The organism is Promicromonospora soli, from assembly GCF_014653785.1.
In the GTDB taxonomy this organism is placed as follows: Bacteria; Actinomycetota; Actinomycetes; order Actinomycetales; family Cellulomonadaceae; genus Promicromonospora; species Promicromonospora soli.
This window is the reverse complement of record NZ_BNAS01000001.1, coordinates 173,014-229,660: the sequence shown is the minus strand read 5'-3', so window position 1 is coordinate 229,660 and position 56,647 is coordinate 173,014. Positions and strand designations below refer to the sequence as shown.

Here is a 56,647-nt window from a genome sequence, read left to right as displayed (position 1 = left end):
GCCTGATCGTGGTGCCGAAGGCCGACGGCGTGGGCGAGGACGAGGTGATGATGGCCGCGCTCGACGCCGGCGCGGAGGACGTCACCGACCAGGGCGACGTCATCGAGGTCCTGACCGAGGCGACCGACCTGGTGCCGGTGCGTACCGCGATCCAGGCGGCCGGCATCGAGTACGACTCCGCTGACGTGATCTTCCACCCGTCGATGCAGGTCGAGGTCGACGTCGAGGGCGCCCGCAAGATCATGCGGCTCATCGACTCGCTCGAGGACAGCGACGACGTGCAGAACGTCTACGCGAACTTCGACGCGAGCGACGAGGTCATGGCGGCGCTCGACGAGGAGGAGTAACCCTCCGGCCGCGTTCGCTGGTCGCCTACGTCGGCTGGTCGAGGCCGCGTTTGCTGGTGCGCCTGTCGGGACCGAGCTCGGCGCCGTGAGAGCCTGACGCCATGCGCGTCCTAGGAGTCGATCCCGGCCTGACCCGGTGCGGCATCGGTGTCGTCGACTCCCTGCCCGGGCGGCGGGCCCGGATGGTTGCCGTCGGGGTGATCCGCTCGGACGCCGACCTGTCCACGGACGTGCGCCTGCTGAAGATCGCCGAAGGCCTCGACATGTGGCTGGATGAGCACGTACCCGACGTCGTGGCGGTGGAGCGCGTCTTCGCGCAGCACAACGTCGGCACGGTGATGGGGACCGCCCAGGCGGCGGGCCTGGCCATGGTGGCCGCGGCCCGCCGGGGCGTGCCCGTCGCGCTGCACACGCCGTCCGAGGTAAAGGCGGCGGTGACCGGCTCGGGCCGCGCCGACAAGGCGCAGGTGACGACCATGATCACCCGCATCCTGGACCTCGACGAGCCGCCCCGGCCCGCCGACGCCGCCGACGCGCTGGCGCTCGCGCTCTGCCACCTGTGGCGGCCGGCCGGTGCCCTGCAGGGCGGCGAGCGGCACGAGCTCACCCCCGCCCAGCGGGCCTGGGCTGCCGCGGAGCAGGCCGCCAGGCAGCGTCCGCGACGCTGACGCGGCCGTATCACCCCGTGGGCGATGCGCGAAGGACGGCGTGGCACGCCCTGAGGGGTTCAGGGCGCTTGTTAGGCTCATCGCACTAACGTTCGATCGGGTCTCGACAGGCTCGACCACCGATGGAGGGGGAGAGCCCGTGATCGCCTCGCTGACGGGGACCGTGGCCCACGTGGGCCTGGACCGCGCGGTGGTCGACGTCGGCGGCGTCGGCTACCTGGTGCACGCCACGCCGACCACGCTCGCCGGGCTGCGCGTGGGCGAGAGCGCCGGCGTCGCCACGAGCATGGTGGTCCGCGAGGACTCGATGACGCTGTACGGGTTCGGCGACCCCGACGAGCGCGACGTGTTCGAGATCGTGCAGACCGTGTCCGGCGTCGGGCCGCGCCTTGCGCTGGCGATGCTCGCCGTGCACACCCCGGACGCGCTGCGGCGCGCCGTTGCAGGCGAGGACCTCGCCGCGCTGACGCGCGTGCCGGGTATCGGCAGGAAGGGCGCCCAGCGCCTCGTGCTGGAGCTGGCCGACCGGCTCGGGCCGCCGTCGGGGGCAGCGACCGGTTCGGCCAACGGTTCGCTGGTCGAACCGGTCGAGACCGACGCCGACCACTCCGAGCGCGTCGTCGAGGCCCTCGCCGGCCTGGGCTGGCCCGCCAAGCAGGCCGAGGACGCCGTCGCGAAGGTGCTCGCCGAGGCGGGAGTCGACGCCGTGGCTGCGGACGACGTCGCCTCGACGCTGCGCTCCGCGCTGCGCGTGCTGGGAGGACACCGTGGCTGAGGTCTCGACAGGCTCGACCACCGGGCACGGCTCGACCACCGGGACGGAGAGCACCGGCAGCCGGATCGTCGCCCCGAGCGCCGACGAGATCGAGCGTGCCGCCGAGGCCGCGCTGCGCCCCAAGCGGCTCGACGACTTCGTGGGCCAGCGGGTCGTGCGCGACCAGCTCTCGCTGGTGCTGCAGGCCGCGATCGCGCGCGGCAACCCGCCCGACCACGTGCTCCTGTCCGGCCCGCCCGGCCTCGGCAAGACGACCCTGGCCATGATCATCTCGGGCGAGCTGGAGTCGCACATGCGGCTCACCAGCGGCCCCGCCATCCAGCACGCGGGCGACCTCGCCGCCGTCCTGTCCTCCCTCGAGGAGGGGGACGTGCTGTTCATCGACGAGATCCACCGGCTGGCCCGCCCGGCAGAGGAGCTGCTGTACGTCGCGATGGAGGACTTCCGGGTCGACGTCGTGGTCGGCAAGGGCGCCGGCGCGTCCGCGATCCCGCTCGCGCTGCCGCGGTTCACCGTCGTCGGCGCCACCACGCGCTCCGGCCTGCTGCCCGCGCCGCTGCGCGACCGCTTCGGGTTCACCGGGCACATGGACTACTACTCGCCCGAGGAGCTGGAGCGCGTGATCCTGCGCTCCGCCGGCCTGCTCGGCGTGCACCTCGAGCACACGGCGGCCCAGGAGATCGCCGGCCGCTCCCGCGGCACACCCCGCATCGCCAACCGGCTCCTGCGCCGCGTGCGCGACTGGGCCCAGGTGCGCGGCGACGGACGGCTCGACCTGCACGCCGCCAAGTCCGCCCTGGAGGTCTACGAGGTCGACCCCATCGGCCTGGACCGCCTCGACCGCGCTGTGCTCACCGCGCTGTGCACCCGGTTCGGCGGCGGGCCCGTAGGCCTGTCCACCCTGGCCATGACCGTGGGTGAGGAGGCCGAGACCGTGGAGACGGTCGCCGAGCCCTACCTCGTCCGCGAAGGCCTGGTAGGACGCACGCCGCGCGGTCGTGTCGCGACCCTCGCCGCCTGGGAACACCTCGGGCTGACGCCGCCCGCGCCGACGCCCGGGTACGGCACCGGGACCACGAACCAGGGAACTTTGCTCGACCCCTGACGTTGATCCTGTGTTGCCCCGAGCGGGGAAACCCGAGGATCCAGCCCGGCACTACACTGGGGTGGATCCTCGTCGCACTTGCGCCGCCCAGGCGAGCGCAGCACATCCGACACAGCAATCGAACAGGGACCTCACCGTGGAAATGCTCATTCTCGTCGCGATCCTCCTCGTGGCGATGTTCTTCATGTCCTCACGCACCCGCAAGCAGCAGCGCGCGGCGGCGGAGTTCCGAAACAACCTCACGGTCGGGACCAAGGTCATGACCGCGTCCGGCATGATCGGCACCGTCGTCGACGTCGACGACGCGAACGACCAGGTCACCATCGAGTCGTTCCCGGGCAGCCCCACCACCTGGCTCCGCGCCGCCATCTCCAAGAACATCGAGGAGCCCGTCGCCGACGACGCGGACACCGACGACGCGGCCGATGAGTCCGACGTCACAGCGGAGAGCGAAACGGCAAGTACGATCAGCCCCGACGCGAAGGACGTTCCTGACGACCTGTCTGACCTGGACACCGCCCAGCGCGAGTACCGGGAGCAGCAGCGACGGGACGCCGACGCAGACGGCAAGTGACGGCCGCGCCGTCCGGTAGTCCCGGACGGCGCCGAACCCGCGCCGGTCGTACCCCGGCGCGCACACGAGAAGAGACAGACGTTGGCGACTGACACCCGGCGCTCGCGGCCGGTTCGCACGATCGTGCTCCTGACGATCCTGACGATCCTGCTGCCCTTCGGCGCCCTCTTGGCCGGTTGGCAGTTCGACGAAAAGTCGAGCGACAATCCTGACGGCGCGAGCCTGGCCCCCGGCCTGGCGCTCGACCTGCAGGGCGGCACCCAGGTGATCCTGGAAGCCGTCACCTCCGACGGCTCCGAGATCACCCCGGAGGCGATGGAGGAGGCCATCGGCGTCATTCGGCAGCGTGTGGACGCAAACGGCGTCACCGAGGCCGAGATCTCGAGCCAGGGTGCAAGGCAGATCGTGGTCGAGATCCCCGGCGAGGTCGACGACGAGACCGTCGCGCTGATCTCCCAGGCCGCGCAGATGAAGTTCCGCCCGGTCCTGACCTACGGCGCCCCGCAGCCGACGGTGCAGCCGTCCGCGTCGCCCAGCGCGTCCGCCAAGGGTGGCTCCGGCGACGACGCCGCGGCCGACGGCGGCGAGAACGCTGGCGCCGAGGACCCCGCCGAGCTCGAGAAGAAGGCCGTCGAGGAGGCCAAGGACGTCAACCCGACGGACGGGAGCGACCTGGCGCAGATCACGCCGTCGGTCCAGGCCCTCTACGACCAGCTCGACTGCACCAACCCGAAGAACCTGGAGGGCGGCGGCGGCGACCACCCGGACCGGGTGCTCGTCACGTGCGACCAGACCGGCGCGGCCAAGTACATCCTGGGCCCGGTCGAGGTCGACGGCACCGACCTGACCTCCGCCACCTCCGGTCTGATTCCGGGTTCGAACGGCACGGTCACGAACGAGTGGGGCGTCACCCTCGACTTCAACTCGGAGGGTACGACCAAGTTCCGCGAGACCACCGAGCGGCTGACGTCGCTGGAGCCGCCGCGCAACCAGTTCGCCATCGTGCTGGACGGCCTGATCGTCTCCGCGCCGAGCAGCAACGAGCCGATCACGAACGGGCAGGCGACCATCTCCGGCTCGTTCACCCGAGACTCCGCGGCCACGCTGGCCAACCAGCTCAGCTTCGGTTCACTGCCGCTGACCTTCGAGGTGGACGGCCAGAACCAGATCTCGGCGACGCTGGGTTCCGAGCAGCTGCAGCGCGGTCTGTTCGCCGGCCTCATCGGCCTGGCGCTCGTCGTCGTGTACTCGATGTTCCAGTACCGCACGCTCGGCCTGCTGACGGTCGCGTCGCTGGTCGTGGCGGGCGCGATGACCTACGTCGTGATCGCGCTCCTGAGCTGGACCATGGGCTACCGCCTCTCCCTGCCGGGTATCGCGGGTCTGATCGTGGCCATCGGCTTCACGGCGGACTCGTTCATCGTCTACTTCGAACGTATCCGAGACGAGCTGCGTGACGGCAGAACACTGCGGCTGGCGGTCCAGCGCGGCTGGGTGCGTGCGCGCCGTACGGTGCTCGCCGCGAAGTCCGTGAACCTGCTCTCGGCAGTGATCCTGTACTTCATGACGGTCGGCGGCGTGCGCGGCTTCGCGTTCACCCTGGGCCTGACCACGATCATCGACATCATGGTGGTCTTCTGGTTCACGCACCCCGTCATGGAGCTCATTGCGAAGATCCCGTTCTTCCGCGACGGCCACAAGGCGTCGGGCCTCTCGGCCGACCGCCTCGACCTGGACAAGGGCCCGCGGTACCGGGGTGCCGGCCGGTTCTCCACCCCGAAGCCGGAGGCCGCGGACGCGCCCGACTACGGCACGCCGAGCAGGGAGCGCGAGCTGGTCACTGCGCAGTCCGTGACCCCGACGCCACGCACCACCGAGGACGGACGCAGGATGACGATCGCCGAGCGGCGTGCCGCCGAGCGCAAGGCTGCCGCCGGGTCTGCTGAGACGACCCAGACGGCTCAGAACGAGGAGAAGCACTGATGGCCGGCAGCTTCGCTCACTGGGGCAACGACCTCTACACCGGGCGCAGGTCCTACCCGATCGTCCAGAGGAGGGGCCTCTGGTTCTCGATAGTGGGCCTCCTCTCGGCCGCCTCGATCCTCGTGCTCGTGTTCCAGGGCCTGAACCTCGGCATCGACTTCCGTGGTGGCTCCGAGTTCACCGTCTCGGGTGTGGCAAGCACGGACGAGGACATCGCCCTCGACACCGTCGCCACGGTCGCGCCGGGAGAGGTGCCGCACGTCACCCGGGTGGGCGCGGACTCAGTCCGCGTGCAGGTCTCGCAGCTCGACAACGACGAGACCGGTGAGCTCCAGGACGCCCTGGCGCAGGCCTACGGGGTGGCACCGTCTGAGGTCACGGCGAACTTCATCGGCCCCACCTGGGGCGAGTCCGTCAGCATGCGGGCACTGTGGGGCACCGTCGCGTTCGTGATCGCGGCAGCGGTCTTCATGGCGGTGTACTTCCGCGCGTGGCGCATGTCGTTGGCCGCTGTCGTGGCGATGCTCGCCGACGTGCTGGTCTCGGCCGGCGTGTACGCGGTGATCGGCTGGGAGGTCACGCCGTCGACGATCATCGGCTTCCTGACCATCCTGGGCTTCTCGCTGTACGACAAGATGGTCGTGTTCGACAAGGTGCGCGAGAACACGGTCGCCGTCACTGAGCAGACCCGCAGCACGTATGCCGAGCGGGCGAACCTCGCGGTGAACCAGACCCTGGTCCGGTCCATCAACACCTCCGTGGTGGCGCTGCTGCCGGTGGCGGGCATCCTCTTCGTGGGTGGCTTCCTGCTCGGGGCGGGCACGCTGAACGACATCTCGCTGTCGCTGTTCGTCGGCATCGCGGTGGGTGCGACGTCGTCCATCTTCCTGGCCACGCCGCTGGACGTGGCGCTGCGCGAGCGCGAGCCCAGGATCGCCGAGCACACCAAGAAGGTCATGGACCTGCGTGCGGGCCTCGCGGCCGAGGGCGCCTCCGACGACCTGCTGGCCGCCGCAGCGTCGGGCTCGGCGCAGCTCGTCCCCGGACACCACCAGGGACACACCGCTCAGCCCAAGCGTCGCCGGTAGGCTCCGCCTCGTGGCAGACGACATGACCGACGTCGCCCTCTCCGGCCTGGTGCCGGAGAGGGCGACGCGCATTCGCGACCTGATCGCGGACGTCCCGGACTTTCCCTCACCGGGCATCCTCTTCAAGGACATCACGCCCCTCCTGGCCGACGCCGAGGGGCTGGCCGACGTGGTGGAGGCGTTCACGCGGCTCGCGCTGGCCGACGGGGTCGATGTAGTAGCGGGGATGGAGGCCCGCGGCTTCCTGCTCGGCGCGCCCGTGGCGCACGCGCTCGGCCTGGGGTTCCTGCCCCTGCGAAAGGCGGGCAAGCTCCCGCCGCCCACGCACAGCGTCTCGTACGACCTGGAGTACGGCTCGGCATCCATCGAGCTGCGCTCGGGAACACTCACCCCGGGTGCACGCGTTCTGATCATTGACGACGTTCTCGCCACGGGTGGTACCGCGGCGGCGGCCGCGCAGCTGGTGGAGAAGTGCGGCGGAGTGGTTGCCGGGCTCGCCTTCCTGCTCGAGCTCGAGGCACTTCACGGCCGGGACAAGCTCAAGGGCCACAACGTCGATACTCTCCTGCGGGTAGACACGACGTCCGGTGAATGAGCCGGTCGGACGGGGAATAGAGGTCCAGGGCTAGACTGGCGACTCCGGGTCGGACCCGGGGAAGGAGGCGCGTACATGGCGGAGAACACGGTGTCACGCGCTCCTGTGCCTGAGAAGAGCCCGCCCACTCCGCCCGGTGGCAACCGGATGCGGAACCGGCTGGTGCGCCTCGGTGTGCGTAGCGTGGGTGGCGGCACGCCCGCGGCGATCGAGCCGCTGCTGCAGGCGATCCGCAGCAACCACCCCAAGGCCGACGTCTCCCTGATAGAGCGAGCCTACGTCGTCGCGGAGAAGGCCCACCGCGGGCAGATGCGCAAGAGCGGCGACCCGTACATCACGCACCCCGTCGCGGTCTCCACGATCCTGGCCGAGCTCGGCTTCGAGGGCACCACCATCGCGGCGGCGCTGCTGCACGACACGGTGGAGGACACCGACTACTCGCTGGACACGCTGCGCACCGATTTCGGCGACGACGTCGCGCTGCTGGTGGACGGCGTCACCAAGCTCGACAAGGTGAAGTACGGCGACGCGGCGCAGGCCGAGACCGTGCGCAAGATGGTCGTGGCGATGGCCAAGGACATCCGCGTGCTGGTCATCAAGCTGGCCGACCGCCTGCACAACGCCCGCACCTGGAAGTACGTACCGTCCAAGTCGGCGGAGCGCAAGGCGCGCGAGACCGTCGAGATCTACGCGCCCCTGGCCCACCGGCTGGGCATGAACACCATCAAGTGGGAGCTGGAGGACCTGTCCTTCCAGGCCCTGTACCCCAAGGTGTACGACGAGATCGTGCACCTCGTGGCCGAGCGGGCCCCCGCGCGCGAGGAGTACCTCGGCGTGGTGAAGGGCCAGATCGAGTCCGACCTGCGCAGCGCCAAGATCAAGGCCGCCGTGACGGGCCGGCCGAAGCACTACTACTCGATCTACCAGAAGATGATCGTTCGCGGTCACGACTTCGCGGAGATCTACGACCTCGTCGGCACGCGCGTCCTCGTGGACACCGTGCGCGACTGTTATGCGGCGCTCGGCGCAATGCATGCGCGGTGGAACCCGGTTCCCGGCCGGTTCAAGGACTACATCGCGATGCCGAAGTTCAACATGTACCAGTCGCTGCACACGACGGTGATCGGCCCGGGCGGCAAGCCCGTGGAGATCCAGATCCGCACGCACGACATGCACCGGCGGGCCGAGTACGGCGTCGCGGCGCACTGGAAGTACAAGGAGAAGACGCCCGCCGGCGGGACGGGTGGCAACGACCCGAAGAACCAGGACATGGCCTGGCTGCGCCAGCTCGTGGACTGGCAGCGCGAGACCGCCGACCCGGCGGAGTTCCTCGACTCGCTGCGGTTCGAGATCGGCGGCGACGAGGTCTACGTCTTCACGCCGAAGGGCATGGCGATGGCGCTGCCGGGCGGCGCGACGCCCGTCGACTTCGCGTACGCCGTGCACACGGAGGTGGGCCACCGCACGATGGGCGCCCGCGTGAACGGCCGCCTCGTGCCGCTGGACTCGCCGCTGGAGAACGGCGACGTCGTCGACATCCTCACCTCGAAGTCGGAGACGGCCGGGCCGAGCCGCGACTGGCTCGGGTTCGTGAAGTCGCCGCGCGCGCGGAACAAGATCCGCCAGTGGTTCACCAAGGAGCGTCGCGAGGAAGCCGTCGAGACCGGCAAGGACGCGATCGCCAAGTCGATGCGCAAGCAGGGTCTGCCGATCCAGCGCCTCATGTCGCACGAGACCCTGGTCGGGGTCGCGAACGAGATGAACTACCAGGACGTGTCGGCACTGTACGCCGCCGTCGGCGAGGGGCAGGTCTCGTCCGCGCACGTCGTGGAGAAGCTCGTCAAGGCGCTCGGTGGAGCCGACGGCGCGGAGGAGGACGTCGCCGAGGCGGCCCGGCCCGGCGGGCTCACCGCCCGGCGCGTGCGCGCGGGCGACCCGGGCGTCATGCTCAAGGGCTCCGACTCCGCGGACGTATGGGTCAAGCTCGCCAAGTGCTGCACCCCGGTGCCGGGCGACGACATCGTCGGCTTCGTCACCCGCGGCCAGGGCGTGAGCGTGCACCGCACGGACTGCGTGAACCTGGACGGGCTGCGCAAGCAGCCGGAGCGCCTGGTCGAGGTGGAGTGGACGCAGGGCGCCAACACGATGTTCCTGGTCCAGATCCAGGTCGAGGCGCTCGACCGTTCGCGGCTCCTGTCGGACGTCACGCGTGTGCTGTCCGAGAACCACGTCAACATCCTGTCGGCGTTCGTCTCGACGTCGGACGACCGGCTGGCCGTCTCGCGGTTCATCTTCGAGATGGCCGAGCCCGCGCACCTCGCGACCGTCCTCGCGGCGGTCCGGAAGGTCGAGGGCGTGTTCGACGTGCACCGCATCACCGGCACCAAGCCGGTGGACCGGCCGCAGCTCCCGGTCTGAGAATCGACAGTCCGCTCCCGGTCGAGCCTGTCGATACCCCGCGATGTCCGGTTGCCGCAGGTGACCGCTATGGCCTGCTTTGACCGAATTGGTACCCCCTGTGGGTATCCAGCACGTTAAGTTTCGCTTTCTCCTCTTCACACCATTCCCTCTCAGCCCTACGGTGATCCGATCGCGCCGTATACCCCTGGGAGGTACCCGTGCAGTTCCGACGCCGGAAGTTCGCGACGAGCTCGGTAGCCGTGCTCGCCCTGATGCTGAGCGCCTGTGGTGGGGGAGGTGGAAGCGGCACGTCGGAGCCCGGGGCAAGCCACGAGACGGCTGACAAGGTCACCATCGCGATCGCCTCGGACGAGGGCACGCTGACGCCCTTCACCAACCAGACCGGGTACCCCGGCAACAACCTGGTGAAGCTCGTCTTCGACACGCTCGCGGTCGTCAGAGGCGACGAGGTCGTCGGCCTGCTCGCCGAGGAGCTGAAGACCGAGGACAACCAGACCTACACGCTCCCCCTGCGTGACGGGCTCACCTGGCACGACGGCGAGGAGCTCACCGCTGAGGACGTCGTCTTCAGCGTGGAGTTCTACCGCGACCACGCGGAGGGCGACTCCGCCGTGGACGTCAGCATGATCGAGGACGTCTCAGCCGAGGGCAGCACCGTCACGATGGTGCTCGACCGGCCGGACCCGGAGTTCTCGCGGATGGTCCTCGCCGACATGGCCATCCTCCCCGAGCACCTGTGGGCCGATGTGCAGAAGGTCAGCGAGGCCGGCGCCGACCTTGCCGTCGGGTCCGGGCCGTATGTGCTCGACAGCTACGACAACTCCCGCGGATACACCCTTACCGCCAACCCCGACTACGCGCCGGGTGAGGTGAAGGTCGGCACCATCGAGGTCGCCGTCATCCCCGAGGAGTCGACGCAGTTCGCCGCGCTGCGGACGGGCGAGATCGACATGTCCACCCGCATCGTGCCGCCGCAGCAGCTGGAGCAGCTCCAGAGCCAGGCCAACATCGAGATCGTGGAAGGCACTGAGTTCGCCTCCACGCTGCTGCTGTTCAACAACGGCCGTCCACCGTTCGACGACCCGGCTGTGCGGCGCGCCATCACGCAGGCCATCGACACCAGGGACCTGATCGACACAGCGCTCCTCGGTTCCGGCACGCCCGGCAGCCCGGGCTTCGTCCACCCGGCCTCGCCGATGGCCGCAGGCGACGGTTCCCCCTATGACGTCGACGCGGCGAACGCCGCTCTGGACGAGCTCGGCGCCGAGCCCGGCGCGGACGGCGTCCGGGTCCTCGACGGGGAGCCGATGTCCTACGACCTGCTCGTGCAGTCGACCTCCACGGACCGGCTCCGCTCGGCTGAGCTGATCCGCGAGATGCTTTCCGAGGTGGGGATAGAGGTGAAGATCTCCTCGATGGAGTCCGACTCCCTCGATGCGAAAGTGTGGCCGGACTATGACGTCGCGCAGGGCCGCAACTACGACATGTCGATGTGGGGCTGGTCCGCGCCGGTCATGCTGTCCAGCGGTCTCATCGCGCAGCTGCTGTACTCCGACCCGGCCGACGGGCCGCTGAACGTGGCCGGGTTCTCGGACCCGGAGACCGATGCCGCCCTGGACGCACTCACCGCCGAGGAGACCCTCGAGGGTCGCGTCGCCGCCGCCGCCGACCTGCAGACGCGCATCGCGGAGCAAGCGCCGTGGGTCACGCTGTACTACAGAGACGGTGCGTACGCGTTCCGGAGCGACACCTACAGCGGGTGGACGTGGCAGGACGGCAGGTCCGTCCTGAACGGCTTCTCGTTCGTCGACTACGACCTGTGAGCGCCATCCAGACGTCCGCGCCCGACACCTCCCTGGGCCGGCCCGGACGCGTGACCTACCTCGGGGGCCGCGTCGCGGAGTACGTGGTCGTGCTGTTCGTCGCAGTGACGCTGAACTTCCTGCTTCCCCGGGCGCTGCCCGGCGGGCCGCTCAAGCTCTTCGGTAGCCCGGAGGCGCTGGCTCGGCTCACGGCGGAGGAGCGCGCCCAGATCGCGACCGAGTACGGCTTCGGTGACCCGGTCCACGTCCAGTTCTTCGCCTACCTCAGGAGCGTCGTCACCCTTGACCTGGGGACGTCGTTGTCCGACGGGCGTACGGTCACCGAGGCGATCGGCGAGGCGCTGCCGTGGACCTTGCTGCTGGTCGGGACGAGCATCGTGTGCACAACCCTGATCGGCATCGCCCTCGGGGTCATCGGGGGCCTGCGCCGCAGCGAGGGCAAGGGTGCAGGCACTCTCATCGGCGCGATCGTGGTCGACTCGATCCCGCAGTTCTGGCTGGCGATGGTGCTCATCGTGTGGTTCGGCGTGAAGTGGCAGGTCGCACCGACCTTCGGCGCCACTGGGCCCGACGGCGTCACGGTCACCGGCCTCGCCCAGCACCTGGTGCTCCCGGTGGCGACGCTCACCATCACCGGCATCGGCTACATCTTCCTGTACACCCGGTCCTCGATGCTGAACGTGCTGACCAGCGAGCCGGTCCAGCACGCGCACGCCCGTGGCATCCCGCGGGGCAGGCTGGTGCGTCGCCATGTGCTCCGCCCGGCCCTGCTGCCTGTGCACACCCTGATCATGCTCGACATCGGTTTCCTGGCCGCCGGAGCCATCGTCGTGGAGACCGTGTTCGCGTATCCGGGCCTGGGCCGGCTCACCTTCGGCGCGATCGCGGCGCGCGACTACCCCCTGATGCAGGGCACGTTCCTCGTGCTGACCCTCATGGTCGTCCTGATGAACCTGTTGGCAGACCTGACCTACCCCCTGCTGGACCCGCGGACCCGTACCGGAGGTGAATCCTGATGAGTGCTGCCACCGTTCCGGAGGCCGGCGCCCGACCGCGACGCCGTGACCTCTTGGGCCGTCAAGGGCGTGCCGGTGCGGCGCTGCTCGCGCTGATCGTCGGCACGGCGGCCTACGGGTTCTTCTTCCTTCCTGACGGGGCGGGAAAGACCCGAGAGGCGGTGCCGTACGAGGCGCCGTCCGGCGCCCACCCGCTCGGCACCGACGACCTGGGCCGCGACCTGCTCGACCAGCTCCTCGTCGGCGCCGGCACCTCGCTCACCCTGGCGTTCCTCGTTGCCGCGGTTACCACGGTCCTCGCGGCCATCCTGGGCGGCATGGCCGGCATCGGGCCGCGATGGCTGTCGGCGACCATCATGCGGGGCATCGACGTGATGCTCGTGCTGCCCGAGCTGGTGCTGTTCATCCTGGTCGCGACGTTCCTCGGACAGAGCTTCGGCATCCGTGCCGCCATCCTCGCGCTCATCCTCTGGCCCGCCCCGGCACGCGTGCTGCGTGCCGCGGTGCTGACGTCGTGGTCGCGGGCCCACTTCGAGGCGGCCCGCGCCATGGGGGCAGGGCACGCGTGGCTGCTGGCCAGACACGCCTCCTACTTGATCGGCCCGCTGCTGGTCCCGGTCTTCGTGCGGACCGCGATGCGCGCCATCGTCTATGACGCCACGCTGTCCTTCCTCGGCCTGGGCGACCCGACCGTCCCGAGCTGGGGCACCACCTTGTACTGGGTGCAGGTCAACGGCGTCTTCCTCTCCGACGCATGGCTGTGGTGGGCCGGGCCTCCGGGCCTGGCGATCACTCTCACCGTCGTCGCCCTCGCCCTGGTCGGCACCTCTATCGAGGACCGCCTCAATCCGAATCTGCAGGAGTCGCGATGACGCTGTCGGTGCAAGACATCACGGTCCGCTACGGCGGCAAGGTCGCCGTCGACCATGTCGACCTCGAGGTCGCGGACGGCGAGGTGGTCGCCGTCGTCGGGGAGAGCGGCTGCGGCAAGACAAGCCTGGCCCGAGCCCTCGCCGGGCTGCTGCCCGGGAGTGCCGAGGTTAGCGGTCGCGGAGTGCTGCGCAGCGACCGCCACCCCGACCTTGACCTCGGTGCGGTCGAGGACTGGCGCGGAATCCGGGGCCGCCGCATCGGCATCGTCCCGCAAGGGGCGATGTCCGGCCTCAGCCCGATCCACCGTGTCGAGGCCCAGCTGCGCGAGATGCTGACCGTGCACGACGGGACGGCGGAGCCGGGGGACCTGCTCGAACGGGTGGGCCTGACGGCGCGCGAGCTGCACAGCTACTCCCACCAGCTGTCCGGGGGGCAGCGGCAGCGAGTCGCGATCGCGCTCGCGCTCGCCGGAGACCCGGACCTGCTCATCGCCGACGAACCCACGACTGGCCTGGACGCGGTCATGCAGGGCAAGGTCCTCGGGCTCATCGCCTCGCTCGGCATCAGCACTCTCATCGTGTCCCACGACATGGCCGGGCTGCTGCCCTACGCGGACCGATTCGCAGTCATGTATGCGGGTCGGCTGGCCGAAGTGGTGCCGGTGACGTCGCTGCATCAGGGCCGGCACCATCCGTACACGGCCGGCCTGCTGGCCGCGACCCCGTCGACGGACCGGACCGTCACTTGGGCAAGCATCTCAGGATCCGCGCCACCATTGGACGATCTCCCGGAAGGGTGCCGGTTCGCGCCACGTTGCCCCGTCGCGGCCGACGAGTGCCGCACCACCGTGCCTGATCTCCGGGTCGTCGGGGACGGCGCGGTCGCTTGCCACAGGGTCGAGGTGGCGACAGACGTCGGCTACCCGGCGGTGCCGAGAGCTGCCGGTACGTGCGGCGACCCGGTACTGACCATGTCGGGCATCCAGCACACCTACCGGTCGCGGAGCCGCACGACGACCGCTCTGAACGGCGTCGACCTGACCGTTGGCCGCGGCGAGATCATCGGCCTCGTCGGTGAGAGCGGGTCGGGCAAGTCCACCCTCGCGCGTATCGCGCTGGGCCTGATCCGGCCCAGCCAGGGTGCCGTGACGCTCGGGAAGGACGAGGTCACTGGATCCCGCGGACGACGGTTGCGCGCGGTACAACGCCGCGTCGGGTTCATCCATCAGGATCCGTACGACTCGTTGCACCCGGGCATGAAGGTCGCCGCACTCATCGCCGAGCCGCTCGTCATCGCCAAGGTTCCTCGTGGCGAACATGACGGGAAGATTCGCTCGGCACTGGCCGCAGCGGGTCTGCCCGAGTCGTTGCTGGGCCGGTACCCGGGTCAGCTGTCCGGCGGGCAGCGGCAGCGGGTCTCGATCGCCCGCGCCCTGGTGAACGATCCGGAGCTGCTGGTAGCCGACGAGGCGTCGTCCATGCTGGACGTGTCCACCCGCGGTGGCATCGCGACCACGCTGCGGTCGGTCGCCACCGAGCGTGGCCTGGCAGTCGTGTTCGTCACCCACGACATGGGAGAGGCGATCCAGTCGTGCGACCGGATCGTGGTCCTCCGCCACGGCCGCGTGGTCGAAGCCGGAGCGTGCGGCACCATCAGCTCCAGCCCTGAGCACGAGTACACCGCGCAGCTGCTTGCTGCCTCCCACCACTGAGAGAAGGCCTTGATGCGACCAGCCCCCAACGTTGCCGGATTTCCTCCCGCTACCGACGTGTTCGACCGCCTGGCCGGTATCGCGGACCGGTTCGCCCTTCAGCGCGACCTGGCCGGCTCGGACGACTGGATCGCGTGCGAACGGCTGCACGATCCCGGCTCACCCGAGCTGGCAGCCGTCCTGGAGGCCGAGCGGGTGGCGAGCGGCCAGGTGTCGGAGCATGCGACGGCGCTGACCGTGATGGCGGTCTATGCCGGGACCGTCACCTCCGCAGCCATGCTGGCGTGGGCGCTGGAGGATGTCGTCATCGACATGCGTGCCTCGAACGTCGCGGTTCGCCTGAGCGACCATCACGGGTTCGAGGGGTACGGGCTGCGGGAGGCGACCGTGACAGCCGGTGCGCCGGTCGAGCTGCTGGTGGAGCAGGTCGTGCACCAGCATCTCGTCCCGCTGGTGGAGGCGATGCACACCAGGACCCGCGCCGGGTACCGGCAGCTGATGGGTGGTGCCGCGCACGGCTGCGCGGCCGCGTTCTGCCTGGCCAGTCGCATGGGTCAGGACGTCGACCTGATCGAGGAGCGGTACAACGCGTTCCTGTCCGCCACGGACGTCGGGTTCGAGAAGCTGGGCCGGGTCATCCGGCTCCGGGAAGGCGACCGAGAAGGATTGTTCTACCTGCGGGACACATGTTGCCTCTACTACACCTCGGCGGAGAAGACGAAGTGTTCGAGCTGTTGCCTCGACTCGGTCTCGGACCGCATCGCGAACTACCGTGAGGTCCTCCGACGGGGCACAATGCCCCATTGACCGCGGCCGCGTCAGGCGGTCCCCGGGGCGCCCGGGAGCAGCTCGCCGAGGTCGAAGCTGACCGGCTCCTCCAGCTGCTCGTAGGTGCACGACGTCGGCTCGCGGTCCGGGCGCCAGCGCTTGAACTGCGCGGTGTGCCGGAACCGGGTGCCCTCCATGTGGTCGTAGCCCACCTCGAGCACCCGCTCCGGCCGCAGCGGCGTGAACGACAGGTCCTTGCCCGAGCTCCAGCGTGACTGCGCGCCGGGCAGCCGGTCCCCGGCCTCGGCGTTCGCCGGGTCGGTCCAGCCGCGCCATGGGTGCTCGTCCGCCGCGGGCGTGCCGGGCTCCACGACCAGAGGGGCGAGCTCCTCGACGAGCTCCGCGCGGCGGGCCGCGGAGAACGACGCCGCCACCCCGACGAACTGCAGCCGCGGCTCCTCGTCGGACTCGTCCCACAGGCCCAGCAGCAGCGAGCCCACCAGCGGCGCCTGGGGCGTCGAGGTCTTGTGCAGCCGGTAGCCCGCCAGCAAGACGTCGGCGGTGCGCGTGTGCTTGATCTTCAGCATGGCGCGCTTGTTGGGCGCGTAGACGCCGTCCGCGGGCTTGGCGACCACGCCGTCCAGGCCCGCGCCCTCGAACGAGCCGAACCACTCGGTGGCCAGCGAAGCGTCCAGCGTGCGGGGCGTCGCGAACACGAGCGGCCCCTTCAGGCCGAGCCCGTCCAGCGCCGCGAGGCGCTCGGTCAGCGGCCGGTCCACGAGCGACTCGTCGCCCAGGGCGAGCACGTCGAACACGACCAGCGCGGCGGGGGTGGTCTCGGCGAGCATGTTCACGCGGGACGCCGCCGGGTGGATGCGCTGGGAAAGCAGCTCGAAGTCCAGGTGCGCCCCGGTGGGCGAGCCCGTCCCGGTGGTCGAGCCCGTCCCGGTGGTCGAGCCCGTCGAGACCCCGGAGGTCTGCGCGATGACGATCTCGCCGTCGACCACGCACCGTTCCGGGAGGGCCCCGCGGACCGCGGCGACGACGTCCGGGAAGTAGCGGTCCATCGGTTTCGCGTTGCGCGAGTCGATCCGCACGTCGTCGCCGTCGCGGTACACGATGGCGCGGAAGCCGTCCCACTTGGGCTCGTAGACGTACGCGGGGCCGGCGTCGTCAGCGGGTGGCTGGGCGGGGATCGCCGCCACGCTCTTGGCGAGCATCGGCAGGACCGGGGGCTGCACCGGCAGGTCGAGAGTGGTCATGTCGTCAAGGCTGCCTCAGCGCGGCACGTAACGCAGGTAGACGCACCCGTTCGCGAACGTCCGGGTGTCGACGAGGCGCAGGCTGAGCCGGGCGCCGGGTGGCAGCGCCGGCAGGCCGCCGCCCACGACCTCCGGGTAGACAAAGAAGCGGAACTCGTCGATGAGCCCGTGCCGGATGGGTTCGGCAGCCACGGTGGGCCCGCCCACGGAGACGGCGCCGGGCGCGCAGTTGGCGATCCGCCGCAGCTCGCCGAGCTGCAGGTCGCGCACGAGGCGGGTCCGCGCCGACGCGACGGCCTCCTCGGGCAGGGACGACGACGCGACGATCTTCTCCACCCCCTGCCAGATCTCCGCGTACCGCGTCATGTGCGGGTTGGGGTCGGGCCCCGGTTCGTGGGTCTCCCAGTAGACCATCGTCTCGTACATGCGCCGGCCGTGGATGTAGACGGCGACGTCCGCCTCGATCTCGTTGATGAACGCGAGCACCTCGTCGGTGGGCACTATCCAGTCGAACTTCCCCTCGGCGTCGACGGTGTACCCGTCGGCGGACATGTTGGCGAAGTAGCGCAGGATTCCCATGTACGTTCCGACGCCGCAGCGGGGTGGAACTCATCGGCCCACTCGGTCCGCGAGCGTGCGAGTCGTCCGGGGCTGCGCCATCGTGGAGAGTGAACGACCAGACTGAGGGGAGGAGCAGCCATGCCGAGGCGTGACCCTGGCCCGAGCGTCAAGGACAAGGAGTTGTACGAGAAGCTGCGCGACGAGGGCAACTCCAAGGAGAAGGCGGCACGCATAGCGAACGCCGCCGCCGGCTCGTCCCGCAAGAGCCTCGGCCGCAAGGGCGGCAGGAGCGGCGACTACGACAACTGGACGGTCGAGCGGCTGCGCAAGCGTGCGGCCGAGATCGGCATCGAGGGCCGGTCCTCGATGCGCAAGGGCGAGCTCGTCAAGGCGCTGCGGAACCACTGACCCGGTCTTGGGTTGTGGGCGTGACGGTTGCGACCACGCGACCGATATAGGCGCAACGATCGCGCCCACAACCAAGGATCAGTCCTTTGTCCTGTCCCGGTCCTTGTCGCGGCTGGGCTGGACCCGCTTGGGCTCGCCCGGCATCTTCGGGTACTCGGGCGGGTAGGGCAGGTCCTCGAGCCCGTCGGCCTCGTCGCGGGCCGCGAGCTCCAGCGCGTCGTCCAGGGAGCAGTCCAGCTCGGGGTCGCGGTCGGCCCGCAGCGCCGCGAACAGGTCGCCCCGCTCCGCGAACCGACCGGGAGCAGTCAGGACGTCGAAGTCGTCGGGATGCACCTTGTCGACCTCGTCCCACTCCAGGGGCATCGAGACGGTGGCGCGCCCGTTCGCGCGGATCGAGTAGGCGGAGGCGATGGTGCGGTCACGGGCCATCTGGTTGTAGTCCACGAAGATCGCCTCGCCGCGCTCCTCCTTCCACCACCGCGTAGTGACCTTGCCGGGCAGGCGGCGCTCCAGCTCGCGCCCGATGGCGATGGTCGCCCGCCGACCCTCGGTGAACGTCCACCGGGGCTCCAGCGGCACGAACACGTGCAGCCCACGGCCGCCGGAGGTCTTGGGGTACCCGATCAGGTTCAGCTCCCCGAGCAGCTCCCGCAGGTGCGGGGCGACGGCGGCGGCCTCGGCGAAGGCCGTGCCGGGCTGCGGGTCGAGGTCGATGCGCAGCTGGTCGACCGCCTCGACGTCGTCCCGCCGGACCGGCCACGGGTGGAAGGTGAGCGTACCCACGTTCGCGGCCCAGGCCACGACGGCGGGCTCGGTGGGGCACACCTCGTCCGCGGTCCGGCCAGACGGGAACGCGATGGTCGCCGTCTCGACATAGCCCGGCGCGCCCTTCGGGACGCGCTTCTGGTAGAAGCCGTCGCCCTTCGGGTCGTCCGGCTTCGGCATGCGCGCGGTGAGGCGGGCGCCCTCGTGCCAGCCCTTCGGCCAACGCTCCAGCGTGGTGGGGCGGTCCAGGAGGGCGCCGGTGATGCCGTCGGACACGGCGACGAAGTACTCGACGACCTGCAGCTTGGTGATTCCTCGGGGGAAGACCACGCGGTCCGGGCTCGTGACGCGCACCGTGCGGCCTGCGACGTCGAGCTCCACCGCGGGTGTCTTTGATCCGGCCATGCACCGAACCTAGCCCGCCAGCTGCTCCAGCGCTGCTGAAAGCGCCCGGTGTGCCGCGGGGCGGCCCACCACGCGGGCTCGCTGGTCGAGCACGCGCTCCGCGTGCCGCAGGTCCACACCACGCTCGGACAGGGCGACGAGGATGGGTACGGCGGCCGCCGCCGGCGCGGTGCAGGCGACATCGATAGCGGTGCGGGTCAGCCGCGTCACGGGGACACCCGCGAGGTGGATCGTGTCCCGCGCGAGCCCCGGTGCGCGCCGCGCGACCTGTCGCGGGCGCGCCACGGGGCAGTGGGTGTCGGGGGAGTAGGCCAGCTCGATCGGCGCACCGGCGGGCCAGGCCGGGGAGACGACGCCGCCGTGCAGTCCCGTGTAGACCCACGCGGCGGTGGACGCGGCCAGGACGCAGCGGGCAGGCACCTCGTGCGCGAGCGCGAGGGCACGGTGCCGAGGCCCGACGACGGAGCCGATCGCGACCGCCGCGCCGTCGTGCAGCTCGACCAGGGCGCCGGAACGCCGCAGGTCGGACCAGGCCACCGGGCCGCCGACGTGTGCCGGAGTGACCACGATCGGGGCGGGCTCCGGACCGGGGTCGAGGAGCGCGGCGAGGGAGGTGAGCTGGGACGGCATGCGCAGAACCTACGTGCAGCGGGCCCGGTCGCGCAGTGCGCTACCGGGCCCGCTGTGGACAAGTCAGAGGCAGCGCGAGCCGGCGCCGCCCCTGGGCTCAGCCTCGGGAGTCCTGGGCTGCCTTGACTACCTGCTCGAGCCACGAGCGGCGGGCCGCGACCGCGGCCTCCAGCTCCGACACCTTGCGCTTGTCACCCTTGGCCTGGGCGGCCGCGAGGTCGGCCTCGAGGCCCTCGATCGCGGCCTCGAGCTGCGCGGCCGCACCCTCGGCGCGCGCACGCGTCTCCGGGTTGCTGCGCTTCCACTGCGCCTGGTCAGCGTCGCGGATCGCGGTCTCGACCGCGCGCAGGCGGCCCTCCACACGCTGGATGTCGCCGCGCGGGACCTTGCCGGCCTCCTCCCAGCGCTCCTGGATGTTACGCAGCACGGCCTTGGCCTTGTTCAGGTCCTTGACCGGCACCAGCGCCTCAGCCTCGAGGAGGAGCTCCTCCTTGACCTTCAGGTTCTCGCCGTACTCCGCGTCGATGACCGCGTTCTCGGCGTCCCTGGCCTCGAAGAACCGGTCCTGGGCGGCCCGGAAGCGAGCCCACAGGGCGTCGTCGTCCTTGCGGGACGCACGGCCCGCCGCCTTCCAGCGCGTCATGAGGTCGCGGTAGGCGCCCGCCGTGTAGCCCCAGTCGGTGCTGGTGGACAGCGCCTCCGCCTCCGAGACCAGCTTCTCCTTCTCGGTCTTGGCGGCGCTGTTGCGCTGCTCCAGGTCGGCGAAGAAGTGCCGGCGCTCGCGGTCGAACGCGGTGCGGGCGTGGCTGAACCGCTTCCAGAGAGACTCTTCGGTGGGGCGGTCGATCCGCGGCCCGGAGCGCTGAGCGTCCTTCCAGCGGTCCAGCAGGGAACGCAGCTCCTCGCCGGCGGGTCGCCACTGCATCTTGCTCGGGTCGGTCGCCGCGATCTTCTCGGCGGCCTCCACGATCGCGGTGCGGGACGCGACGGCCTCCGCCTTCGCGGCGCTACGCGCCTCCTCCAGGGCGGCCCGACGCTCCGCGGAGAGGCCCCGCAGCACCTCGACCCGGCCCCGGAGGGCGTCCAGATCGCCGACGGCGGCTGGCTCGGCCGTCTCCTCGGTGAGCTTCTGGAGCGTCTGGTCGATCTCGCGCACACCCAGGTCCGCGCTCTCCAGGCGGGCCTCGAACAGGCCGACCTTCGCGCTCAGGTCGAGGTACCGGCGCACGTACAGGGCCAGCGCCTCCTCGGTGGTGACACCCGGGAACTGACCCACGACGCGCTCACCTGCGGAGTCGCGCACGTACACGTTGCCATCGGAGTCGACGCGGCCGAACTTCTCCGCCTCGGCGTGCGCGACGGCGTCGGCGGCAGCGGGCACCACCGGGGCGGGCGCGGTCGCCGGGGCGGACTGCGCCGCCGGAGCCGACGGCGCGCCCGGCTTGGGCGGCCGCGGACGCGCGAGCGCGGCCGGCGACGGGATCGCCGACGGCTTGGGCGTGGCGGGCTTCGGGGCAGGAGTCGAGACGGGGGCGGGCTCCTCCGTCGGGGCCTCGGCCTCGGCGGCCGGTGCCTCCGCGGCAGGGGTCTCAGCGACGGGAGCTTCTTCGGCGGCAGCCTCGGCCGTCGGGGTCTCGTCCGCAGGAGCTTCCTCGGCGGGGACCTCGGCTTCGGCGGCGGGAGCTTCCTCGACGGCCGGGGCCGCTTCGGCGGGAGCGTCCTCCGCGGCAGCCTCAACCTCAACCTCAGCTTCAGCCTTGGCCGCAGCTTCCTCGGCAGGAGTTTCTTCCGCGGCAGCCTCAGCCTCAGCCGGGGCCTCCTCGGCGGGAGCGTCTTCCGCGGGGACCTCGGCCTCGGCAGCCGGAGCCTCCTCAGCCGGGGCTTCCTCAGTGACCTCCGTGACCTCCGTGACCTCCGCGGCAGGCGCCTCGGCCTCGGGTTCGGCAGCCTCCTCGACGGCAAGCTCCTCAGCGGGGTCCTCGGGGGCCGCCTCTGCGGGGACCTCGGGTGCCTCCGCTGGTGCGTCCGCCTCGACGGCTGCCTCAGGCGCTTCGCTCACCGCCTCTGCGGGAGATTCGGCTGCGGTCGGAGTCTCGGCCACGGGCTCGGCGGGCGCGTCCTGCTGGACGGGCTCGGACGAGCGAGAAGTGGGTTCGCTCACTGGGTCTCAACTCCTTCGATGGTGACCGGATCGACAGGCTCACCGTCTGGTGCACCGCCTGCCGTTCCCGCGTCAGCGACTGCCTGGACAAAGTCCAAGCCGGATGTGATCGTGCCGAAGACCGTGTACCCGCCGGCGGCGTCGGAGGGGATGGTCGATTCCTCGTAGACGAGGAAGAACTGGGAGCCCATGGACTCGGCGTCGCCGCTCTGGCGCGCCATCGCGACCGTACCGGCGGGGTAGACGTCGTCCGCCGGGGCATTCTCGACGGGGCCGAACGAGTAGCCAGGGCTGCCGGAACCCGTGAAGGTCGGGTCGCCGCACTGGAGCACGAAGATACCTTGCGTCACCAGGCGGTGGCAGCCGGTGCCGTCGAAGTAGTCACCCTGGGCGAGCGTGACGAAGCTGGCCACGGCCTGCGGGGCGCGTGCGCCGTCGAGCTCGAGGACGATGTCGGCCTCCGTGTCGCCCGAGCAGGCCTGCAGCGTGACGGTCCAGGTGCGGTCCTCAGCGACCTCGGGGTCGGCGAGCTCGTAGTCCTCCCGCGCCTCCTCGACGCCGGCAGGGCAGGCGCCGGCGTCAGCGTCGTCCGACCCGCCGGTGTTGATCAGGGCGGCGACCACGAAGGCGCCGACGAGCGCGAGGACCGTGAACAGCGCGATCAGCATCCAGAGGCGCTGCCTCTGGGCGCGCTTGGCTGCCTGCCGCTGCGCCCGCTTCTCCGCCTGCTTGGTCTGCTGAGCGCGCTGCCGCTGCTTGGTGGACGCCACCGCGTTCCCTTCTCCGTGCTCTCTGGTGCTCGCCTCGACCCGTGTGCGATCCCGCTGGACCGTTTCACTGCCGGATCCGGGGCGAATCACCCCGTGCGGGGACAGTGTAGGCATCGGACGCCAGGTCACACTGTCTGAGCCGTTTCGCACCGGGGTGAAGATGGGGTCTGCCGGCGGGGACGCCTGCCGCTACCGTGGGCCGCGTGGAGCTCCGTCTAGTCGTCGCGCCGGTGTTCGGGACCAACTGCTGTGTCGTGTCGTCGGGCACCGACTGCGTCGTCGTGGACGCCGGCGCCGGGGTGGCCGACGCCGTCGGGCGGCTGATCGACGGCGCGGGCCTCACGCCGCGCGCCGTCCTCGCCACGCACGGCCACGCCGACCACACCTGGGACGCGGGAGCCCTGTGCGAGCGGTACGGGATCCCGATGAGGCTGCACGAGGCGGACGCCTACCGGCTGGCCGACCCGTTCGGCACCCTCAGCCCCGCGCTGGAGAACGCGCTCGGGCTGCACCGCGACGACTACCGCGCGCCCGCCGTCGTCGAGCCGTTCGCCACTCCCGGCGGTTCCGCGACGCTGACCTTCGGCGAGGTCACGCTGCACGCCCTGCACGCGCCCGGCCACACCGAGGGATCCACGCTCTACCGCCTCGACGACGAGGTGGTCCTGACCGGCGACGTCCTGTTCGCGGGCTCCGTCGGCCGCACCGACCTGCACGGCGGCTCGGGCCAGGTGATGACCGAGACGCTGCGCGCCGTGGTGCGCGCGCTGGACCCGGCGCTCGCCGTCGTGCCAGGGCACGGGCCCACCACCACGGTGGCGCACGAGCTGGAGACGAACCCATTCCTCGCCGCGGGCCGAGCGTGAGGGCGTACGCCCGCGCTGTGGAAAAGCTGGGCTGACCACCCGGCGCTCGTGGGAAGATCTGAGGCATGGCAAAGCCCACTCCTCTCTCCGGTTTCCCCGAATGGCTCCCTGACGGTCGCATCGTCGAGCAGCACGTCCTCGACACGCTGCGGCACACCTTCGAGCTGCACGGGTTCGCCGGGATCGAGACGCGGGCCGTGGAGCCGCTGGACCAGCTGCTCCGCAAGGGCGAGACCTCCAAGGAGGTCTACCTGCTGTCCCGCCTCCAGGAGGAGAACAGCCAGATCCCCGACAAGCAGCTCGGCCTCCACTTCGACCTGACCGTGCCGTTTGCGCGCTACGTGCTGGAGAACGCAGGCAAGCTTGCGTTCCCCCTCCGGCGCTACCAGATCCAGAAGGTCTGGCGCGGCGAGCGCCCCCAGGAGGGCCGCTTCCGCGAGTTCATCCAGGCCGACATCGACATCGTCGGCGCGGGCGAGCTGCCGTACCACTTTGAGGTCGAGGCCCCGCTGGTCATGGCCGAGGCGCTCGGCGCGCTGAGCGAGATCGGCCTGCCGCCGGTCCGGATCCTGGTGAACAACCGCCGGGTCGCCGAGGGCTTCTACCGCGGCATCGGCCTGGACGACGTCGAGGGCGTGCTGCGCCAGATCGACAAGCTCGACAAGATCGGCCCGGACAGGGTGTCCGAGCTGCTCGTGACCGAGTGTGGCGCCACAGAGGACCAGGCAAAGGCCTGCCTGGCGCTGGCGTCGATCTCGGGGTCGGACGTCGGCGTGATCGCCGAGGTGCGGGCCCTCGCCGAGTCCCACGGCGCCGTGACCGAGCTGCTGGAGACCGGCCTGGCCGAGCTGGGGGCGCTCATCGCTGCCGCCTCCGAGCGGGCGCCGGGCGTGGTCGTGGCGGACCTGAAGATCGCGCGTGGCCTCGACTACTACACGGGCTCGGTGTACGAGACGGTGCTGGTGGGGCACGAGCAGCTCGGCTCGGTCTGCTCCGGCGGCCGCTACGACACGCTCGCCTCCGACGGCAAGAACACGTATCCGGGCGTCGGGCTGTCCATCGGCGTCTCCCGCCTCGTCTCGCGGCTGCTCTCCGCGGAGCTGGTGGAGGCGACCCGGTCTGTGCCGTCCGCGGTGCTGGTCGCGGTGACGTCCGAGGAGGAGCGCGCGGCGTCCGACGCCGTGGCCACGGCCCTGCGGGCCCGGGACATCCCGGTCGAGGTGGCGCCGAGCGCCGCGAGGTTCGGCAAGCAGATCAAGTACGCCGACCGGCGCGGTATCCCGTTCGTATGGTTCCCGGGGTCCGTGGGCGACGACGGCGCCGTGGCCGACCAGGTCAAGGACATCCGCTCCGGCGATCAGGTAGACGCCGACGCCGCGACATGGGAGCCGCCGGCCGAGGACCGCTGGCCCCGGGTGATCCCGAAGGGCTGAGGCCCAGCGCCTGGATGCCGCAGGCATGCTCCACTTGACCTTGGCTCGAACGAGTGTTCGAATCAGGGTATGCGTTGGCAAGGTCAGGCGATCGATCACGACGATGGTGCGCTGCCCGGGCTCGAGCTGCCCGGGCTGCGCACCGCGGGCCTGCTGCGCACCGTCCGGTCGCCGGAGTTCGCGGGCGTGACGTTCCACGAGGTGCTGGCCAAGAGCGCGCTGTCGAAGGTCCCGGCGGCGTCGCAAATGCCGTTCCGCTGGACGATCAACCCCTATCGCGGCTGCTCGCATGCCTGCTTTTACTGTTTTGCCCGAAATACTCATGAATATCTCGACCTGGACGCCGGGCACGACTTCGACTCCCAGGTCGTCGTCAAGGTCAACGCCGACCAGGTGCTGCGCGCCGAGCTGGCCAAGCCGTCCTGGACCCACGAGCCCGTCGCACTCGGCACCAACACCGACCCGTACCAGCGGGCAGAGGGCCGCTACAAGCTCATGCCCGGCATCATCTCGGCGCTCGCGGACTCGGGCACGCCGTTCTCGATCCTGACCAAGGGCACGCTCCTGCGGCGCGACCTGCCGCTGCTGGTGCAGGCGGCAGAGCGGGTCGACGTCGGGCTGGGAGTTTCCCTTGCCTTCGCCGACGAGGAGCTGCAGCAGTCCGTTGAACCCGGCACGCCCTCGCCGCGCGCCCGCCTCGACCTGATCCGCGCGATCAGGGCGGCAGGCCTGCCGTGCGGGGTCATGGTCGCGCCGGTCCTGCCGTGGCTCACCGACTCGCTGGCGCACCTCGAACGGCTGCTCGACACCCTGGTCGACGCCGGTGCGACCGGTGTCACCGTCCTGCCCCTGCACCTGCGCCCCGGCGCCCGCGAGTGGTACCTGGGCTGGCTCGAACGGTCACACCCGCACCTGGTGGAGGGTTACGGGCGGGTCTACGCCCGTGGTGCCTACGCGCACAAGGGCTACCGGGACTGGCTCTGGGAGCGGGTGCGGCCACTGATCGACGAGCGCGGGCTGGGCGGCAGCGCCATGCACCGCGCCCGGGCCCGCGGCGAGACCGAGGGCGATCAGCACGCGGAGGGCGACTACCCGCGGGGTGCCTTCAGCGGCGTGCGCGCCGACGGCACCGGTGCGGCGTCCTTGGCCACGGACGTCGGAAGCGAGACCTTGTTCTGATGAGCCCGACCACGGACCGAGGCTGACCGCCCTTGAGCTGACTCCCGTTCAGCATGCGCTTGCTCCCGGAAACCGGCTCGATTCCCGGAGCAAGTGCATGCTGAACGGGGGCGAGTGCTCCCGTCGAGGAGCAGTCAGGCCCGCAGGGTCTCCAGGTGCTCCGCGATCCGGCCGATCGCCTCGGTGAGCACGTCGACGTCGGGCAGCGTCACCAGGCGGAAGTGGTCCGGCTCGGGCCAGTTGAACCCGGTCCCGTGCGTGACGAGGATCTTCTTGTCGCGCAGCAGGCCGATGACGAACGCCTCGTCGTCCTTGATCGGGTACACCTCGGGGTCGAGCCGCGGGAAGCAGTACAGCGCCCCGCGTGGCCGCACGGAGGTGACACCCGGGATCTCGTTGAGCAGCTTGTCGGCCAGCATGGACTGCTCGTAGAACCGGCCGCCGGGCACGATGAGCTGGTCGATCGACTGGTAGCCGCCCAGCGCCGTCTGGATGGCGTGCTGTGCCGGCACGTTGGCACACATGCGCATGTTCGCCACCAGGGTCAGACCCTCGATGAAGTCGGCGGCGCGGTGCTTGGGGCCGGAGATCATGGCCCAGCCCGAGCGGTAGCCGCAGATCCGGTACGCCTTCGACAGGCCGCTGAACGTGATGCAGAGGACGTCGTCGCCCGCGAAGGTGGCGGTGTGGTGGTGGGTGGCGCCGTCGAACAGGATCTTCTCGTAGATCTCGTCGCTCAGGAGCACCAGGTCGTGCTTGCGCGCCAGCTCCGCCAGGCCCTTGACGGTGGACTCGCTGTACACGGCGCCGGTCGGGTTGTTCGGGTTGATGATCACGAGCGCCCTGGTGGCGGGGGTGATCAGCGACTCGATGTTCTCGAGGTCAGGGTTCCAGCCGTTGTCCTCGTCGCACAGGTAGTGCACGGGCGTGCCGCCCTGCAGGCTCACGGCCCCGGTCCACAACGGGTAGTCCGGCGCGGGGACCAGCACCTCGTCGCCGTCGTCGATCAGCGCCTGCAGCACCAGGCTGATCATCTCGGACACGCCGTTGCCCACGTAGACGTCGTCCACGTGGGTGTCGAGGCCGTGCGACTGGTAGTAGTGCGCCACGGCCGTGCGCGCCGAGTAGATGCCACGGCTGTCGCTGTAGCCCTGCGCCTCCGGCAGGTGGTGGATCATGTCTGCCAGGATCGCGTCCGGCGCTTCGAACCCGAACGGCGCCGGGTTGCCGATGTTCAGCTTGAGGATGTGGTGGCCCTCGGCCTCGAGCCGGTACGCCTCCTCGAGGATGGGACCCCGGACGTCGTAACGGACCGACTTCAGCTTGCGGCTCTGCCTGATCTCTCGCACCGGCACATGCTCTCAGACCTGGCCCCGTTGGTAGTCATCGTGAGGGTGCGCAGAGGCATCCCGTCTCGCGAAGTTCACCCGGGCAACAGCCGGGATCCGGCCCGGTGCGGTCCGCGGCACCAGTAGCCTCCCGTCGGGCGATCAGCGCCCCATCCACTCGAACGCCCGGACAGGTATCAGATGGCCACTCCCCATGACGAGGCACCAGCCGCCGCTTTCTTCGACCCGTTGGCCAACGTGCCCGACGGCGCCGCTCTCCGAGCGGCCTGCGCGGCCGGCGACATCGCGAAGGCGCTCGCGCTCCTGTGCCCCCTCAGGGCGAACGACGACCTCTCGACCGCTCTGATGGGGATCGCCGGGACCGCGACCGGGTTGTCGGACCAGGCGCGACAGTTCACGGCGGCCATCGACGCGGCCGACGACGGCACGCCGCTGGCCCGGACGCTCCGCGCAGTCCGGTACACCGCGGTCGGCTGGTCGATCCGCACGCGGTACCGGGCGGAGCACGTCTCGGCCAGCCAGTTCGAGCAGTTCCACGACTGGCTCCGGCGGGCCGAGCGCCTCCTGTTCAACGTGTGCGCGGAACACCCCGGCTACGTGCCGGCCTGGGACGCCCGCATCACCACGGCCCGTGGCCTTGAGCTCGGGCATGGTGAGGCGCGACGCCGGTACGACCGGCTCGCGGCCCTCGACCCGGGTGTGTTCGCCGCACAGCGCATGTATCTCCAGCAGGTCCTGCCCAAGTGGAGCGGCTCGTGGGAGGAGGCGTCGCGGTTCGTCGAGGAGTGTGCGACCGGCGTGGCGCCGGGTTCACTCGGCCCTGCCCTCGTGGTCGACTACGCGGTCGAACGGTGGCTCGACGGGGAGAAGGCCGTGCCGCCCGCGATGGTCGAGCGGATCCGCGCGGCAGCGGCCGCCACGGTGCTGCACCCTGAGCACGTCCGGACCGCCGCGAGCGCGACGGCCCACACGAACTTCGCGCTGTTCTTCACGATCGCCAAGCGACCGGCCGAGGCCTGGCCCCATTTCGAGGCGCTCGGGGACTTGCCTGCCCAGGGCCTTTGGGACTACTACGACCTCCGGCCCGAGGTGCGGTACCGGGCGCAGCGCGCCGCCGCCGCCAAGGCAGGGTCGAAGGCCGCCGGTCGCAAGGGCGTGCGGGTATGACCGCCCCCGCGCTCCCGGTGCTGACGGACCTGCCCGGCATCACCCTCGCCGAGGCTGACGGCGTCCCGCTGCTCCTCGCGCCCCGCGAGGGCAACACGACCGGCGGCATCATCTTCCGCGTCGGTTCGGCCGACGAGACGCTGGCCACGGCTGGCATCACGCACCTGATCGAGCACCTCGCACTGCGCACCCAGGTGCTCAGCGAGGCCCACCTCAACGGGCACACGCGCTCGGACGTCACGCTGTTCCACGTGGCCGGGTCCGCCGCCGACGTCGTCGCCTACCTCAACGCAGTCTGCGAGTCGCTGCGCGACCTGCCGCTCGACCTGATCGAGACCGAGAAGGACATCCTGCGGTCCGAGTCCGACGGGAGGAGCCCCGGCTTCGGCGGACAGCTGCGGATCAACCGCCACGGCGCTCGCGGCCATGGGCTCGTGGGCTATGGAGAGCGCGGCCTGGACCGGATCACGCCGGACGAGGTGCGGGAGTGGGCCGCGCGATGGTTCACCCGGGAGAACGCTGTCGCCTGGATCACGGCGGACGCCGTCCCGGACGGCCTGGACCTGCGGCTCCCCGCGGGCAGCCGCATGCCATCGCCGACCGTCACGAACGTGCTCCGCGGTACCCCTGCGTACCTGGCCGGGCTGCGTGACGGTGTGGCGCTCGACGCGCTGGTACCGCACGGGAAGGCGGGTCAGCTGACGGCGGGTGTCATGAGGGAGGTGCTGCACGGGACGCTGCGCCGGGACGCGGACATCGCTAGCTCGGTCGACGTGAGCTACGAGGCCCTGAACCCCGACCAGGCGCGGATAGGCGTGGTGGTCCAGGCCGCTGAGGGACGTCAGGGTTCGGTGGCCGGCGCGGTGGCGGACGCGCTGGGCAGACTCTGGTTCTACGTCGCGGACGACGACCTGGCGGCCGCGCGTACCGCTGCCGTCGAGGAGCTGGCAGGGGTAGCGGAGCTGCCCGCCGCGGACATGCTCCCGTCGGTCGCATACCGCGTGCTCAACGGGCGCCCGGTTGAAGGCGCGGAGACCATCAGGGCGCACGTCGAGCTCGTCACGGCTGACGACGTCCGCGCCGTCGCCCGCGACCTGTGGGGCACTGCGCTCTGGTACGTGCCTGGAGCCCTGGACTGGGCGGGCATCGTCCCCGTCCCGCAGTGGTCGGAGCAGCGTGCACGGGGGCGTGAGTTCCGGCGCATCGACGCCCCGGACGTCTCGCTCGTCCTCGCCGAGGACGGCGTAGGGCTGGTCGCGCCGCAGGGGGCCGTCACGGTGCGCTTCGCCGACTGCGTCCTGCTGGAGACCGTGCCCGACGGCGCCCGTGTGCTCACCGGGGCTGATGGATTCCGGGTCCTGATCGAGCCGACCGTGTACCGGGACCTCACCGGCGAGGACGTGGCGAGGCACGTGGACTCGCGGGTCGCCGCGGACGTCATCGTGCACCACCCGCCGCGGGATCCGGAGCGAGTCCCGGTGGCGGAACCGCCCAGGCCCCCGGGCGCGAAGCGAGCGGATCGGACGTCGGTCTCGGGGACGATCGAGCGCCTGGTCGGCCTGTGGGTCGTCGGGTTCCTCGTGCTCGGCGGAGGACAGCTCGCGGCAGAGGAGCTTCTGGACCTCGAGATCCGCCTGGGCGTTCTCCCGCTGCTCGCCCTGGGTGCGGCCTCGGTGGCGCTGGTCCGCAAGCGGCACGGCAAGGGGGCGCGATGACGACCGCCGCCCACGAGGTGCCCCGCGTGCTCCACGCCGGGCGCCCGGGCCGCACTACAGGTGGTCTGGTGTTCCGGGTGGGCCTCGCCGACGAGACGCTCGCGACCAGCGGCATCACCTCGCTGGTGGTGGCGTTGGCGCTGCGCGCGGTGGAGCGGCCGAGCCTCGAGATCGACGCCTCGGTGGGCCCCACAGTGACCCACGTCCGTGTGAGCGGGTCCAGCGACCGCGTGCGGACGACCCTGCGCGACCTGACACGCGCCCTGGCGAGCCTGCCGGTGCTGCACCGTGCGACCGAGACCCGTGCGCTGCACGAGCGTGCGACGGACAGCGTCGGCGTCCTGGCCTGGCGGTACGGCCTCCAGGGGTACGGCCTGGGTCCGGGGCACTACGTGGGGCTGCACCGGATCACCGACGCCGACCTTCGGGCCTGGGCCGCCGAACGGTTCACCCGGGCCAACGCGGTCGCCTGGTACACGGGCGACGACGAGCCGGAGCTGGACCTGGAGCTGCCCGCCGGAGCGGTCGGCTCCGCCGCCTACCCGCCATTGAGCGTTCCCGACACGGCGTTGGAGCTGCCGGCCGAGGCACCGGCCGGCGGCGCCAAGGTGATCTGGGACGCGGTCGTGCCTGACGTCCCGGCCCTCGCCGTGCTGGCGGAGGTCGCGCGGCGTGCGCTGTTCCAGAGCGTTCGCATGGACCACGGCTGGACGTACGACGTCTCAGCGGTGGTGAGTCCGCTCGACGGTCGGCAGGCGAGCCTCCAGATCTCGGCGGGTCTTCGGCCCGAGACCGCTGGGCAGGCGACGGGCGAGTTCCTGGACACGCTGGGGCGCCTGCGGCACGTCGTCACCGACGACGAGCTGGTCACTGTGCGGGCCCATCTGCTGGCGCCGTACGACGAGCCGCACCAGGAGGCCATGTGGTTGCCCCAGGACGCCGTCCTGACGCTTCTGGGCCTGCCGGTCCCGACGCCGGCCGAGCGGCGGGCCGCGATCTCCGGGGTGACTGCGGACGTCGTCGTCGCGCTGGCCCGAGAGGTCTGGGATCGCGGGCTGCTGGTGACGCCGGTGGGCGCAGGGTGGGCCGGGACACAGCTCCTGCACCGTGGGGCAGGAGACGTCGTCCCGGGTCGGGCCTTCGAGCGTCTCGATGCCGACGCGACGATCGTGGTCGGCGACGAGGGCGCCACGCTGCGCGAGGGACGGACCTTGACGACGGTCCGGTTCGGCGAGACCGCCGCTCTGCTGGCCTATCCCGACGGCGGGCGTCTCCTGGTCGGGCTGGACGGTGCGCAGGTGCCGTTCGAACCGACCCTGCATGACGACCTCGGCGGGCGGGACCTCGCCGAGCTCGTCGACCGGCACGTGCCCGAGGAACTGGTGGTGCCCGTGCCCCGCGCGGCGGCGCCGGAGCGGCCGGTCAAGGAGCAGATCGCCCGGGCGGCCCGGGCGCGCGCCGACCGCGAGGTCGAGGAGGACGGCATCCTGCGGACCGCTGGGGCCGCGGCGGCCTCCACCGGCAAGGCGGTGCTGGAGCTCGGCAAGGTGGTGTTGGAGCTCGGCAAGGCGGCGGTAGTCCTCCTCCTCGTCCTCGTGCTGCTCGCCGGTGTCGGGGGCACCATTCTGGCTGCCGTCCTCACCCTCGGAGAAGTGGGTGCCTGGCTCGACGGGGACGGTACGTGGCGGAAGCTCGCCGTCGTCGTTCCGGCCGGTCTCGGCAGTGCCGGCGTGTCCTGGCTGTCCTATCGGGCGATCCTGCGGCTGGGCGGCGAGGCGAAGGGCGCCGCCGAGAAGAACGACTGACGCCCGGTGGCGACGACCGGGCGGGTCACCCCTCCGCGAGCCGAGCAGGGAACCCGCCCGTCGCGATCGGACCCCACCGCTCGATGGTGATCCGCACTATGGACTTGCCCTGCTCGACCATGGCCGCGCGGTACTCGTCCCAGTCGGGGTGCTCCTTGCCGGCTGCGGCGCGGAAGTAGTCGACCAGCGGCTCGACCGACTCGGGGATGTCCAGCACCTCGGCGGTGCCGTCCAGCTGGACCCAGGCCTCGTTGAAGCCCTCGCCGAGCGCCATGAACGACGCCGCGGGCCGCTTCCTCAGGTTCCGCACCTTTGCCCGCTCCGGGTAGGTGGAGACGACGACGCGCCCCTGCGGGTCTACCCCGTACGTCACGGGGCTGAGCTGCGGGGCGCCGTCGGCCCGGCTGGTCACGAGGATCCCGTTGCGGCGCGAGCGGAGGAACTCCAGCAGCTCGTCACGGGTCACTGTGGTGTTGGTAGCGATCGTCCTGGGCATGCGCAGCAGGGTACGCCAGGCAGGGCAGGAGCCCTGGCGACGGCTCGCCAGGGCTCCCTCCCACCGGGTCAGACGCCGGCCGGGCTCGGCGCTGTCGGAGCGGGCGTCGCGGGGCTCGGCTCGGCAGGGCCGGGTTCCGGTGACGCATCCGTCGGCGTGTTCTCGCTCGGCTGGCCGAGGATCCACTCCGTGGAGAACAGGACCTTGTCGGTCAGCCGCAGCATCTCGTCGCGGATGCCGACGTGCGGCGTGGAGAACGCGAGCCGCGCCACCGACTGCTTGCCGGGCGCCTCGGCCCAGTAGTCGATCAGGAGCAGCGGGACGTCCTGGCCGCCGACCTCCTCGGAACCGTGCGTGAGCCGGATGTGGCGCAGGAACGGGCCGGACAGGGTCTCGGTGCGCGTGAGCGCGTCGTCGGGACCGAGGTTGGCCTCGAGGCGGTCCTGGATGCGCTGGAGGTGGCTGGTGCTGCCGGCCTCGGGCCCCAGGTCGTGCCAGTAGAGGGTCACGTTCAGCGCGAGCGCCGTCTCCTGGCCGGGCAGGAGCAGGTAGGCCATGACCTTCCCGCCGGCGGCCTCCGCCTTGTCGGCCACCTCGATCATCTTCTGCCGCAGGTCGCGCCGCAGGGGTGCGGAGCGGTCGCTCAGCTTGACCGTCTGCTGCTTGACGATCTCGCGGATCTGACGTTCGCGCTGCTCGGGCTCGTCGAGCTCGATGATGGCCCAGTGGTCGGGCAGGTTCAGCTCGATGCCGATGCCGCGGAACCCGCCGGGGTCCTCGACCGTGCCCAGGGCGTGCAGGGCCTCGCCGCTGATCCCTGTACCTGTCTCGTCGAACAGCCCGGTCGGGTCGTCGGCGGGCGGCTGCGGGTCGAGGAGGGCCAGGGTCTCGGCGACCCCCAACGACATCGGGCTGGGCCCGGCGGGGTCGATGACCACCTGCTCGAGCGCGGCGCCGTGCCGGGTGATGAACGGCGCCAGCGACTCGCGACGGCGCAGGCTGAAGGCGCGGTCCGGTGCGTCCTGGAGGAACGCCGACAGCGTCTGGGTCGAGGAGAACAGGTGCAGCTGGTAGGGCTTGTCCGAGCCCTCCGGCGCGGGGAACACCTGTACCTGGGGTGTGCCGTCCTCGCGATCGAGGATCGGCACCACGACTACGTCGTCCCGCAGGGACCGGCCGACGGCGGCGCGGTCGCCGGCGGCGAGAGCGAGGGCGAGGGCAGCTGATCCGACGTCGGACCGCGGCGCGACGGAGGCTGGGGGCCGCTGAGGCTCGGGCGGCGTGGGGCTCTCCACGGATGGAACGTCGGTCATGCCTGCTTACTCCTGGTGGTCGTCATGGTCGGGGCGCCGAGGCAACAATCAGCCGTTCGGCCTGGCCAGCTTGAAAAGCCGGGCGAGCTCGTCGTAGAGCTCGTCGACGATGGCGTAGCCGGCCTGGCCGGGGTTCGGCAGCTGGAACAGGAATGACGTACCGATCACGGTCTTCACCGCTTGGTCTCCGGCTCGGAGCTGGTCGTTGAGGAACTTGAGAACCGCGCGCCAGTCGAGCTGGTCGCCGGTCGAGTCTCCGCTGACGTCGGCGATGTACGCCGCGACGACCTTCGGCGTGACCTCCACCCCGAAGTACACGTGGGCGAGAAAGGTCTCCGGATCGTCGTAGTAGAAGTCGATGTTCTCGCCGAGGCTGGGGAAAGCCTCAGCCAGTTCGACGGCGAAGGTCTCGTCGGACTGTGTCACTTGCAACCACCAATTCCATAGGCGCTCAGTCGTCCCTTGTACTGCCCGGCGTGTGCGTCGTCGATGGCCGAGATCATGCCCTTGACGGCGGGCTTGTCGACCTCGGTCAGCTCGATGACCTGAGCCGTCCTTCTCGTCTTTCCGATCGGTATCCCGTCCCGCATCTTGACCAGGCGGCTGCGGTACTGGCTAGTGCTGGCGACGTGGTCGACCCCGTTCGTGAGCTGCCCGGTCAGGACCTCGTTGTTCGCCGCGGCCAGGGCGGTGCCGTCGCCGATCGGGTTGGCGCTGCCCACTCCGTGCGACAGCGCGTCGAGGATGTTCTGGACCGGCTCGCTGTAGCCACCCGAGTTGTGCACCAGCACGGGTACGTCACCGGCGAGGACATAGTAGGTATGGTCCGTCGCGACACGGAAGTTGTAGACCGTCTCCGACCGGGCCTCGACGTCGACGTGGTCGAGGACCACGTGCCCGTTCGCGGTGACGAGCAGGTCCCCGGGCCGGAGGTCGGCGGCCGCGGTCCAGCCCCGATCGTGCACCATGAACGGGTGCTCTGCGGTCGTGGTGAGGAGAGCGCCCGCGATAGTGAGGTGGTGGAGTGCCGTCGTATGCCGTACGAAGGTCTCCTCGACGACACGCAGCTCGTCCCGACCGGTGGCGACGTTCCGGGCCCAGACCTTGTCCTCGGCCTGGATCTCCTCGATCGGCTTCTCGCCGTCCGCGGTGCGGATCATGGTCCCCGCGGTGAAGCACGCGCCGAACCTGAACTTGCACCAGGCGTTCTTCATGCCCTGCTTGACGCCGCCCTTGAACGCTCCCTTGGCGATGGCCTTGGACAGCCCCATCGCGGCCTTCGCGGCACCACCCAGACCGATGAGCGAGAGTGCCGCACCGGCGATCGCGAGGCCCGCCTCAGCCCACGACCGTTCACCGGTCGCGGCCAGGGTGATGTTCGCGACCGCACTGACTATCGCGGCAACAGCGGCGATCACGAGGAGCACCCCGGCCAGTGCGGTGCCCACGATCGGGATGAACGCCACGATGATCGCCAGGATGCCGGCGATCATGGAGATCATGTCCGCGATATCAGCGATCGCCGCGACGAGCTTGGAACCCCAGTCCTCCCACCACCCGTCGTTCAGATCATCCGACCCGGTGATCTCCTCGATCCGATCGATCGCATGCTCCGCGGCACGGTTACGGTCCGACACCGCGGACTCGATGCTCGACTTCGCCGAACTGATGGCGCCGGCCGCCTGGTCCGCCTCGCCGTCGGCCTGCCGCGCCTTCTGCTCGTACTCCGCCTTCTCCGTCTCGTCCTTCGCCGAGTCGGCCAGGTCCTGCCACCGGTCCTTGGACCCCGACGCGGCCTGCGCCGCATCCTGCGCATCCCGCGCCTTGTCCAACGCGGCCAGCGTCTCGGACTGAACGCGTTCCAGGGAGGAGGCGTACCCGACCAGGGCCTCCCCGGCTGCGACATACCGGCCGTGCGCCTTGCGGATCTCGCCGACGGTGTCTTCCTTGGTCGCCATCAACGCATCCACCGCCTGCGACACGGTGCCCTCGACATCCAGCCGGGACATCGCCGACGCGGCGTTGTCGATCGAGCTGGCGACCTCCAGATACTCCTGCCCACCCGAGAGGACCAGCACCGGGTCACCCGGCGTCGGGTCCGAGTCCAACCCCACCGGCGACCAATCAGACGGCCTCACACTGCACCGTTGGCAGGTGCGGAGCCATTGCCCGAGACGCCGTCGGCCAGCTGCCGGTCCACGTCCGAGAACGCGTCAGCGACCTGCGTCGAGGACTCCGCCAGCATCCGCAGGTTCGCCGTCATCTTCTCCCGCGTGTCATCCCACTTGTGCGCAAAGTCGCGCACCACGCCCGCCAACCCCTCGTGCCCCACGGCACCGGCGATCCGGTCACTGTTCGCGTTCGCGTTCTCGAACTCGTTCGCCACCGTCGTCAGGCTCGAACCGAGCTCACGCACCGCGTCCAGGTCCATCTTCAGATCAGCCATCGCACACCCGCCCTTTCACCAGCAGTCGCCCGTCTGAGCAGCGAGGATACTGGGCGTGCGCGCGGCGGGCCATGGGTTTAGGTACCCATGGACACCAGCTGGCCGGACGAAACCGGCAACCTGGGCCGCAAGGCAGCCGGGGCAGGGAACCAGTACCACCGATTAGACTTCCGACGGCGCACGCTGCGCCCCGCTGTCGGACCGCCCCCTGGCGACGAACGGCGGAAATCACCCCACGCTGGAAGGACCTCTCAGTGCTCCGCACCCACACGGCCGGCTCACTACGGGCCGAGCACATCGGCCAGACCGTCACCCTCACGGGTTGGGTCGATCGCCGCCGTGACCACGGGGGAGTGGCGTTCATCGACCTGCGTGACGCGTCGGGCATCACCCAGGTGGTCATCCGCGACGAGGAGATCGCCCACCCGCTGCGCGCCGAGTTCGTGCTGCAGGTCACCGGTGAGGTGAGCCGCCGCCCCGAGGGCAACGCCAACCCGAACCTCGCCACCGGCGAGATCGAGGTCATCGCGTCCGAGGTCATCACACTGAACGAGTCGGGCCCGCTGCCGTTCCAGGTGTCGACCGCGCTCGCCGACACCGAGGTGATCGGCGAGGAGGCTCGGCTCAAGCACCGCTACCTCGACCTGCGCCGTCCGGCACCGGCCGCCGCGCTCCGCCTGCGCGCCAAGGCCAACCAGGCCGCCCGCCGCGTGCTGGACGAGCAGGACTTCGTCGAGATCGAGACGCCGACGCTCACGCGCTCCACCCCGGAGGGCGCGCGCGACTTCCTGGTCCCGGCCCGCCTGGCGCCCGGCTCCTGGTACGCCCTGCCGCAGTCGCCGCAGCTGTTCAAGCAGCTGCTCATGGTCGGCGGCATGGAGCGGTACTACCAGATCGCGCGCTGCTACCGAGACGAGGACTTCCGCGCGGACCGCCAGCCGGAGTTCACGCAGCTCGACGTCGAGATGAGCTTCGTGGACCAGGAGGACGTGATCGCCCTGGGCGAGCAGATCCTGGGCGCGCTGTGGGACCTGATCGGCTACAAGATCACGACGCCGATCCCGCGCATCACCTTCCACGAGGCGATGCGTCTGTACGGCACGGACAAGCCCGACCTGCGGTTCGACAACCCGATCGTCGAGCTCACCGACTACTTCAAGGCCACGCCGTTCCGCGTGTTCCAGGCGGAGTACGTGGGCGCCGTCGTCATGCAGGGCGGGGCTGCGCAGCCGCGCCGGCAGTTCGACGCCTGGCAGGAGTGGGCCAAGCAGCGCGGCGCGCGCGGCCTCGCGTACGTGACGTTCTCGGAGGAGGGCGAGCTCGGCGGCCCGGTCGCCAAGAACCTGTCCGACGACGAGCGCGAGCACCTCGCCAAGGTGACCGGCGCGGCCCCGGGCGACGCCGTGTTCTTCGCCGCGGGCAAGACGTCGGACGCGCGCGCCCTGCTCGGCGCGGCCCGCCTCGAGATCGCGCACAAGACCGGCCAGATCGACGAGGACGCCTGGTCGTTCGTGTGGGTCGTGGACGCGCCGCTGTTCAAGCCGGCCGGCGAGGACGACGACGTCGACCTCGGCTCGTCCGCCTGGACCGCTGTGCACCACGCGTTCACGTCGCCCACCCCGGAGTGGATCGACACGTTCGAGAAGGAGCCCGGCGAGGCCCTGGCCTACGCCTACGACATCGTCTGCAACGGCAACGAGATCGGCGGCGGCTCGATCCGTATCCACCGCCGCGACGTGCAGGAGCGCGTGTTCGAGGTAATGGGCATCGGCCAGGAGGAGGCGCAGGAGAAGTTCGGCTTCCTGCTCGACGCCTTCGCCTTCGGCGCCCCGCCGCACGGCGGCATCGCGTTCGGCTGGGACCGCATCGTCGCCCTGCTGACGAAGTCGCCGTCGATCCGCGACGTCATCGCCTTCCCGAAGTCCGGCGGCGGGTTCGACCCGCTGACCGCGGCCCCGGCGCCGATCACGCCGGAGCAGCGCAAGGAGGCGGGCGTGGACTTCAAGCCGGAGGCGGCGGCGCCCGTGGGCGCGCCAACGGCTTGACCCCTGGCACCTGGGCCCTGGCCGGAGAGAACCTCTCCGGCCAGGGCCTTCGGCGTGCCCGGAGGAGCCGTGGCAGCACCGGTGACTCGCGCGTCTCCCGGGCAGGTCTGCGCCCGGGCTGGTTAAGTGGTGGAGGGGCGCCGGTCCCGACGCCCCCTGGCTCCGTGACCAGGAAGGCAGCCTGATGACCCAGAACGACGGTGGCTCACCGTACGAGCCCAAGCCAGATCCCGAGACGCCGCCCACGCGGCCTCTGCCTGAGCCGTCGCGCGGTGGGGAGCGGCCGCCGGCCTCGGGTGGCCGGCAGGAGCCGCCCTCTGGCGGGCCGGCGGAACCGGGCGAGACCGCGCCCTACGGGCGGCACGAGGCGACACCGTACGGGCAGCCCGGTGCGCCCGGGGCCTACGGGCAGCCCGGTCCGCCGGCGGCGGCCCAGTACGGGTACGCGTCGACGCCGCCCAAGAACGACCTGGGTGTCTGGGCGCTGATCACGGGCATCCTCAGCTTCATGCTCTGCCCGCTGCTGCTCGGCATCGCCGCGATCATCACGGGCACCATGAGCCGCAAGGCCGCCGACCAGGGCCTGGCGAACAACCGCGGGATGGGCACGGCGGGCCTGATCCTGGGCTGGGTCAACGTGGCGCTGTCGGTGGTCGGCATCGTCCTCTTTGTCATCCTGCTGGCGGCCGGTGTGATGTCCGGCAACTGGAACGACCTGAACAACCTGAACGACCTGAACGACATGAACAACGGCACCTACTGACCTCCCGGCCTGGCGGTACGTGGGGAGGCCTCCCCATGCTTATTTCGTGCCGCATAGGGCGTCCTACCTGTAGGTTTGGCTCCTCCGCGCCGGGGCAGCCCGGCCCATCGCGATCAGAGAGGCAGCACGATGACCCAGCCTGACGGTGGCCAGTCGCCGTACGACCCGCCGCAGCAGCCGCTGCAGCCCGAGCAGGGCCAGCAGACGCCGCCGCCAGGAGCAGTCCCCGGGCAGCCCGCCCCGTACGAGCAGTCGCCGTACCAGCAGCAGGCGCCGCAGGGACCGGCCTACGCCCAGGGCGCGCAGCCTTACGCCTACGGTGCCGCGCCGCTGCCGAAGAACAACCTGGGCGTCTGGTCGCTCGTGCTGGGCATCCTGGCCGTGCTGGGCTGCGGCATCCTCACGGGTATCGCGGCGATCGTCACCGGTCACAAGAGCCGCAAGGCCCAGCGGGAGGGCCAAGCCGACAACGGTGCCATGGGCCTCGTGGGCATCGTCACCGGCTGGGTCGGCATCGCGTGGACCACGGTCCTGGTCGGCTTCCTCGTCGTCGGCGCGATCATGGCGGCCACGGCGGTCAACGACCCGGCGTTCCAGGAGGAGCTCCGGGAGAGCTACGAGCAGGATCTCGGCGACACCGGTCAGACCATGGATCCTGAGCTCGAGGAGCTCATGGACGAGCTCGAGAACCTCGAGAACGGCTGAGTCCCTCTCCCAGCCGTCGGTCGGCCCGCCGCATCCGAGGTGAGTTCTCCCTCGGGGTGCGGCGGGCTGACTCGTCCTCTCCCGTCCGCGCCGCCTGGCGCGGCTGAGCCCGGAAGGCCGCACCATGACCCATACCGACGACGGGCACTCCCCGAACGACGCGCCGAACCAGCCGGCCGTCCCGCAGCCGCCGGGGGAGCAGCCGCAGTCCCCGCCCATGCCCTCGCCACCCGCCGGTCCGGCGTACGGGCATCCCGTGCAGTACCCGTCGGGCCAGCCGTTCCAGGGTCCTGCGGGCCAGCCCGCGCAGTACCCGTCGGGGCAGTACCCCTCGGGTCAGTTCCCCTCAGGGCAGCAGTTCCCCTCTGGACAGCTGCAGCCCTACCCGCCGCAGGGCCCGCCTCAGTACCAGTACGGCCCGCCGCCGCAGTATGGCTACCCGGCCGCGCCGCCAAAGAACGACTTGGGCGTCTGGTCGCTGGTGACCGGCATCCTGAGCTGGATCCTCTGCCCGCTCATCCTCGGCGTCGTCGCGATCGTTACCGGGAACGCCAGCCGGAAGGCGGTCCGGGACGGCCTGGCGAACAACCCCGGGTCGGCGACGGCCGGACTCATCCTGGGCTGGATCAATGTGGGGCTGGCCGGTGCTTTTGTGCTCTGGTGGCTCGCCATCCTGATCTTCGGGCTCATCGGCGCGGCGTTCTCGGTCTCCCAGGCATAACTCGATCAGGCCGCTCGGCGCGGTGCACAGCGCCCGGCACGCACTATGTGGAAGGTAGGACCATGAGCCAGCCCGACGAGTGGAAGTCGCCGTACGACCCACCGCAGCAGCCGAGCACCCCGGAGCCCGGCTCCGGCCCAGTGCCCGACCGTGGCCCCGCGCCCGCGTCGGCACCGGACCAGGCGGGACCGCCCCGCCCCTATCAGGAGCCGTACGAGCAGCGCTATCAGCAGCCGTACCTTCAGCAGCCCGCGGCGGGGCCCGCGTATCAGCAGGGATCCGAGTACCGGCTCGGGCCCTACCAGCCGCCGCAGGCCGGGGCGCCCTACGGGTACTCCGCGCCACCCGAGAAGAACGCCCTCGGCGTGTGGTCCCTCGTGCTGGGCATCCTCAGCGTCGTCATGTTTTTCAGCTGCCTGGTCGGCTTCCTCGCGGCCATCCCCGCGGTCATCACCGGGCACCTGAGCCGCAAGGCGCAGAGGGAGGGCCTGGCGGACAACGGCGGCCTCGCCCTCGCCGGCATCATCACGGGCTGGGTGACGATCGGCCTGACGATCCTCCTGATCATCGGGATAGCCGTGCTGTTCAGCATCCCGGACTTCCGGGAGGGCTTTTTCAGCGAGACCAGCTCCAGCTACTGATCGGGTGACCGGGGGTCGTCACGCCGCGGGAGCGGCGTCGGCGAAGTAGCCGTCGGGGCGGACCAGCAGGGTGGTCGCTCCGCCGTCGGCCCGGCGGACGAGGACCCGCTCGGCGGGATCCACCTCGCCGGGCGCACGTCCCATCTCCGGCACCGGCGCCCCGGCAGGGGCGACCAGGACGAACCGGCCCGCGCGGAGCGCCTCGGCGAGGCGCGACCCGCCCTCGAGCGGTAGGTCGCGGGCCCGCGTCCCGACCAGCGGGTGCGCCCCGCGGGGGCTCGGGTAGGCGACGCCCAGCGCCGACACGGTGAGCGCTGCCCGACGCCGGATCGGGCTGACCTGTGACACCATCCCGATGACGGCCGTCCGCAGGGCCGCGATCAGCGGCCCCTGGCGGGTCGCGATCCGCAGGATGCCGCCGCTGGCCCGCAGGACCTGCCGCCCGACGGGGTGCCGCTCGGCGTCGTAGCTGTCCAGGATGTCGACGCCGCGCAGCGCGGCCGCGAGCTTCCAGCCGAGGTTCGCGGCGTCCTGCAGCCCCGTGTTCATGCCGAGCCCGCCCGCGGGGCTGTGCACGTGCGCGGCGTCGCCGGCCAGCAGCACGCGGCCCTTGCGGTAGGTCGGGGCCTGGCGTTCGTCGGCATGGAACCGGGACAGGAAGCGCGCCTCGGCCATGCCGTAGTCGTCGTGCAGGGTGGCTCGTGCGATGGACCGCACCTCGTCGAGGTCGACCGGCTCGTCCTCGCCCACGTCCCGGTTGCCGTGCCAGCCGATGAACCGGTACCAGCCGTCGCCGAACGGGGCGAGGAAGCCGAGCGAGTCGTTCGCGGCCGCGACCGTGAGGAGGTCGGGCGGCTCGCGGGTCAGCCGCACGTCGGCCAGGACCATCGAGCGGATCACGGCGCGGCCAGGGAACGGGATGCCCACCGCGTCCCGCACCGTGGAGTGGACGCCGTCGGTGCCCACCACGTACTCGGCGCGCAGCGTCGAGCCGTCGGCCGTGGTGACGGTGACACCCAGGCCGTCCTGGGTCAGGCCGGTGACCTCGGCGTCGTGCCGGAAGACGGCACCGGCCTCCTCGGCGCGGCGGCGCAGCAGCCGCTCCACCTCGTACTGGGGCGCGACGAGCACGTACTGGAACCGCGACGGCAGCTCCTTCAGGTTGATGGTGAGGCGCTGGAAGAGCCGCAGGCGGTCGACGGGCTGCCCCTTCCCGAGCAGCTCGTCCGCGAGGCCGCGCGCGTCGAGCACCTCCAGGCTGCGGGCATGCACGGCGAACGCGCGGGTCAGGTTGCTCAGGCCGGCCGGGCGCTTCTCCAGCACGGTGACGCGTACCCCGGCCGTGGCGAGGTCCCCGGCGAGCAGGAGGCCGGTCGGCCCTGCCCCGACGACTACGACGTCCGTGTCCATGATGTCCTCCTGGTTCTCCGGCCAACGACTGTTTGCCAACGCTTGTTGACCACCGTAACCGAGCCGACGGGCGGAGGTCAACGCATGTTGGCATACAGTTGTTGACATGACAGACCCCGATGCCCCGAGGCGCCGCTCCGACGTGACCCGCACCGCGATCCTGGACGCGGCACGGGAGCGCTTCGCGTCCGACGGCTACGAGCGCGCCACGGTGCGCGCCATCGCGCAGGACGCCGGGATCGACCCGTCGATGGTCATGCGCTATTACGGCTCCAAGGAGGGCCTGTTCTCGGCGGTGATCGACGTCGAGCTGGTCCTCCCGGACCTGGGCGCGATACCGGTCGACGACGTCGGGGCAGTGCTGATCGGCCACTTCCTCGACCTGTGGGAGAACGACAGCGTGCTGCAGACCCTCCTGCGCGTCGGAGTGACGAACGAGGCCGGGGCCGCGCGGATGCGTGCCGTGTTCGCCGGCCAGATCCTGCCGCTCGCCGAGCAGTTCGTCGTGACCAGCCAGGACGCGGCGCGCCGCGCCGCGCTCGTAGCCTCGCAGGTGCTCGGCATGGCGCTGGTGCGGTACGTGCTGAGGTTCGGGCCTGCCGCGGACATGCCCAGGGCCGACGTCGTCGCCTGGCTCGGGCCCACCGTGCAGCGCTACCTCACGGCGAAGGCGCCGTGACCAGGCCGGGGCGCCGTGAATCACGTTGCGCCTCGGCGAGGGCCGTGTCAGTCTGGGGCCGCTCCTGCGGGTGTGCCGCGCGTGTGAGGGAGCGATGCGAAGGACTGTGATGACAGACATCTCCCGGTACGAGAACACCTCGCGCTGACGTCTGCCCGCATTGCGGTACCCGGCGTCGGCACCAGCCACCACCCCGGGAGTCCTTCTGTGTTTTCCAACCCTTCTGTCGTGCTGCACGACGTCACCTTTGCCTGGCCCGACGGCGCCGTCGCGCTCGATCACGTCTCCGGCGCGTTCGGCCGGGGTCGCACCGGCCTGACCGGCCTCAACGGCGCCGGCAAGTCCACCCTGCTGCGCCTGGTCGCCGGCCTGCTCACGCCGACGTCGGGTCGGATCGTCCTGAGCGGCACCGCCGACTACCTGCCGCAGCGGATCACGCTGGACGCCTCACCCCACGAAATACCCTCGGTTCGTTCCGGCATTTCGCGCGGACCCCGGGGGATCGAGGCCACGGTCGCCGACCTGCTCGGCATCTCGCCCGTCGTGCGTGCCTTGCGTGCGATCGAGTCGGGCGACGTCGACGTTGCGCACTTCGACGCCGTCGGCGACGACTGGGACGTCGAGGAGCACGCCGTCGCCCTGCTCTCGGCGACCGGGCTGCCCACCGGGCTGGACCGGTCCGTCGCTACCCTGTCCGGCGGCGAGGCCGTGCTGACCGCGATCACCGGGGTCCGGCTGCGCCAGTCGAGCGGGAGCTCCGCCGTCGCGCTGCTCGACGAGCCGACGAACAACCTGGACGGTGCCGCCCGCGAGCGCCTCTACGAGCTGGTGCGGGGCTGGAAGGGCGCGCTCGTCGTCGTCTCGCACGACCTGGCGCTGCTGGAGCTGATGGACGACACGGCGGAGCTGCGCGCCGGGTCCCTGACCACGTTCGGCGGCCCGTACTCGGAGTACCGGGCGTGGCTGGAGGTGCAGCAGGAGGCGGCGGCGCAGGCGCTGCGCTCCGCCGAGCAGACGCTGCGCCGCGAGAAGCGGCAGCGGATCGAGGCCGAGGAGCGGATAGCGCACAGCGAGCGCAAGGGGCGTAAGGACGCCGCGAACAGCAAGTTCGTCAAGGCCGCGATCAACGACCGCCGCAACAGCGCGGAGAAGTCACAGGGTGCTCGGCGCGGTCTGCTGGACGACAAGGTCGATGCCGCCCGCGCGGCGGTCGACCAGGCGGAACGGGCGGTGCGCGACGACGACCGGATCTCCGTCGACCTGCCCGATCCGGGGGTGCCCGCGGGCCGGCGGCTGGCGGTGCTCCGGGGCGCGGACGGCCGGGAGATCGTGATCCAGGGTCCGGAGCGGATAGCGCTGACGGGCCCGAACGGCGTCGGGAAGACGACGCTTCTGGAACGGCTGCTGGCGGGCACGGCTGGGAATGCGTCCGGCCAGGGATCGGGCGGCGCTGCGGACGGCGGGGGAGCTGACGGCGAGCCGACGGCGGCGTCCGGCGAGCTGCTGACCGACCGCAAGGCGTACCTGCCGCAGCGGGTCGACGTCCTCCCGGATGCATCGGCGGTGCTGGACGCCGTGCGTGAGGGTGCACCGCACGTGCCGCCGGGAGAGCTGCGCAACCGGCTGGCGCGGTTCCTCGTGCGAGGTGCGGCGGTGGACCGGCTGGTCGCGACGCTGTCGGGCGGCGAGCGGTTCCGGGTCACTCTGGCCCGGCTGCTCCTGGCCGACCCTCCGGCGCAGCTGCTGGTGCTGGACGAGCCGACGAACAACCTCGACATCGCGAGCACGGACCAGCTGGTGGACGCACTGTCGGCGTACCGGGGCGCGCTGCTCGTGGTGAGCCATGACGGGGCGTTCCTGGAGCGGCTGGGCCTGGACGCGGAGATCCACCTGGACGCGGCGGGCAATCTCACGGAGGAGCGGCGGTAGCGGGTCCGGGAACCCAGATGCGCCGGACCTATGCGTAAAGATGTGCGTATGACCTCCATCCATGAGACCACCATGTCCACGGAGCTGGACCCGGCCAACCCCTTCGCCGCGCCGTCCGGCCTCCCGTACGAGCTGCCCGACTACTCGGTGATCCGCGAGGAGCACTACGAACCCGCCATCATCGCGGGCATGGCGGCACACCGAGCCGAGGTCGAGGCGATCGCCACCGACCCGGAGCCCGCCACCGTCGAGAACACCCTCGAGGCGCTGGAGCGTGCGGGGCAGCTCCTGGGGCGGGCGGCGACGGCGTTCTACAACCAGCTGCCCTCCGACTCGACCCCGGGACTGGAGGACATCCAGGAGCGGCTCGCGCCGCTGTTCGCGGCCCACCAGGACGCGATCCTGATGGACGCGCGCCTCCACGAGCGCGTCAAGTCCCTGGCCGACGCCGCCGCGGCCGGTGCCCTCACCCTCGAGCCCGACACCGCGTACCTGCTCGAGAAGCTCATGACGCGGTTCAAGCGGGCCGGCATCGCGCTGCCCGGAGCGGACCAGGAAAAGCTGCGCGACCTCAACGCGCGGATCACGTCGCTGCAGGCCGGCTTCGGGCGCAAGCTCCTGGCCGGTGCCAACGAGGCGAGCGTGCTGGTGACCGACGAGGCCGAGCTCGCCGGCCTGTCCCCGGACGCCAAGGCCGGTGCCAAGGCCGCCGCCGCGGCTCGGGGCCAGGAGGGGTGGCTCCTGGAGATGCAGCTCTTCACGCACCAGAACGTGCTCGCGTCCCTGCAGGACGCCGGGCTCCGGGCGCGCGTCCAGGAGGCGTCCATGGCCCGTGGCGCCACGGGCGGCGAGAACGACACCCGCGAGGTGCTCCTCGAGCTGGCCCGGCTGCGAGCGGAGCGCGCGCAGCTTCTCGGCTACGAGCACCACGCCGCGTACATCGCGGCCGACGCGACGGCCGGCACCACCGCCGCCGTCAGCAAGATGCTCGCCCGGCTCGCGCCCGCCGCCGTCGCCAACGCGAAGCGGGAGGCGAGCGAGCTCGCGAAGGTGAGCGGGGCGTCGTCAGGCGGCGAAGGCGGCCCGGGTACCGTGGCCGCCGCCGACTGGTCCTACCTCAACGAGGCGGTGCGCAAGGAGCGGTTCAACCTGGACGACGCCGCCCTGCGCCCCTACCTCGAGCTCGAGCGCCTGGTGCACCACGGCGTGTTCAAGGCGGCCGGGCTCCTCTTCGGGCTGTCCTTCGCCGAGCGCACGGACCTGCAGGGCTACCACCCGGACGTACGGATCTTCGAGGTGTTCGACGCGCCCGAGCCGGGGGAGCCGAACACCGGCCTCGGCCTCTTCCTCGCCGACTGGTACACCCGTGAGTCCAAGCGCGGCGGGGCCTGGATGGACAGCCTCGTGACGCAGAACCACCTGCTGGGCCAGAAGCCCGTCGTGGTGAACAACCTCAACATCGTCAAACCGCCGGCGGGCGAGCCCACGCTGCTCGTGTGGGACGAGGTCACCACACTGTTCCACGAGTTCGGGCACGCGCTGCACGGGCTGCTCAGCGACGTGCGCTACCCGTCGCAGTCGGGCACGTCCGTGCCGCGCGACTTCGTGGAGTACCCGTCGCAGGTCAACGAGATGTGGTCCTGGGAGCCGGAGATCCTGAAGTCGTTCGCTGTGCACCACGTCACCGGCGAGCCGATGCCGTCCGAGTGGGTCGACACCATGCTCGCCTCCCGCATCTGGGGCGAGGGCTTCGCGACGACGGAGTACCTCGCCGCCGCGCTGCTCGACCAGGCGTGGCACCAGCTCGCGCCGTCGGAGGTCCCGGCGTCGGTCGAGGACGTGCTGCCCTTCGAGGCGGCGGCGCTCGCCGCGGCCGGGGTCGATTTCGAGTCCGTGCCGCCGCGATACCGCACCACCTACTTCAACCACATCTTCGGCGGCGGGTACTCGGCCGGGTACTACTCGTACATCTGGTCGGAGGTGCTCGACGCGGACACCGTCGAGTGGTACGCGGAGAACGGTGGCCTGACCCGCGAGAACGGTGAGGCGTTCCGCCGCAAGCTGCTCGCGCGCGGCGGGTCGCAGGACCCGCTGGCGTCGTTCGAGGACCTGCGGGGACGGCCGGCGGACATCGCGCCGCTGCTCAAGCGCCGCGGCCTGGCCTAGGCACTCCACCAGCCGGTCGTGCGGCTGGTCGGTCGAGCTGTCGAGACCTCTGGCCTCGACAAGCTCGACCAACGGGACGGGTGCGTTGCGTGGGCCGGTTACGGTGGCACCGTGACTGAGACTGTTCCGACCCCCACGCCCGTGCCCACAGCCGCCGACGAGGTCATCCGGATCTGCCAGGAGCTGATCCGGATCGACACGTCGAACTACGGCGACAACGAGGGCCCGGGGGAGCGCGCCGCGGCCGAGTACGTCATGGAGCTGCTGCACGAGGTCGGGCTGGAGCCCGAGCTGTTCGAGTCCAGCCCGGGGCGCGCTTCCGTCGTCGTCCGGCTGGAGGGGCAGGACCCGAGCCGGCCGGCGCTCGTCCTGCACGGCCACCTCGACGTGGTGCCTGCGGCGAAGGACGACTGGAGCGTGGACCCGTTCGGCGCCGAGCTGACCGACGGGCTGCTGTGGGGCCGCGGCGCCGTCGACATGAAGGACATGGACGCCATGATCCTGGCCGTCGTGCGGCAGATGGTGCGCGAGGGCCGCAAGCCGGCGCGCGACCTCGTGGTCGCCTTCTTCGCCGACGAGGAGGCCGGCGGCGTGTACGGCGCGCGGTGGGCCGTGGAAAACCGGGCTGAGCTGTTCGAGGGCGCGACCGAGGCGATCTCCGAGGTCGGAGGCTACTCGGTGGAGCTGGGCGGCAAGCGCGCCTACCTGCTGCAGACGGCGGAGAAGGGGCTCGCCTGGCTGCGCCTGGTCGCGGACGGCCGCGCCGGGCACGGATCGCAGGTCAACGAGGAGAACGCGGTGACGGAGATCGCCGCCGCCGTCGCGCGGATCGGACAGCACGCCTGGCCGTACACGATCACGCCCACCGTCGACGCGCTGCTGCGCGGTGTCGGAGACCTGACGGGACTTCCCGTGGACTACTCCGACCCCGCGACGGTCGACGACCTGGTCGCCGCGCTGGGCCCGGTCGCGAAGTTCGTGGGCGCAACGGTGCGCAACACGTCCAACCCGACGCAGCTGCAGGCCGGGTACAAGGCGAACGTGATCCCGGGCCGCGCCGAGGCGACGCTCGACGTGCGGCTCCTGCCGGGTCACGAGGAGTCCGGCATGGCGACGCTCCGCGAGCTCGCCGGGCCCGGGGTGCGGATCGAGACCATCCACCAGGACACGGCGCTCGAGGTGCCGTTCAGGGGGTCCCTGGTCGACGCCATGGTCGCCGCGATCGGCGCCGAGGACCCGGGCGCGACGGTGCTGCCCTACACACTGTCGGGCGGCACGGACAACAAGTCGCTGCACCGGCTCGGGATCACCGGCTACGGCTTCGCGCCGCTGCAGCTGACGAACGACCTCGACTTCGCCGGCATGTTCCACGGCGTCGACGAGCGGGTGCCGACGGAGGCCCTGAAGTTCGGCACGCGTGTGCTGGACCGCCTGCTGGCGGACTGCTGAGCCCTGCGGTTCGCAGGTCTCGTTGGTCGGGCCTGTCGAGACCGGTCTCGACAGGCCCGACCAACGACGCCTCGAGCAACGCTCAGAGGGTCGAGGAGACCTTGATGATCTTGCGGCGGAGCCAGACCTTCCGTCTGCCGCCGATATAGAGAAGGGTCCTTGCCAGTTCCCAGCGGCCGTACTCGGCCTCTTCGGTGAGCAGCTTGCTGGCGTCCGGGACGGTGGTGTCCGGGTCGAACGTCACGACGCGGTACTCGTACTGACTGTGCTTGCGGAACACGGAGCCGTCTCGCGCCATCTGATGCACCGTCCTCGGGTCGCGGGTGAGGTCAGTTTATGCCGTTTTCGTTGCAGAGCGGTGACAGCAACAAATTTCGTCTGCCCATTGTGGCCCATGGGGCGCTACCTTCAAGGCATGACCGTTGATCCGCGTGCCGCGCTCGACCGCCTCGTAGCCGCACTCGAGGCCCACCATCACGCGGTCGCCACTCGCCGGAGTGACGACGACCCCGCAGTAGACGACGCCTACGACGTACTCGCCGACGCCTACGAGGTGTACGAGGACTCCTTGGCCACCGTGTTCGGCGAGGTGACGCCGTTCTACCTGGCCGACGAGGTCGACGAGGACGACGAAGAGGACGACGAGGACGAGGACCTCGAAGACATCGACTTCGACGACGACCTGGGCGACGTGGAGGAGATCGAGGAGGACGAGCCGCAGCCTGCGCAGCAGCGCTGATCAGGCACGGGCAGGGGCACGGTCACCAGCGTTCCGGGTAGCCGATCTCGGGCGCGGAGACGTCGTCGAGCGCGGCATGCACCTCGTACGGCAGCTCGAGGGTCACGGCTTCCAGCGACGAACGGAGCTGGGCGGGCGTGCGTGCGCCCACGATCGCCGACGCGATGGCCTCGCGCTCCAGGAGCCACGCGATGGCGACCTCTCCCGCGGTGCGGCCCAGCCCTTCGGCGGCGGTCGCCACGGCCTCGACGACGGCGGACGCCGGCCCCTCCAGGTACGGCTGGACGAAGCCCGCCAGGGCGCCGGCGGCCCGGGAGTCCGCGGGGATGGCGCGCCGGTACTTGCCGGTGAGCACGCCGCGCCCCAGCGGGGACCAGGCGAGCAGCCCGGCCCCGAGGGCGTCGGCGGCGGGTACGACGTCGCGCTCAACGCCCCGCTGCAGCAGGGAGTACTCGAGCTCGACGGCGGCCAGGCCGATGTCCGGCTCGAGCAGCGTGGCCATGCGGGCAGTGGCCCAGCCCGGGTGGTTGCTCAGGCCCACGTACCGGGCGCGCCCGCTGGTCACCGCGATACGCAGCGCATTGCACGTCTCCTCGAGCGACGTGTTCGGGTCGGGACAGGCCACGAGGAACAGGTCCACGTGGTCGGTGCCCATGCGCACGAGCGACTCGTCGAGGCTGTCGAGCAGGCCGCCGCGAGAGGCGTCCACGACGCGGCCCGGGCCGCCGTCGGGCCGGGACTCGGAGCGGATGCCCGCCTTGGTGGCGAGGACCACCTCGTGGCGCGCCACCTTTCCGGACAGCAGGGTGCCGATGATCCGCTCGGCGTCGCCGTCGGCGTAGCTGGCGGCCGTGTCGACCAGGGTGCCGCCGGCGTCGAGGAAGTCCCGTACCTGCTCGGCCGCGTCGATCTCGTCGGTGTCGCGGCCCCATGTCATGGTTCCGAGCCCGAGTTCAGAGACCCGCAGGCCCGATCTGCCCACGCGGCGTCGTTCCATGTGCGGCAGGCTACCTGCGGCCCCCGCGGGTGCGTCCGGAGGCGCGCCGTGGGGTAGTGTCACGGCCCGTGACTGCGTGGGAAGCGATCCTTCTGGGCCTGGTTCAGGGCCTGACCGAGTTCCTGCCGATCTCGTCGTCCGCGCACCTGCGGATCGTCGGCGAGCTGATCGGTTCGAGCGATCCCGGCGCTGCCTTCACCGCCATCACCCAGATCGGCACCGAGGCGGCGGTGATCATCTACTACCGCCAGAAGATCGGGACGATCCTCGTCGCCTGGTTCAAGGCGCTCTCCGGTGCGAACGGCCGCGGCTGGCGCGCCCGTGTCGGTTTGGGGCCACGCCCCGGCTCGGTCGACGTGCGGCACAGCCGCCCCGGTGTCATCGCGAACCACGACGCCGCGATGGGCTGGTACATCATCTTCGGCTCGATCCCGATCGTGCTGCTCGGGCTCCTGTTCGAGGACTACATCGAGACCACGCTCCGCAACCTCTGGCTCACCGTCTTCACGCTCACGTTCTTCGGCCTGCTGCTGCTCCTCGCCGACATCTTCGGCCGTCAGGAGCGCGAGCTGACGTCCCTGACGGGGCGCAGCGCCATCACCTTCGGCCTGGCCCAGGCGCTGGCCCTCGTGCCGGGCGTGTCCCGCTCCGGCGGCACCATCACCGCCGGCCTGGCCATGGGCTTCACCCGGAAGGCGGCCGCGGACTACTCGTTCCTGCTGGCGCTGCCCGCGGTGCTCGGCTCGGGCTTCTACCAGCTGTTCAAGACCCTCGGCGAGCCGATACCCGCGGGGGCGCCCGGCTGGGGCGCCACGATCATCGCGACGATCGTCGCGTTCGGCGTCGGGTACGCGGTCATCATCGGGTTCCTCAAGATCATCGGGAACTACTCCTACAAGCCGTTCGTGTACTACCGGTTCGCGCTCGCCGGCGTGGTCGTGTGGCTCCTGCTGTCGGGCAACATCGAGCCGCACGGCGGCATCGCGTAGGACACACTCCCAGGGCCCTGATCTGGTCAGGGGGTGTCGGTAGTGGCGGTTATCGTTGGTCGCGTGCACGCCTGGCCCACACCCCAAGTCCCGCAGCTTCCCGGCTCTCCCGCACCCGCGCCGGTGCGGGTCCACGACTCCTCGTCGGGTGAGCTCGTCGAGGCGGCGCCGGGGCCGCAGGCCCGGCTGTACGCGTGCGGCATCACCCCGTACGACGCCACGCACATCGGGCACGCGAACACCTACGTCGCGTTCGACCTGCTGGTTCGCGCCTGGCGCGACGCGGGCAAGGACGTCATCTACGCCTCGAACGTGACCGACGTCGACGACCCGCTGCTGGAGCGCGCGGAGGCGACCGGTATGGACTGGCGTGAGCTTGCCGCCGCCCAGACGGCGCTGTTCGGCGAGGACATGACGGCGCTCGGCGTCATACCGCCGGGGACGTGGACGGGTGCCGTGGAGTCGATCCCCGACGTCGCGCGGGCCGTGGCGGCCATGATCGAGTCCGGAGCCGCCTACCGCGTCCCGCTCGAGCCCGGCGCCGGCGGGTCGACGCCGGACCTGGGTGACGTGTACGCGGACCTCACCGCCGACCCCGGCTTCGGCTCGGTCGCCCACCTCGACCGCGAGCAGGCGCTGGCAACGTTCGCCGAACGCGGCGGCGATCCGGACCGGGAGGGCAAGAAGGACCCGCTGGACCCGCTGATGTGGCGCCGCGAGCGCCCCGGTGAACCGGCCTGGGACGGCGGCCCGCTCGGCAGCGGCCGCCCGGGCTGGCACATCGAGTGCGCCGTGATCGCGCGCGACGGGCTCGGCCTGTCGGCGGGGGAGCGGTTCGACGTGCAGGGCGGCGGCACGGACCTGCTGTTCCCGCACCACGAGATGTCGACGTCGCACCTGCGCGTCCTGTGTTCGGGGCCCCACGGCGGGGCTGCTCCCGATGGGTCTGCTCCCGGCGGCGGGTCCGCTCCCGAGGGCGGCGAGCGGGCAGGTGCCCGCACGCACGTGCACGCGGGCCTGGTCGCCTATCAAGGCGAGAAGATGAGCAAGTCGCTCGGCAACCTGGTGCTGGTGTCGCGTCTGCGTGACGCCGGGCACGACCCCATGGCGATCCGGCTGGCCCTGCTGGCCCACCACTACCGCACCGAGTGGGAGTGGGACGAGACCTCGCTGCCGGCGGGCGAGGCGCGGCTCGTGCGGTGGCGCGACGCGGTGTCCGGCAACGGCGGCCCGTCGGCCGACGAGACCCTGGCCGCGGTCCGCGCGGCTCTGGCGAACGACCTCGACGCTCCGGCCGCGCTGGCCGCCGTCGACGCCTGGGCGGACCTGGCCCTGGAGCCGTCGAGGGACACGTCCGCCGACGAGGAGGGCGCTCCCGGCGTCCTGGCCCGCACGGTGAATGCCCTGCTCGGAGTGCGTCTCTGACCGTTCGGCGGCCCGGTTTCCGACAGGTAGGCCAGAGCCACGCCGGGCGCTCGTCAGGTTAGTTTTGGCCCCTGCTTCCGTTTGCATTTAACCCGGGGCAGGATGGTGACCATGACGGAGTACGAGGAAGACTTCACGGGTGAGACCCGGGTCACCGTCACGACGACGCCCCGGTGCAGAACACGCTATCGAGTGGTGCGCAACGGACCGGGATACGCGCCGGTCTACGACCGAGTCGAGGACGCCGCACGGTGCGTCGAGACATGGGTGGGCTTCCACGGTCCGGACGCCGGAGTACGGATCGAGCCCATCTCGAACAGCGCGTGAACCCACGCCGAACCGAGATGCCAAAGGCCTGAGCCCCTCGGGGCCCAGGCCTTTGTGCTGAGGACGATCAGAGCTTCTCGGGCCCGCTGTCCTTGCCGCCGATGTCGCGTCGGCGCAGGTAGCGTTCGAACTCGCGCGCGATCGCGTCACCGGACGCCTCAGGGAGCTCCGCCGTGTCCTTCGCCTCCTCGAGCTGGGCCACGTACTCGGAGATCTCCGAGTCCTCGGACGCCAGCTCGTCCACACCGTGCTGCCACGCGGCGGCGTCGTCGGGCAGCTCGCCCATCGGGACTGACTCGCCGAGGATCTCCTCCACGCGCGTGAGGATCGCGAGTGTCGCCTTGGGCGACGGCGGGTTGGCCACGTAGTGCGGCACGGCCGCCCACAGGCTGACCGACTGCAGGCCCAGCTGCGCCGCCTCGTGCTGCAGCACCCCCACGATCCCGGTCGGGCCCTGGTAGGTGTTCGCCTCGATGTCGAGCACGGACTGCAGGCCCACGCTGTCCGACGTCGCGGTCATCGGGATCGGCCGCGTGTGCGGCACGTCGGCCAGGAGCGCGCCGAGCGTGATGACGGTCCGGACCCCCATCTCGTCCGCGACCTTCAACAGCTCCTCGCAGTACTTGCGCCAGCGCATCGACGGTTCGACGCCGTGCACCAGCACCACCTTGCGCTCGCCCACCTGGGCCACCGACACGGTCGTCGTGGGCCAGGTGATGGAGCGTTTGCCGTCGTCGTCCAGCGAGATGTACGGCCTGTTGACCTGGAAGTCGTGGAACTCCTCGGGGTCGAGCTCGGTCACCTTCTCGGCGCCCCACACCTCGGCCAAGTGCGTGAGCGCCGTCGTTGCGGCGCTGCCCGCGTCGTTCCAACCTTCGAAGGCAGCGAGGAGCACGGTCTGGCGAGGCGAGGCCTGCTCCGGCTGCTCGTGATGCGCGTCGGTCATCCCCCCAGCCTAGGGTGTGGGGCGCTCTACGTGACCAGGGGCGCGGCCACGTTCGCGCACGGGCGAATTGGTCACCCGGCGTCGGCGCGTGGATCGCTGTCAGGTGCGAAGCCTGCGATCGAATCGACGAATCCAGGGACGAACGGCTTGAGGCGACCCAGGAGATCGATGAGCCCCATAGGCGGGTTGCGGTACCTCGACAGAACTGGTCGCGATAGGCCAGCGTGAGGAGCGTGTCGCACAGGTTGATGGGCAGCAGGACACAGGTATCCAGGACGGCTCTCTGCATGGCCGCCTTACCGGGTCTCGACGAATCCGGTGAGCCCGTCCTGCTGGGCCTCGTCGGCCATCTCCTGGAGAGCGCGGCCCTGCTGCTCCCGCAGCTTCGCCCGGTAAGCGAGGACGTCGGCAAGGAGGACACGTCGATGTGTCTGGGGCTGCGTGTAGGGGATCAGGTGCTGGTCGAGCAGGCGCACAAGCGTGGGCCGAGAGACGCCGAGCAGATTTGCTGCGGCTTGCGTTGTGAGCACTGAGTCCCGGGTTGTGAGCGTGACGGCACGACCTGACGCGAGATTTGATACCGCGTCGCGGAGTAGTTCCACAAGGTCGCCAGGGATCGGGGCTCGGGCGCCGTCGCGCACGACGATCTCTGCCGCCGAGACGGAAGCGAGTGTGTCGGCCAGCATTGTCAACGCATCTGCGTCGCGCTCTTCGGGGACCACCGTGCGGCTATCGAGTGCGGTCATGCCACCCAGTCGAATTCGAAAAATTCGAATGTGCGACGTCGCGCTCACGCCCGGCTGTAGCCCGGGCCCGGGCCCGGGCCCGTGCCCGTGCCCGGGCGACGGGGTCAGAACACCGGCACCCCGGCGCGCAGCGCGCCGCGGACCTGCACCTCGACACCTCGCCAGGTCCCGGTCCACAGCGTGTACCCAGGGTTCAGCATGCGCTGGTCGATGGCGTGGTCGAGGCCGAGCGCGCGGGCGATGCTCTCGCCGTCGTCCAGGTGCCACGGCTGCAGGCACACACGTTCGGGCGTGACGGTCAGGACCTCGATCCAGTCCGCTCGAACGTGCCGCAGAAGATCGATGACATCGCCGAGACGTTCGGTGACCGACTGCGTCGCACTGGGATTCAAGAGACTCTCCGGACACGCGTAGGGCGGGGTGACTGCCGAGACCACTCTGCGCCGTGGGCACGGGACGTGCCATCGGCAGCGGCCGGGACGTTTCGGTGATAGATACGTCCCTAGGGGGTAACACGTGAGGAACCAGAGACTTGTCGCGGCGATGAGCCAGGCGGGCCTGAGCCAGGTACGGCTCGCGGCCGCCGTCGGCGTCGACCCGAAGACCGTGGAGCGGTGGGTGGCCCAGGGCCGCACGCCGCATCCGCGCCATCGTGTTGCGGTGTCCGACGCGCTGGGCTGCGACGTCGCAGCGCTGTGGGGCGACGTCGACCGGGCCGAGGCCGCCGCCCAGGAGATCGTGGGTGTGTACCCGGCGCGGCGCGCCGTGCCGTCCGGGACCTGGCGGGCCTTCCTGGCGGGAGTGGAGCAGCGGTTCGAGCTGCACGCCTTCGCGGCGACGTTCCTGCCCGACCAGACTCTCGACCTGACCACCGAGATCGTCTCGATGGCGGCGCGCGGAGTGCAGGTCCGGCTGCTGCTCGGCGACCCCGAGAGCGACGCGGTAGCCGTGCGCACCCAGGAGGAAGGCGGCACGGGCCTCGCCGGCCGGATCGCGCTGGTGCTGGCCTACCTTGCGCCCGCGCTCGGCACGTCCGGGGTCGAGGTGCGGCTGCATGACCGCACCCTCTACGCCACGACCTTCCGGTTCGACGACGACCTGCTGGTCAACACGCACGTGTGGGGCTCGCCCGCCGGAGCCAACCCGCTGCTGCATCTCAAGGACGGCCCCGAGGCGTCGATGGCGCCTGCCTACCAGGCGGGGTTCGAACGGGTCTGGAGCGCCGCAAAACCCTTGGAGGCTTGGCCTCGGACGGAGGACTCGGGCAGGGTTGCGTGATGGTCCGGTCCGACTACTTCGACGATCCGGCCGCGCCACGCGTGAACTCCGTCGTTCCTTCGGTCACGGTGGCTGTGCAGGACGATGCCGGACGCCTGCTCCTCATCCATCGCACCGACAACGACCTCTGGGCACTGCCGGGCGGGGGCATCGACCCGGGGGAGACCGTGCGTCAGGCGGGCATCCGGGAGACCGAGGAGGAGACCGGGTACCG

54 protein-coding genes (2 of these 54 running past the window's edge) are annotated in these 56,647 nt (G+C 71.0%); 36 read left to right on the top strand and 18 right to left on the bottom strand.

Translation table 11 applies throughout. The features are described 5' to 3' along the window. The 14 genes from IE250_RS01010 to IE250_RS00945 all read left to right on the top strand — a co-directional run. Positions 1-347: the end of a YebC/PmpR family DNA-binding transcriptional regulator gene (locus tag IE250_RS01010; protein ID WP_189667417.1), read on the top strand. 415 nt of this gene lie to the left of the window's left edge; 347 of the gene's 762 nt are visible here — the last part of the coding sequence; the start codon falls outside the window, past its left edge; it ends in the stop codon at positions 345-347. 101 nt (positions 348-448) lie between these two features. Further along, positions 449-1,015: a crossover junction endodeoxyribonuclease RuvC gene (ruvC, locus tag IE250_RS01005; protein ID WP_189667416.1), complete on the top strand. Its 567-nt coding sequence runs from the start codon at positions 449-451 to the stop codon at positions 1,013-1,015. A gap of 139 nt (positions 1,016-1,154) precedes the next feature. After that, positions 1,155-1,790: a Holliday junction branch migration protein RuvA gene (gene ruvA, locus IE250_RS01000; RefSeq protein ID WP_189667415.1), complete on the top strand. Its 636-nt coding sequence runs from the start codon at positions 1,155-1,157 to the stop codon at positions 1,788-1,790. 64 nt (positions 1,791-1,854) lie between these two features. Then, positions 1,855-2,895 carry a Holliday junction branch migration DNA helicase RuvB gene (ruvB, locus tag IE250_RS00995; protein WP_189668263.1) on the top strand — a complete coding sequence of 347 codons (1,041 nt, stop codon included), beginning with the start codon at positions 1,855-1,857 and terminating at the stop codon, positions 2,893-2,895. 142 nt (positions 2,896-3,037) lie between these two features. Then, positions 3,038-3,469: a preprotein translocase subunit YajC gene (yajC, locus tag IE250_RS00990; protein ID WP_189668262.1), complete on the top strand. Its 432-nt coding sequence runs from the start codon at positions 3,038-3,040 to the stop codon at positions 3,467-3,469. Between the two features lie 81 nt (positions 3,470-3,550). Beyond that, positions 3,551-5,452, top strand: coding sequence for a protein translocase subunit SecD (secD, locus tag IE250_RS00985; protein ID WP_229872033.1), 1,902 nt, complete (start codon positions 3,551-3,553; stop codon positions 5,450-5,452). Beyond that, positions 5,452-6,540, top strand: a complete 1,089-nt coding sequence (gene secF / locus IE250_RS00980) for a protein translocase subunit SecF (protein WP_189667414.1) — start codon at positions 5,452-5,454, stop codon at positions 6,538-6,540. The genes secD and secF overlap by 1 nt, the downstream gene beginning before the upstream one ends. Before the next feature lie 22 nt (positions 6,541-6,562). Next, on the top strand, positions 6,563-7,135 hold the full coding sequence (locus tag IE250_RS00975; RefSeq protein ID WP_189668260.1) for an adenine phosphoribosyltransferase: 573 nt from the start codon (positions 6,563-6,565) through the stop codon (positions 7,133-7,135). Positions 7,136-7,210: 75 nt separating this feature from the next. Then, a complete protein-coding gene (locus tag IE250_RS00970) occupies positions 7,211-9,553 on the top strand; it encodes a RelA/SpoT family protein (protein ID WP_189667413.1) in 2,343 nt (780 codons plus the stop codon). Between the two features lie 200 nt (positions 9,554-9,753). Next, entirely contained in the window at positions 9,754-11,379 is a 1,626-nt protein-coding gene (locus IE250_RS00965) for an ABC transporter substrate-binding protein (RefSeq protein ID WP_189667412.1), read from the top strand. Continuing rightward, the gene (locus tag IE250_RS00960; protein WP_189667411.1) at positions 11,376-12,395 is read left to right on the top strand and encodes an ABC transporter permease; all 1,020 of its coding nucleotides are present in this window, start codon (positions 11,376-11,378) and stop codon (positions 12,393-12,395) included. The genes IE250_RS00965 and IE250_RS00960 overlap by 4 nt, the downstream gene beginning before the upstream one ends. Then, a complete protein-coding gene (locus tag IE250_RS00955) occupies positions 12,395-13,267 on the top strand; it encodes an ABC transporter permease (protein WP_189667410.1) in 873 nt (290 codons plus the stop codon). Before IE250_RS00960 ends, IE250_RS00955 begins: the two co-directional genes overlap by 1 nt. Beyond that, complete coding sequence (locus tag IE250_RS00950) at positions 13,264-14,979, top strand: ABC transporter ATP-binding protein (RefSeq protein ID WP_189667409.1); 1,716 nt, start codon at positions 13,264-13,266, stop codon at positions 14,977-14,979. Before IE250_RS00955 ends, IE250_RS00950 begins: the two co-directional genes overlap by 4 nt. Positions 14,980-14,991: 12 nt before the next feature. Beyond that, positions 14,992-15,786 (top strand): (2Fe-2S)-binding protein, encoded by a 795-nt coding sequence (locus tag IE250_RS00945; RefSeq protein ID WP_189667408.1) that lies wholly within the window; start codon positions 14,992-14,994, stop codon positions 15,784-15,786. Positions 15,787-15,797: 11 nt separating this feature from the next. Here the strand turns inward: IE250_RS00945 and IE250_RS00940 are convergent, their stop codons facing one another. Both IE250_RS00940 and IE250_RS00935 read right to left on the bottom strand, forming a co-directional pair. Beyond that, a complete protein-coding gene (locus tag IE250_RS00940) occupies positions 15,798-17,009 on the bottom strand; it encodes an ATP-dependent DNA ligase (protein WP_189667407.1) in 1,212 nt (403 codons plus the stop codon). A 15-nt stretch (positions 17,010-17,024) separates the two neighbouring features. Next, positions 17,025-17,588 carry a dihydrofolate reductase family protein gene (locus IE250_RS00935; protein ID WP_189667406.1) on the bottom strand — a complete coding sequence of 188 codons (564 nt, stop codon included), beginning with the start codon at positions 17,586-17,588 and terminating at the stop codon, positions 17,025-17,027. A 120-nt stretch (positions 17,589-17,708) separates the two neighbouring features. Between IE250_RS00935 and IE250_RS00930 the strand changes: the two genes are divergently transcribed. Next, on the top strand, positions 17,709-17,978 hold the full coding sequence (locus IE250_RS00930; protein ID WP_189667405.1) for a DUF7218 family protein: 270 nt from the start codon (positions 17,709-17,711) through the stop codon (positions 17,976-17,978). Positions 17,979-18,056: 78 nt separating this feature from the next. Here the strand turns inward: IE250_RS00930 and IE250_RS00925 are convergent, their stop codons facing one another. The 4 genes from IE250_RS00925 to IE250_RS00910 form a co-directional block, all read right to left on the bottom strand. Next, a complete protein-coding gene (locus IE250_RS00925) occupies positions 18,057-19,148 on the bottom strand; it encodes a DNA polymerase domain-containing protein (RefSeq protein WP_189667404.1) in 1,092 nt (363 codons plus the stop codon). Between the two features lie 9 nt (positions 19,149-19,157). After that, complete coding sequence (locus tag IE250_RS00920) at positions 19,158-19,778, bottom strand: hypothetical protein (protein ID WP_189667403.1); 621 nt, start codon at positions 19,776-19,778, stop codon at positions 19,158-19,160. Positions 19,779-19,875: 97 nt separating this feature from the next. Then, positions 19,876-21,939: a DUF349 domain-containing protein gene (locus IE250_RS00915; RefSeq protein WP_189667402.1), complete on the bottom strand. Its 2,064-nt coding sequence runs from the start codon at positions 21,937-21,939 to the stop codon at positions 19,876-19,878. Then, positions 21,936-22,709, bottom strand: a complete 774-nt coding sequence (locus IE250_RS00910; protein WP_189667401.1) for a peptidylprolyl isomerase — start codon at positions 22,707-22,709, stop codon at positions 21,936-21,938. Before IE250_RS00910 ends, IE250_RS00915 begins: the two co-directional genes overlap by 4 nt. A gap of 203 nt (positions 22,710-22,912) precedes the next feature. Here IE250_RS00910 and IE250_RS00905 point away from each other — a divergent pair, with 203 nt between their 5' ends. The 3 genes from IE250_RS00905 (at position 22,913) to IE250_RS00895 (ending at position 26,187) form a co-directional block, all read left to right on the top strand. Continuing rightward, positions 22,913-23,575, top strand: coding sequence for an MBL fold metallo-hydrolase (locus tag IE250_RS00905; protein ID WP_189667400.1), 663 nt, complete (start codon positions 22,913-22,915; stop codon positions 23,573-23,575). Positions 23,576-23,640: 65 nt separating this feature from the next. Then, positions 23,641-25,008: a histidine--tRNA ligase gene (gene hisS / locus IE250_RS00900; RefSeq protein WP_189667399.1), complete on the top strand. Its 1,368-nt coding sequence runs from the start codon at positions 23,641-23,643 to the stop codon at positions 25,006-25,008. Positions 25,009-25,077: 69 nt separating this feature from the next. After that, on the top strand, positions 25,078-26,187 hold the full coding sequence (locus IE250_RS00895) for an Rv2578c family radical SAM protein (protein WP_189667398.1): 1,110 nt from the start codon (positions 25,078-25,080) through the stop codon (positions 26,185-26,187). Between the two features lie 134 nt (positions 26,188-26,321). Here IE250_RS00895 and IE250_RS00890 read toward each other — a convergent pair whose 3' ends face one another. Beyond that, complete coding sequence (locus tag IE250_RS00890) at positions 26,322-27,536, bottom strand: pyridoxal phosphate-dependent aminotransferase (protein ID WP_189667397.1); 1,215 nt, start codon at positions 27,534-27,536, stop codon at positions 26,322-26,324. Positions 27,537-27,716: 180 nt separating this feature from the next. Here IE250_RS00890 and IE250_RS00885 point away from each other — a divergent pair, with 180 nt between their 5' ends. Genes IE250_RS00885 through IE250_RS00875 form a run of 3 tightly spaced genes read left to right on the top strand, consistent with a single transcriptional unit; the run spans position 27,717 to position 32,223 of the window. Next, entirely contained in the window at positions 27,717-28,703 is a 987-nt protein-coding gene (locus IE250_RS00885; RefSeq protein WP_189667396.1) for a hypothetical protein, read from the top strand. Continuing rightward, a complete protein-coding gene (locus tag IE250_RS00880; protein WP_189667395.1) occupies positions 28,700-30,418 on the top strand; it encodes a peptidase M16 family protein in 1,719 nt (572 codons plus the stop codon). The genes IE250_RS00885 and IE250_RS00880 overlap by 4 nt, the downstream gene beginning before the upstream one ends. Beyond that, positions 30,415-32,223 (top strand): insulinase family protein, encoded by a 1,809-nt coding sequence (locus tag IE250_RS00875; protein ID WP_189667394.1) that lies wholly within the window; start codon positions 30,415-30,417, stop codon positions 32,221-32,223. The genes IE250_RS00880 and IE250_RS00875 overlap by 4 nt, the downstream gene beginning before the upstream one ends. Positions 32,224-32,248: 25 nt before the next feature. On the opposite strand, the gene IE250_RS00870 is transcribed toward IE250_RS00875, so the two are convergent. The 5 genes from IE250_RS00870 to IE250_RS00850 form a co-directional block, all read right to left on the bottom strand. After that, positions 32,249-32,719, bottom strand: coding sequence for a PPOX class F420-dependent oxidoreductase (locus IE250_RS00870; RefSeq protein ID WP_189667393.1), 471 nt, complete (start codon positions 32,717-32,719; stop codon positions 32,249-32,251). Positions 32,720-32,787: 68 nt separating this feature from the next. After that, positions 32,788-34,032, bottom strand: coding sequence for an SseB family protein (locus IE250_RS00865; protein ID WP_189667392.1), 1,245 nt, complete (start codon positions 34,030-34,032; stop codon positions 32,788-32,790). A 48-nt stretch (positions 34,033-34,080) separates the two neighbouring features. Next, positions 34,081-34,458 (bottom strand): hypothetical protein, encoded by a 378-nt coding sequence (locus IE250_RS00860; RefSeq protein WP_229872032.1) that lies wholly within the window; start codon positions 34,456-34,458, stop codon positions 34,081-34,083. Further along, positions 34,455-36,146, bottom strand: coding sequence for a polymorphic toxin-type HINT domain-containing protein (locus IE250_RS00855; protein ID WP_189667390.1), 1,692 nt, complete (start codon positions 36,144-36,146; stop codon positions 34,455-34,457). The genes IE250_RS00860 and IE250_RS00855 overlap by 4 nt, the downstream gene beginning before the upstream one ends. Before the next feature lie 20 nt (positions 36,147-36,166). After that, the gene (locus IE250_RS00850) at positions 36,167-36,478 is read right to left on the bottom strand and encodes a hypothetical protein (RefSeq protein WP_229872031.1); all 312 of its coding nucleotides are present in this window, start codon (positions 36,476-36,478) and stop codon (positions 36,167-36,169) included. Between the two features lie 254 nt (positions 36,479-36,732). Here IE250_RS00850 and aspS point away from each other — a divergent pair, with 254 nt between their 5' ends. From aspS to IE250_RS00825, 5 genes are all read left to right on the top strand, one after another. After that, the gene (aspS, locus tag IE250_RS00845) at positions 36,733-38,523 is read left to right on the top strand and encodes an aspartate--tRNA ligase (RefSeq protein WP_189667389.1); all 1,791 of its coding nucleotides are present in this window, start codon (positions 36,733-36,735) and stop codon (positions 38,521-38,523) included. A 184-nt stretch (positions 38,524-38,707) separates the two neighbouring features. Beyond that, positions 38,708-39,286 carry a DUF4190 domain-containing protein gene (locus tag IE250_RS00840; protein ID WP_189667388.1) on the top strand — a complete coding sequence of 193 codons (579 nt, stop codon included), beginning with the start codon at positions 38,708-38,710 and terminating at the stop codon, positions 39,284-39,286. A gap of 129 nt (positions 39,287-39,415) precedes the next feature. Continuing rightward, positions 39,416-39,991 carry a DUF4190 domain-containing protein gene (locus IE250_RS00835; RefSeq protein ID WP_189667387.1) on the top strand — a complete coding sequence of 192 codons (576 nt, stop codon included), beginning with the start codon at positions 39,416-39,418 and terminating at the stop codon, positions 39,989-39,991. Positions 39,992-40,115: 124 nt separating this feature from the next. Then, complete coding sequence (locus IE250_RS00830) at positions 40,116-40,712, top strand: DUF4190 domain-containing protein (protein WP_189667386.1); 597 nt, start codon at positions 40,116-40,118, stop codon at positions 40,710-40,712. 62 nt (positions 40,713-40,774) lie between these two features. Then, a complete protein-coding gene (locus IE250_RS00825; protein WP_189667385.1) occupies positions 40,775-41,353 on the top strand; it encodes a DUF4190 domain-containing protein in 579 nt (192 codons plus the stop codon). Between the two features lie 18 nt (positions 41,354-41,371). On the opposite strand, the gene IE250_RS00820 is transcribed toward IE250_RS00825, so the two are convergent. Beyond that, complete coding sequence (locus IE250_RS00820) at positions 41,372-42,871, bottom strand: FAD-dependent oxidoreductase (RefSeq protein ID WP_189667384.1); 1,500 nt, start codon at positions 42,869-42,871, stop codon at positions 41,372-41,374. Between IE250_RS00820 and IE250_RS00815 the strand changes: the two genes are divergently transcribed. From IE250_RS00815 to IE250_RS00800, 4 genes are all read left to right on the top strand, one after another. Then, positions 42,870-43,442 carry a TetR/AcrR family transcriptional regulator gene (locus IE250_RS00815; protein ID WP_189667383.1) on the top strand — a complete coding sequence of 191 codons (573 nt, stop codon included), beginning with the start codon at positions 42,870-42,872 and terminating at the stop codon, positions 43,440-43,442. The genes IE250_RS00820 and IE250_RS00815 overlap by 2 nt on opposite strands. Positions 43,443-43,670: 228 nt before the next feature. Continuing rightward, entirely contained in the window at positions 43,671-45,371 is a 1,701-nt protein-coding gene (locus IE250_RS00810) for an ATP-binding cassette domain-containing protein (protein ID WP_229872030.1), read from the top strand. 48 nt (positions 45,372-45,419) lie between these two features. Then, positions 45,420-47,537: a M3 family metallopeptidase gene (locus IE250_RS00805; protein ID WP_229872029.1), complete on the top strand. Its 2,118-nt coding sequence runs from the start codon at positions 45,420-45,422 to the stop codon at positions 47,535-47,537. Between the two features lie 111 nt (positions 47,538-47,648). Beyond that, positions 47,649-48,986: a M20/M25/M40 family metallo-hydrolase gene (locus IE250_RS00800; protein WP_229872028.1), complete on the top strand. Its 1,338-nt coding sequence runs from the start codon at positions 47,649-47,651 to the stop codon at positions 48,984-48,986. A gap of 82 nt (positions 48,987-49,068) precedes the next feature. Here IE250_RS00800 and IE250_RS00795 read toward each other — a convergent pair whose 3' ends face one another. After that, entirely contained in the window at positions 49,069-49,284 is a 216-nt protein-coding gene (locus tag IE250_RS00795; RefSeq protein WP_189667381.1) for a DUF5703 family protein, read from the bottom strand. Between the two features lie 117 nt (positions 49,285-49,401). Between IE250_RS00795 and IE250_RS00790 the strand changes: the two genes are divergently transcribed. Continuing rightward, positions 49,402-49,725, top strand: coding sequence for a primosomal protein (locus tag IE250_RS00790; RefSeq protein ID WP_189667380.1), 324 nt, complete (start codon positions 49,402-49,404; stop codon positions 49,723-49,725). A gap of 22 nt (positions 49,726-49,747) precedes the next feature. Here the strand turns inward: IE250_RS00790 and IE250_RS00785 are convergent, their stop codons facing one another. Then, the gene (locus IE250_RS00785) at positions 49,748-50,722 is read right to left on the bottom strand and encodes an aldo/keto reductase (RefSeq protein WP_189667379.1); all 975 of its coding nucleotides are present in this window, start codon (positions 50,720-50,722) and stop codon (positions 49,748-49,750) included. A gap of 68 nt (positions 50,723-50,790) precedes the next feature. Between IE250_RS00785 and IE250_RS00780 the strand changes: the two genes are divergently transcribed. The 3 genes from IE250_RS00780 to IE250_RS00770 all read left to right on the top strand — a co-directional run bounded on the left by IE250_RS00780 (position 50,791) and on the right by IE250_RS00770 (position 53,463). Further along, a complete protein-coding gene (locus IE250_RS00780) occupies positions 50,791-51,711 on the top strand; it encodes an undecaprenyl-diphosphate phosphatase (RefSeq protein WP_189667378.1) in 921 nt (306 codons plus the stop codon). 63 nt (positions 51,712-51,774) lie between these two features. Then, positions 51,775-53,136: a class I tRNA ligase family protein gene (locus tag IE250_RS00775; RefSeq protein ID WP_189667377.1), complete on the top strand. Its 1,362-nt coding sequence runs from the start codon at positions 51,775-51,777 to the stop codon at positions 53,134-53,136. Between the two features lie 111 nt (positions 53,137-53,247). Continuing rightward, positions 53,248-53,463, top strand: coding sequence for a hypothetical protein (locus IE250_RS00770; protein ID WP_189667376.1), 216 nt, complete (start codon positions 53,248-53,250; stop codon positions 53,461-53,463). A gap of 67 nt (positions 53,464-53,530) precedes the next feature. On the opposite strand, the gene IE250_RS00765 is transcribed toward IE250_RS00770, so the two are convergent. From IE250_RS00765 to IE250_RS00755, 3 genes are all read right to left on the bottom strand, one after another. Further along, entirely contained in the window at positions 53,531-54,409 is an 879-nt protein-coding gene (locus IE250_RS00765; protein WP_189667375.1) for a PAC2 family protein, read from the bottom strand. Positions 54,410-54,705: 296 nt separating this feature from the next. Then, positions 54,706-55,155, bottom strand: coding sequence for a helix-turn-helix domain-containing protein (locus tag IE250_RS00760; RefSeq protein WP_189667374.1), 450 nt, complete (start codon positions 55,153-55,155; stop codon positions 54,706-54,708). Positions 55,156-55,259: 104 nt separating this feature from the next. Continuing rightward, on the bottom strand, positions 55,260-55,547 hold the full coding sequence (locus IE250_RS00755; protein ID WP_189667373.1) for a hypothetical protein: 288 nt from the start codon (positions 55,545-55,547) through the stop codon (positions 55,260-55,262). Between the two features lie 124 nt (positions 55,548-55,671). Between IE250_RS00755 and IE250_RS00750 the strand changes: the two genes are divergently transcribed. Then, positions 55,672-56,433 carry an XRE family transcriptional regulator gene (locus IE250_RS00750; RefSeq protein WP_189667372.1) on the top strand — a complete coding sequence of 254 codons (762 nt, stop codon included), beginning with the start codon at positions 55,672-55,674 and terminating at the stop codon, positions 56,431-56,433. Beyond that, positions 56,433-56,647, top strand: the 5' end (the start) of a protein-coding gene (locus IE250_RS00745; protein ID WP_189667371.1) for an NUDIX hydrolase. 259 nt of this gene lie beyond the right edge of the window; only the first 215 of its 474 coding nucleotides appear in the window; the start codon lies at positions 56,433-56,435; the stop codon falls past the right edge of the window. The genes IE250_RS00750 and IE250_RS00745 overlap by 1 nt, the downstream gene beginning before the upstream one ends.

Bases quoted from the DNA above. Each gene is read 5' to 3' on its own strand.
- ruvC (WP_189667416.1), top strand. From the start codon at position 449: ATGCGCGTCCTAGGAGTCGATCCCGGCCTGACCCGGTGCGGCATCGGT.
- yajC (WP_189668262.1), top strand. From the start codon at position 3,038: ATGCTCATTCTCGTCGCGATCCTCCTCGTGGCGATGTTCTTCATGTCC.
- secF (WP_189667414.1), top strand. From the start codon at position 5,452: ATGGCCGGCAGCTTCGCTCACTGGGGCAACGACCTCTACACCGGGCGC.
- IE250_RS00975 (WP_189668260.1), top strand. From the start codon at position 6,563: ATGACCGACGTCGCCCTCTCCGGCCTGGTGCCGGAGAGGGCGACGCGC.
- IE250_RS00970 (WP_189667413.1), top strand. From the start codon at position 7,211: ATGGCGGAGAACACGGTGTCACGCGCTCCTGTGCCTGAGAAGAGCCCG.
- IE250_RS00955 (WP_189667410.1), top strand. From the start codon at position 12,395: ATGAGTGCTGCCACCGTTCCGGAGGCCGGCGCCCGACCGCGACGCCGT.
- IE250_RS00950 (WP_189667409.1), top strand. From the start codon at position 13,264: ATGACGCTGTCGGTGCAAGACATCACGGTCCGCTACGGCGGCAAGGTC.
- IE250_RS00945 (WP_189667408.1), top strand. From the start codon at position 14,992: ATGCGACCAGCCCCCAACGTTGCCGGATTTCCTCCCGCTACCGACGTG.
- IE250_RS00940 (WP_189667407.1), bottom strand. From the start codon at position 17,009: ATGACCACTCTCGACCTGCCGGTGCAGCCCCCGGTCCTGCCGATGCTC.
- IE250_RS00935 (WP_189667406.1), bottom strand. From the start codon at position 17,588: ATGGGAATCCTGCGCTACTTCGCCAACATGTCCGCCGACGGGTACACC.
- IE250_RS00930 (WP_189667405.1), top strand. From the start codon at position 17,709: ATGCCGAGGCGTGACCCTGGCCCGAGCGTCAAGGACAAGGAGTTGTAC.
- IE250_RS00925 (WP_189667404.1), bottom strand. From the start codon at position 19,148: ATGGCCGGATCAAAGACACCCGCGGTGGAGCTCGACGTCGCAGGCCGC.
- IE250_RS00920 (WP_189667403.1), bottom strand. From the start codon at position 19,778: ATGCCGTCCCAGCTCACCTCCCTCGCCGCGCTCCTCGACCCCGGTCCG.
- hisS (WP_189667399.1), top strand. From the start codon at position 23,641: ATGGCAAAGCCCACTCCTCTCTCCGGTTTCCCCGAATGGCTCCCTGAC.
- IE250_RS00895 (WP_189667398.1), top strand. From the start codon at position 25,078: ATGCGTTGGCAAGGTCAGGCGATCGATCACGACGATGGTGCGCTGCCC.
- IE250_RS00885 (WP_189667396.1), top strand. From the start codon at position 27,717: ATGGCCACTCCCCATGACGAGGCACCAGCCGCCGCTTTCTTCGACCCG.
- IE250_RS00880 (WP_189667395.1), top strand. From the start codon at position 28,700: ATGACCGCCCCCGCGCTCCCGGTGCTGACGGACCTGCCCGGCATCACC.
- IE250_RS00875 (WP_189667394.1), top strand. From the start codon at position 30,415: ATGACGACCGCCGCCCACGAGGTGCCCCGCGTGCTCCACGCCGGGCGC.
- IE250_RS00870 (WP_189667393.1), bottom strand. From the start codon at position 32,719: ATGCCCAGGACGATCGCTACCAACACCACAGTGACCCGTGACGAGCTG.
- IE250_RS00865 (WP_189667392.1), bottom strand. From the start codon at position 34,032: ATGACCGACGTTCCATCCGTGGAGAGCCCCACGCCGCCCGAGCCTCAG.
- IE250_RS00850 (WP_229872031.1), bottom strand. From the start codon at position 36,478: ATGGCTGATCTGAAGATGGACCTGGACGCGGTGCGTGAGCTCGGTTCG.
- IE250_RS00840 (WP_189667388.1), top strand. From the start codon at position 38,708: ATGACCCAGAACGACGGTGGCTCACCGTACGAGCCCAAGCCAGATCCC.
- IE250_RS00835 (WP_189667387.1), top strand. From the start codon at position 39,416: ATGACCCAGCCTGACGGTGGCCAGTCGCCGTACGACCCGCCGCAGCAG.
- IE250_RS00830 (WP_189667386.1), top strand. From the start codon at position 40,116: ATGACCCATACCGACGACGGGCACTCCCCGAACGACGCGCCGAACCAG.
- IE250_RS00825 (WP_189667385.1), top strand. From the start codon at position 40,775: ATGAGCCAGCCCGACGAGTGGAAGTCGCCGTACGACCCACCGCAGCAG.
- IE250_RS00815 (WP_189667383.1), top strand. From the start codon at position 42,870: ATGACAGACCCCGATGCCCCGAGGCGCCGCTCCGACGTGACCCGCACC.
- IE250_RS00820 (WP_189667384.1), bottom strand. From the start codon at position 42,871: ATGTCAACAACTGTATGCCAACATGCGTTGACCTCCGCCCGTCGGCTC.
- IE250_RS00805 (WP_229872029.1), top strand. From the start codon at position 45,420: ATGACCTCCATCCATGAGACCACCATGTCCACGGAGCTGGACCCGGCC.
- IE250_RS00795 (WP_189667381.1), bottom strand. From the start codon at position 49,284: ATGGCGCGAGACGGCTCCGTGTTCCGCAAGCACAGTCAGTACGAGTAC.
- IE250_RS00790 (WP_189667380.1), top strand. From the start codon at position 49,402: ATGACCGTTGATCCGCGTGCCGCGCTCGACCGCCTCGTAGCCGCACTC.
- IE250_RS00785 (WP_189667379.1), bottom strand. From the start codon at position 50,722: ATGGAACGACGCCGCGTGGGCAGATCGGGCCTGCGGGTCTCTGAACTC.
- IE250_RS00770 (WP_189667376.1), top strand. From the start codon at position 53,248: ATGACGGAGTACGAGGAAGACTTCACGGGTGAGACCCGGGTCACCGTC.
- IE250_RS00765 (WP_189667375.1), bottom strand. From the start codon at position 54,409: ATGACCGACGCGCATCACGAGCAGCCGGAGCAGGCCTCGCCTCGCCAG.
- IE250_RS00760 (WP_189667374.1), bottom strand. From the start codon at position 55,155: ATGACCGCACTCGATAGCCGCACGGTGGTCCCCGAAGAGCGCGACGCA.